This window comes from Pseudomonas sp. NPDC090755, assembly GCF_044769005.1.
GTDB lineage: Bacteria > Pseudomonadota > Gammaproteobacteria > Pseudomonadales > Pseudomonadaceae > Aquipseudomonas.
On the sequence record NZ_JBIVXC010000027.1, the window covers coordinates 1 to 43,310 of the forward strand.

A 43,310-nucleotide genomic window follows, 5' to 3' on the forward strand; every position below is an offset into this window, starting at 1 on the left:
TCACCCTGCTGCGCTGGATGATCAGCGAAGGCTACGGCGATGCCCGTACCCTGGAGCGCCGTGCCCAGGCCATGGAAGCCTGGCTGGCCAACCCGGTGCTGCTGGAAGCCGACAAGGACGCCGAATACGCCGAGATCATCGAAATCGACCTGGCCGACGTCAGGGAGCCTGTGCTCTGCGCGCCGAACGACCCGGACGACGCGCGCCTGCTGTCGACCGTACAGGGCGAGAAGATCGACGAAGTGTTCATCGGTTCGTGCATGACCAACATCGGTCACTTCCGCGCTGCCGGCAAGCTGCTGGACAAGGTCAAGGGCGGCATCCCGACCCGTCTGTGGCTGGCACCGCCCACCAAGATGGACGCCCACCAGCTGACCGAGGAAGGCTACTACGGCATCTACGGCAGGGCCGGTGCGCGCATGGAAATGCCAGGCTGCTCGCTGTGCATGGGTAACCAGGCCCGTGTGCAGACCGGTTCGACCGTGGTCTCCACCTCCACCCGTAACTTCCCGAACCGCCTGGGCGACGCCACCAACGTCTACCTGGCCTCGGCGGAGCTGGCGGCCGTTGCCTCGATCCTGGGCAAACTGCCGACCGTCGAAGAGTACATGGAATACGCCAAGAACATCGACAGCATGGCGGCCGACGTTTACCGCTACCTGAGCTTCGACCAGATTGCCGAGTTCCGCGAAGCGGCGGCGAGCGCCACTATTCCGGTGGTTCAAGCGTAAGCTGAACTCAAGGTAAAAAGACCCCGCCAATCGGCGGGGTTTTTTATTGGGCCCGCTGCGCGGGCCATCGCCGGCTTCGCCAGCTCCCACAGGGGGCGGTGTATACCGAACCCTTGTGGGAGCTGGCAAAAAAGAGCCCCACCAACTGGCGGGGCTCCTACGGCAAGATAGAGGCGTAAATCAATCCCGATATCTGCGTTCAGAACTTGACCTTGATACCGATCATGCCTTCATAGCTGCGGCTGTCCTTGTTGAATGCCTTCTGGTAACCGAGCGAACCGGTCACCGTGGTGCGCTCGTCGACCTGGTAGTCGACGCCCAGGTTCAGTTCCCCCCAGGTTCCGCTCATGTCCGTGCCGAAGGGGATGTAGCCATTGGCCGAAGAGAACTCGGTCTTGGCCTGGCCCTTGAACTCATGCCAGACGCTAGGGCGAACCCAGACGTTGGTGCGGTGCGCCTTGCCCTTGTCGTCTTCGCGGAACCAGTCCTTGTCGATGCGCACACCCAGGCGGCCGGTGAGCGAGTCGACGTCTTCGAAACGCACGTCGGAGGCGTCGTCATGGCTGTCGTCGACCTTGACCTTGGTGACGATCACCTGGGCCTGCGGCTCGATGTGCAGGGTCTTGTCCTTGTTCAAGTGCATCGGATAGCCGCCCTCCAGCGAAGCCGTGACGCCCCGGCCGCGGGTCTTGAGCGCGTCCATGTCGTTGGGGCTGGCCTTGATGTCGAAGCGGTTGAACTGCAACACACCATCGAGGTACCAGCCTTCGGGGCCGAAGTGGGTCCAGTAACCACCGACGCCGTAGGCACGCACCAGGTCATCGCCGGCACTGCTGCCGTTGGTATGGTCGACGCTGCCGGCAATGCGCCCGATGCTCAGCGACAGGCCGGCCTGGTCGGTGCTGCCGTCGGTGTCTTCATTGCGGTAGAGGTCGGCACCGACCTGGAAGGCCTGCAGGCGGTAGTCGTAGCGGGCGCCCTCGCCCAGTTCGTCCTCGCCCTTGCGCAGGATCAGGCGACCCCAGCCCAGGGACGGGCCGTATTGATCCTGCGCCTGGTCAGGCAGCGGGTCGGTGGCCAGCCGGCGTTCTTCGCCCACACGCTCGTGCAGGGTGTCGACCATGGCCCGGCTGTAGTTCAGCAACATCGATGGCAAGGCACGGTACAGCGAGGTTTCCGCACGATAGTTGGGCACCTGTGGGCGAGCCGGGGCAACCGGTGGCTCGACCACAGGGACCAGGGGGGCGGTCGGGTCAGCCGGAGCTACCGGATTGATCGGGCCTACCGGTGTGACCGGGTCGACCGGAGCAACGGGATCGACCGGTGCCGCATCGACGGTCGAGCGCAGGTACCAGGCTTCACCGTTGCTGCCATCGAGGCTCGCGCGGTACAGGTTGTACTCGTAGGGGCCGGCCTTGACCCGGTTGAGCAGGCGGAAGGCCTCGGGGTCGGTGGTGGCGCCATTTTGTGCATCGACCACCAGGATGCCGTTGCCCTGGGTCAGGGCGCCGGGACCGCCGGCGTTGCGGATCAGCAGGTTGCTGCTGCCGTCGGCCTTGCCACCGTCCACCACCAGTTTGTCCGAAGGCGAGCCGTCGCCGTACAGGTAGGTGTTCAAGGCAAGGGTGCCGTTGGCGCCGTGGTAGGTGTTGACCGTGAGGTTCTTGAAGTTGCCACCCAGTGGCGCGCTGAAGTCGATCAGGCTGGCGTCGTTGCTCAAACTGCCAAGGTTCGAATCGCCCGTCAGGTTCCACAGGCTGGTGTCATGCAGGCTGACACTGGAGCTGCTGCCCTGGGCAGTGTGGGCCGAGCCGTTGAGCACCGAGCCGGAAACGTCGAGGGTGGCCCTGCCAGTGGCGGCCAGCGAGCTGCCGACCCCTTGCCACTGGCCAGTGCCCATGTCGGGAATGCTGCTGCCGTCGCTGGAGACCGCGCTGTCCACGTTCAGCCACTGGCCGCTGCCACCGACGATAGTGTCGACCAGGCTGATGTCCGCCACACCGGCGCTGGCGACGGTGGCGCCATCACGGTTGTACAGCACGCTGTTGTTGATGAGCGCCTTACCTACGAGGGCCTCGGTGCCTTGAACATACAAGGCCGAAGCCTGGCCGCCGGTGGCGTTGATGACGCTGGCGCCGGCCTGCAGCTCGCCGCCATTCTTGGCCACCGCGGCATGGGCCAGGTCGCCCGTGGTGTTCACCCCGACGCCATCGAGCAGGACGCTGGCACGGTTGTTGGCCAAGGCGCCCAGGGCGGCGGTGCCATAAGTATTCACCGCGCTGTTGCTGGCACTCAGCTGCGCGCCGGATTCCGCCTGCAGACCGTGGGACAGCTGGCCGTGGGTGGTGAGTGTGGAATCGATCAGTTCCAGGGTCGCTTCAGGCGCCTGGTAGCGGCGGCTGACCAGGGCGCCGGCGGCCTGGTCGCCCAGGGTCTGGACGCTGACGTTACGGGCGATCAGGCTCACCTGGCCGGGCTTGAGGGTGCCGATGCCGGCGTACAGGCCAATGGAGTACTGCCCTTGGGTCTTGAGCGACACGCCGTCCAGAACCATGCTGCCGCCGTCGTCCACGGCCGCGCCATAGGCCTGGCTGCCGGTGGTGAGCACACTGGTGCCATGGACGTTGAGCTGGGCGCCGGGATTGCGCGAAGCCAGGGCATGGGGAAAGGTCAGGTTGGAAGACACCGGCGAGCCATTGCCCGTGGTGGTGACCGAGCCGCCGTAGAGGTCGATGGTGGACCCGGCGTCGGCCAGCACGCCCATGGCGTTGTCGTTACCTGAGGTGTGCACCGTCAGGTTGCGCGCCACCACGGTGGAGCTGCCGGCACTCAGGCCTGTCGAATAGTTGCCCTGGGTGTCGATCAGGCCGTTGTTGATCTCCAGCTGGGCACCGGCAAGGGCCCTTGCGCCAAAGCTGGTCTTCTGGGTGGTGCGCACTTCACTGTCGTCCAGTTGCAGGCGCGAGCCACTGCCCTCCACCAGCGCACCGACGCCCCAGGGGCCGGCGGCGCCGGCAACGGTACCAAGGCTGATAGCGCTTTCGCTCACACCGGCACTGGCACCCGCAGTGACGTAGACACCATGGGCACGGTTGCCGGTGACATCGATGCGGGTGCTGTCGACATCGGCCCGAGAGCCGCTGCCCTCGACCGATACGCCATGGCTGTAGGTGCCCCGGGAGGACAGCACACTGCCCTCGACGCTGATCGCCCCACCGTTCATGGCCCGAGCGGCGGAGGCGAAGTCCGTGGCGATGCCGGCGCCTTTCACCTCCAGGCTGCCATTGTTGAAGGCGACCTGGCTGCCATTGCCATCGGCGCGAACGCCGCCCACGTAGTTGCCGCTGGCGCTGGCCTGCACCGCGTCGGCTGCAATGCTGGCACCGCCCAGGGCATGCAACACCGCGGTGCTGCTGGTGCTGGTAGCGGCGCCGGTGCTGGTGAAGGTGCTGCGATCGAGCTGGATCTGCGCGCCATCCTCCGCCCGCGCACCACTGGCGGCAACGCCGCTGCTGGCCACGCTGACATCGCTGGCATCGATCCGGCTGTCGCTGCCTGTGGCTTTCAGGCCATGGCTGGCGGTGCTCGGGCTGCTGGCGCCGCTTACGCTGATGGCACTGCCCTGGCTCAGGCTGATATGACCACCCGCCTCGGCCAGGGCGCCGATCGAGCCCTTGGACAGGGTACTGACGGTGCCACCGGCAAAGTCGATGCTGCTGCCACTGCCACTGGCCACCAGGCCATGGTTACTCAGGCCGTTGACGCCACCGCCCAGGGTGACGGTGCTGTCTCGCAGGCTCACCTGGCCGCCGGTTCTTGCCGCGACGCCGGTCAGGTTGCTGGCGGTCACGGCGGTGCCGTTGCTGGCCTTGGGCACCAGGCTGACGCTCACCCCGGTGCCACTCAGTTGGCTATTGTCCCGCGCCAGCAGGCCGGTCTGGCCATTGGCATTGGTAGCGGTCAACGCGCTTGAGCTGACACTGCCGCGCACGAAGCCCACGCTGCTGCCGGCCTGGGCCAGCACGCCGATGGTACGGGCCGCGCCGAGGTTGACGCTGGCGTCGTCATGGGCGCCGGCGCTGGAAATGCCGATGCCGTCGGCGCTGTTGACGATGATCGGTGCCGGCGCGCCGAGCAGGCGGCTGGCGAACATCCGTGGCGCGTCTGCGCTGGCCTGCAGGGCGACGTCCAGGTAGGACGGCGCGACCAGGGCCGCAGCCGTCGAGAGAGGGTCGAAATCTTCAGCGGGTGGGTCGACGGCATTGTTTTCGGCTTCGGCCTCCAGGGCATTGAGGCTGAACACCCCGGCCAGCAGCAGGCCGATGGCGCGGCCCAGGCAGGTGCGCTGGGGTTTCGGATGATGGACGGGAATACGTTTGAAAAGGTTCATGGCGGCCTCGCAGGCACTGGAAAGGGAGTGCCTGCAGTCTGCGCGTGGGGGCTGGCCATGAATGTCGGAGCAACTTGCACCTGGTTGTAGGAGTGATTCCCGTCCCGGGCCCTGGTCTATGCTTGCCAAGGGAAGGGACGCAACGGGACACGCCCATGAGCACCGTGCTGGTGGTGGATCACCTGCCTATCGTTCGCGACGGCCTGCGCGCCGTGCTCGAACGTGCGGGCCACCAGGTCCTGGCCGAGGTGGACAATGGCCAGGATGCCCTGCTGCAGTGCCGCCAACTGCACCCGGAGCTGGTCATCCTCGAACTGCTGGTACCGCGCCTGGGCGGCCTGGACCTGCTGCGTCGGCTACGGGCCAGCCACGAAGAGGTAAAGCTGCTGGTCTACAGCGTCCAGGAAGCCGGCCTCTACGCCGCCCGTTCGCTGCAGGCGGGCGCCGACGCCTATGTCTGCAAGGCCGATGCGGTCGCCGAACTTGAGCGAGCCCTGCAGGCGGTCAGCCACGGTCGCAGCTACTTCCCCCGCGAAGCGACCCGCCAGGAGGCACAGGGCCTGCACAGCGAACTCGAAAGCGAGCTGGCCCAATTGTCCGGGCGCGAACTCACGGTGTTGCAGATGCTCAGCCAGGGCCTGAACAACAAGGACATCGCCGAGCAGTTGAGCCTGAGCTACAAGACCGTCAGCACCTACAAGGCCCGCCTGCACCAGAAGCTCAATGTCGGCAACGACTTCCAGCTGCTGGAAGTGGCCCGCAGCCATGGCCTGGTCACCGGTGAAGACGGCACCCGCACGCTGGGCGCGCCCACCGACCCGCAGTTGCTGCGTGAATACGGCCTGCTGCGCGGGCTGCTCGATGCGGCGCCCTACCCGATGCTGGTGCGCGACCTGGAAGGCCGGCTGTTGATGTGCAACCGCCGCTACCTGGCGATGGTCGGCGAAAGTTTCGACACTATTCGCGGCACCACCCTGGAACAGGCCAGCTGGCTGCCGCCACAGGAGCGCGAACGCGTGCAGCAGCGCTACAACGCATCGGTGCGCCGGGAAGAACCCTTCATCAACGAAGCCATTATCGAGTGCCGGGGGGTGCCGACCGCCCTGTATGCCTGGTGCACACCCTTTCGCGACGAAAGCGGGCAACTGGTGGCCATGCTCGGCGGCCTGCGCGACCTCACCGAACGCGACAGCATGCTGGCCAGGTTGCGTCACGAAGGCGCCGAGGCACGTTTCGAAAGCCACCTGAAAAGCTCGACCCTGGCGGCCATCAGCCAGGAGTTGCAGGCGCTGCTGGCGGTGATGCAGCAAAGCCTGGATCGGACGGACGCGCAACGCGGGTCGCAGCCGTTGGTAGAACAGATCGACAGCATGCGCCAGTGCCTGGCCAGGGTCGACGACTTGTGGGCGCTCGATGCCCACCAGCAGGAGACCATCACCGAGGTTCACGACCTTGGCACCCTGACCGAACGGATTCTTGTCCCCTTGCGCCCGCACCTGGAGGCCAAGGGCTGCCAGCTGGACCTGGGGCCCGCCCTGCACGCGCTGAAAAGCGCCTGGATCGATGCCCGCCATTACCGCCAGCTGCTCGAAAGCCTGGTCGGCTACCTGTGCCTGGGTGCGCTGCCGCCAAGGATCAGCCTGCGCCTGAACACCAGCCTGCAACCACGCGGTTTCCTGCGCCTGTGCCTTGAGCTGTCACCCTGGCAGGAGCCGGACCCAACCAACGCGTCGGCGCAATGGGCCCATGCCAGCCTGCAGCGCCTGTTACTGCTGCTGCAGGCCAGCGCACAGACGGTCGCCAGCGGGAATGGCGAAGCGCTGGCCTGGCGCCTTGAGCTTGACCTGCCGCAAGCCCTCGCCTCCCACTGACGATCAGCGGCGCATCAGTTGCCGCTGAAGCAGTACGCCGCGATCTTGTTACCGTCCAGGTCGCGGAAGTAGGCCGCGTAGGCGTTCTCCTTCCAGTTGCGCGGGCCGGGCTGGCCTTCATCTTCGGCACCGAGGGCCAGGGCGCTGCGGTGGGCGGCGTCGATGGCTGCACGCCCTGGCGCCTGGAAGCTCACCGTTACACCATTGCCGATGCTCGCCGGCAGGCCGTTGGCAGGCTTGAGGACGAAGAACGACGGCGCATCGACGCCCCAGATCGAGCCGTTGTCGCCGAGGTCGGCCAGGCGTTTCATGCCGAAGGTGCCGAGGACTTCATCATAGAACCGGCGGGCCCTGGGCAAGTCGTTGGTGCCGACGGTGACGTGGGTAAACACACTCATGTTGCGCTCCTTGGGGTTGAGAAAAACATTCACTGATTGGCAAGCACGTGGTCGACGGTGGCCAGCACCTGGCCCGAACGCAATTGCTCGGTGACCGCGACGATATCGGGATAGAAGGCACGGTCTTCATCGGCCACCGGCACGCGGCTGCGCACCAGTTGGTACACCGCGCGGGTGGCGCTGGAGGCCTTGCCCACCTCGTGAAAATCCAGGGCCTGGCAGCCGACCAGCAGTTCGATGGCCAGCACCGACTCCAGCTTGCGCGAGACCTGGTAAGCCTTCATGGCCGCATTGAAGGCGAAGCTCACCGGGTCTTCCTGGTTGCCGCAGGTGGACACGCTATCGATGGTCGAAGGGTGCGACAGTACCTTCATCTCCCCGAGCAGGCCGGCGGCGGTGTACTGGATGATCATGTAGCCGTTGTTCAGCCCCGGGTTGCGCACCAGGAACGCCGGCATTTCGCTGAAGTGCGAGTTGACCATGCGATCGGTGCGCCGCTCGGAGATCTTCGCCAGGTTAGTCATGGCATTGCACAGGGTGTCGGCGGCCAGGCCGATGTACGAACCGTCGAAGTTGGCGCCGGAGATGGCGATGCCGTCGTCGTCGCTCAGTGGGTAGATCACCGGGTTGTCACCGGACGAGCCGATCTCGTTGTCGATGCAGGCCTGGGCATAGGCGATGAACTGCTTCGAGGCACCATGCACCTGGGGAATGGCGCGCAGGCTGTAGGTGTCCTGCAGGCGGTAGTCGATGTTGTCTTCGATCAGCTGGCTGTCGGTCAGCAGGCGCTTGATGGTGCGGGCGGTCCGGGCCTGCTCGGCGTGGGCCTTGACCGAGTGGTAACGCGCATCGAAGGCGCGGATGGTGCCCTTGAGCACTTCCAGCGACAGGGCCGCGGCAATGTCGGCGACCTGGGCCGCCTGGTTGGCGTTGTACTGCGCCAGGGTGGCAATGGCGGTGACCGAAGTGGTGCCGTTGAGCATGGCCAGGCCTTCCTTGCACTGCAGGGTGATCGGCTGCAGGCCGACCTGGCGCAGGGCGCTGGCGCCATCGACCCACGGGCCGCCAGCGACGCTGGCCCTGCCCTCGCCGATCAGCACCAGCGCCAGGTGGCCTTCAGGGCCCAGGTAGCCCACTGAGCCCTCGCCGGGGGCGAACGGCACCACGTCGTTGTTGAGCAGGCCGGCGATCTGTTCGAGCAGCTCCATGCGCACGCCGGAAAAGCCCTTGCCCAGGCTGACCAGGATCATCAATTGCACGGCACGGACCTGTTCGCGGTTGAGCGGCTCGCCCACTGACACGGCGTGGGAGCGCACGATGTTGACCTGCAGGGTCTGGGCGTCTTCGGGCGAGATGACATGGCGCACGTTGTCGCCAAAGCCTGTAGTCACCCCGTAGACCAGACGGTTCTCGTCGAGAAAGCGCTCGATCAGCCGGCGCGAGCGGCCAACCCGGGCGCGGTAGGCGTCGGAAAAGCTCACCTTCGCACCATGGCGGGCCACCGCGATAAAGGCTTCGATGGAGGGCTTGGCGTCGTCCAGGACAACAGAGCGAATGTCTTGCGGATGGATGGGCATTGCGTTGCTCTCTCTACTATTGGCGTTTTTCAGGGCACAGGTCGCCTGTCCCGTTGAAGAACAGGCGAAAAAATCGGTTGGCTGACGGGGTTGTCAGGCGTGGCTGAGAATGAACCGGCTGAAGCGCTCGCTATGCTGCTCGCCGAACATTTCCTGCGGCGTACCCTGGGACTCGATCAGGCCCTGGTGCATGAACACCACGCGATTGGAGACGTTGCGGGCAAAGCCCATTTCATGGGTGACCACCAGCATGGTGCGGCCCTCCTCGGCCAGCGAACGCATCACTTTTAGCACCTCGCCGACCAGCTCCGGGTCGAGGGCCGAGGTGGGCTCGTCGAACAGGATCACCCGCGGCCGCATGGCCAGGGTGCGGGCGATGGCCACCCGTTGCTGCTGGCCGCCGGACAGAAACGCCGGGTAGTGATTGCGCTTGTCGGCCATGCCCACCCGCTCCAGCAGCGCCTCGGCCTCGTCGATGCACTCGGCGCGGGGACGTTTTTGCACGTGCAGCGGGCCTTCGATGACGTTTTGCAGCACCGTCATGTGCGACCACAGGCCGAAGCTCTGGAACACCATGCCCAACTGCGGACGCAGGCGGTCGAGCTGGCGCCGGTCGGCCGCCACCAGGGTCTGCTGGCGACCGCGCTTGAGCGCCAGCTGTTCGCCGGCGACGTGGATCTCGCCGGCATCGGGGGTTTCCAGCAGGTTGATGCAGCGCAGGAAGGTACTCTTGCCCGAGCCACTGGCGCCAAGGATCGACACCACATCGCCCTCGTGGGCATCCAGCGAAATGCCCTTGAGCACCTCCAGGTTGCCGAATGACTTGCGTAGGTGTTTCACCTGCAGGACCGGATCATTGCCTGTAGCCATGCCATTACCCTCTTGGTGCGCTCAATGCGTACTTTTTTGTTGTTGGACTCGCGGTGGCCGGTTGCCTTGGCGACAGCCTGCGCTCGACCAGCGTCAATGTGCGGACGATCAGGAAGTTCAGAACCAGGTAGACCAGTGCGGCGCAGAGGAACACCTCCAGGGTGCGGTAGGTCTCGGCGATGATCCGCTGGGCCACGCCGGAAACCTCGTAGACCGTGACCAGGCTCGCCAGCGAGGTGGCCTTCATCATCAGGATGATCTCCGTCGAATAGGCCGGCAGGCAGCTGCGCAGCGCGATGGGGATGATGATCCGCCGCGCCAGCAGCCAGCCGGACATGCCCGCGGCCCTGCCTGCCTCGATCTGCTGCGCCGGCACCGCCTGCAGGCCGCCGCGGAAGATCTCGGCCATGTAGCCGGCGGTGCACAGCGCCAGGGCGATCACCGCACAGCTGAGCGGCTCGCGCAGCACTGGCCATAACGGGCTCTGGCGCACCTCGGGGAACTGGCTCAGGCCGTAATAGAGCAAGAACATCTGGATCAGCAGCGGCGAGCCGCGGAACAAGAAAATGTAGCCACGGGCCAGGTGGCGCAGCACGGCCACCTGGCCGGTGCGCAGCCACACGATCAGCAGCGCCAGCAGCGTGCCCAGGGCAACCGAGGCGGCGAACAGCAGCAGGGTCGTTGGCAAGGCCCGCAGCAGTTGCAGCAGGGTGTCGCAGAGAAATGCAGTGTCCATGGTCATGGTCGGTCCCCTGTTCAACTACGGCGCAAGGTCCGACCCACGCGCAGTTCGGCGCGGGAGAAGACCAGGTTGGAGAAGCCCGTCAGCACCAGGTACAGCGTGCAGCCGGTGACGAAGAACAGCACGAACTGGCCGGTGGACGAGGCCGCCACGCGGCTGGCACGCATCAGCTCGACGAGTCCTGTGACCGAGATCAGCGCCGAGTCCTTCAGGCTGATCTGCCAGACGCCGCCCATGCCGGGCAAGGCGAAGCGCAGGATCTGCGGGGCGATGATCCTTCGAAAGCGCAGCATCAGCGGCATGCCGATGGCCCTGGCCGCTTCCAGTTCGCTACGGGCGACCGACTGGAAGGCCCCGCGAAACACCTCGGCCTGGTAGGCGCCGGACACCACGCCCACCGCCAGGGCGCCGACCAGAAAGGCCGGCAGGCTGATAAAACCGTCGGCACCGAACAGTTTGCCGACACTGCTCACCAGCGCCGAGCCGCCGTAATAGAAGAGGTAGATCACCAGCAGTTCCGGTATGCCACGAAACACCGTGGTATAGGTCTCGCCAATCATCCGCAGCAGCCCGTTGTGGTGCAGCCTGGCCGCAGCCACCAGGGCCCCGAGCAAGGCGCCCACGAGCATGGCCGCCACGGTCACCAGTACCGTCATCAGCGCCGCCATGAGCAGCACGCTGCCCCAGCCGTTGGCGCCAAAACCAATCAGATCGATCACGTCTCGTCCCACCCTAAACATGTCAGTGAGCGGACGGCCCGCAGCGGGCCGCCGCGTCAGCGTCCGGCGTCACCGATGACGCCGGGCTGTCCTGCGGGTTATTGGCTGGGCGGCGTGAAGTCGTGCCGGAACCATTTGTGGCTCAGTTCGCTGATGGTGCCGTCTTTGATCATCGAGGCGATCGCGGCGTCCAGTTTGGCCTTGAGCTCCGGCTCACCCTGGCGGATCCCGAAGCCCTGGCCTTCACCCCAGATCGGCCCGCTGATCGCAGGCCCCACCAGCACCAGATCGCTACTGCCTGCGCGCTGCAACTCGCCGGCGAGAAAGCCATAGTCTTCGAACACCACGTCGACGCGCCCGTTCTTGAGGTCCATCAGCGGCTCGGGCGGGGTCTTGTATTCGCGAATGGTCGCCACCTGGCCGAACTGCTCGCGGATGAATCCGCTGTACACGGTGCCGGAGACGATGCCGATCAACTTGCCCTTGAGACGGTTGCGCAAATCTTCGACGACCGGGGTATCCAGGGCCGGGTCGCCGCGCAGCACCAGGTTGCCGGCGCCGAGGTCGAGGCCACTGGACTGCTGGGCAATGAAGGTGGCCGGAGCGTCGGTATAGGGGCGGGAGAAATCGATGACCTTGCGCCGTTCGGCGCTGATCGCCAGGGCATCCATGATCACGTCGAACTTGCCGGCCTTGAGGCCCGGAATCAGACCGTCCCAGTCCTGGGCCACGAGCGTGCACTCGATCTTCATGCGCTCGCACAGCACCTTGGCCATTTGCGGCTCGAAGCCGTCGAAGGAGCCGTCCGGCCGTGTGCGGTTCCAGGGTTCGTAGACGCCTTCGGTGGCGATCTGGATGCTGTGCCACTCCTTGGCCTGGGTGGTGAGCGAGACGCTGGCGAGGGTCATCAGTAGCGAGCAGGCGGCGAATGCGATTTTCTTGTTCTTCATTGTTTTATTCTCCGATGTCGTAAAGGGCACACGAGGCAAATCAGGGTCCGGGCATCACATCGATAGGCAGTGCTCCACTATGAATTTTCCAGCGCCACGACCACCGCCGAAGTCGGCCGTGCGCAGCACAACAGCACCTGGCCGGGCCCTGGCATCATCAACGGCGGCTCGCGATACTCGACCGTGCCGCTCAGCAGCGGCGACAGGCAGGCGTTGCACAGCCCGGCCCGGCAGCTGAACGGCGGCGTCAGGCCTGCGCGTTCGGCGCAGTCGAGCAGCGAGGGGCAGGCGTCATCCCAGGCCAGCGCCTGACCGCCCGGCTCGAATCGCACGGTCAGCTGCGCGTCGGCCTGGGGGGCCGGCACCCTGGGTGCGGCGGGTGTTTCGTCCTTGTCTTCGTCAAGCAGCGTGGCCGGGCCAAAGAATTCGAAGCAGATTCGCGCCTTGTCGATGCCAAGGCCGCGCAGCAGGCGCCAGTTGGCCTGCATGAACGGCCGTGGCCCGCACAGGTAGGCGTCGTAGTCGTCCAGGGGCAGCAGCGCCTGCAGGGTGTGCCGGCTGACCAGGCCGCTGCTGTGGTGATGGCCGTTGTGCAGGTCTTCCCGGGTCGGCGTGCGGTAGCAGAAATGCACATGGATCCCCGCACGCCGGGCTGCCAGCGCCAACACCTCTTCACGCAGGGCATGCACTTCGCCGTTCTCGCAGGCATGGATGAAGTACACCGCACGCGTCGAGCGGGTCGCCAGGCGATGCAGCATGCTGACCATGGGTGTCAGGCCCACGCCGCCGCTGAACAACAGCACCGGTCGCTCGCTGCTTTCATCCAGGACAAAGCTGCCCGAAGGCCCGGCGACCTCCAGTTGCCCGCCCACCTCCACCTGCTCATGCAAAAAACTGGACCCAAGCCCGGCCGGCAAGTCCGGCGCATTCGCCGGTGGCAGCTCGTGCTTCACCGAGATGCGCAGCCGCGCGGGGTCATCCGGATCGCTGGACAGGCTGTAGGCCCGCAGCAGCTGCGCGCCCTCGGCCTGGGGGATGCGCACGACGATGAACTGCCCCGGGCGGAACTCGACGCGCCCGGTGTCGGCGGCAGGTTCCAGCACCAGCGAGGTGATCGAGGCGCTTTCGCGCACCTTGCCGGTCACCTGGAAGCGCGCGAACCCCTTGGCGGCGGGAATGGCGTCAAGCATGGGCCTTGACCTCGATGGTGTTGAGTGCGCTGGCGGCCGCGGCGTCCTGTTCTTCGCGGATCAGGCGTTCCATGCCCCGGCGAAAGCGCAGCGGCCCCGAGTCGATGGCCAGGTCGATATTGGCGCTCTGGCGGTTCTTCATGCCGGCGTGCACGGCGGCGAGGACCACCCGGTCTTCCTCGAAGGCCCGGCGCACATCGACGGCGAACCGATGCGACACGTCCTCGTCGGTAGGGTCGAAGTTGCGCAGCTGGAACCAGTAGTAGCGGGTGCGGTTCTCGTCGACCGGGGTCATGAAGTTGTAGGAGTCCATGACGAAGGCCTGTTCATGCGCCGCTGCGCCCTCACCGCCAGTGCCCGCCGGGGAATGGATGCCCTTGATGATCGCGTGCGCCGGGTAGCGCACCTCGTAATACTGCAGGCGGTCAGCGCGGCCTGCGAACTTCAGGTATTGCTGGTAGAACGGCGCCACCTCGATGTCGTACAGCCAGCGCGAGACCACCACGCCATCGTCGTTGACCACCGTCTGCAACGGCTCGGACTCACAGGCCGCGGTGCCGAAACTGGTCTGGTGGACCCAGGCGACGTGGGACGGGTCGAGCAGGTTGTCGGTCATGTACAGGTAGTTGCAGTCGATGGTCATCGAGTCGCCACGGTTAACCCCCCAGGCCGGATCGTTCCACTCGGGAATGTCGAGGAGCCTGGCCGGGTCTGCCTGGGCCGCGTCCCCCATCCACAGCCAGACCAGGCCGTAACGCTCGTGCACCGGGTAGCTGCGCACTTTCGCCGCTTGCGGGATGCGCGACACACACGCCGCCTTCACGCAGGCGCCACTGCCGTCAAAGGTCAGGCCGTGGTAGCCACACTCGACCACATCACCGTGCAGGCGGCCCATGGACAACGGCAGCTTGCGGTGCGGGCAGGCATCTTCCAGGGCAACGACAGCGCCATCGGCCTTGCGGTAGAGAACGATGGATTCGCCAAGCAGGATGGTCGCATGCAGGGCCTGCTTCACTTCGGTGTCCCAGGCGGCGGCGTACCAGGCGTTTCTCAAGAACATGGCGTGTAGCTCCTCTTGTTGTTATGCCAAGCGTGTGGCTTGTTGAGGAAGAGCCTATGCCGGGGTCGAATAAAAGAATAGATGGGCTTTTCTGTTGATTAGTTAAGTATTTCTAAACTACAAATAGACCCTTCATCAGCCGTTGCGAGCCGTGTCATGAGCCACCTTCCCCCCTTGCGTGCACTGGAAGTCTTCGAGGCCGTGGGCCTGTGCGGTGGCATCAGCCAGGCCGCCCGGCGCCTGGGTATTTCCGCAGGTGCGGTCAGCCAGCAGATGAAGCTTTTGGAAGAGGCGGTCGGCCTGAGCCTGACGGTCAAGGAAGGCCAGCGCCTGCGCCTGAACGCCGCCGGCCAGCACTTTCACGAAGGCTGCAGCCAGGCCTTCGAACGCTTGCGCGCGGCCTATGCCGAACTGGAACGTTCGAAGAACGCCAACAACCTGTACATCAGCGCCCTGCCCTCGCTGCTGTCGAAGTGGCTGGCGCCACGGGTGGCCGACTGGCAGACAGGCTATGCGCAGTTGAGCGTCTACCTGGACGGCACCCACACCGAGCCGTCGGAGGCCCAGGCCAACGGTGTCGATTTTCGCCTGAGCTATGGCGAGGGCATGCACGATGACCAGCACACCATCGAGCTGTTCCGCGATTGCGTGGTGCCGGCGTGCAGCCCGCGGTTGCTGGCCGGTGACCAGGCGCCCCGGGCGTTGCTCGAGCAGCCGCTGATCACCATCGACTGGCGACCGAAGTTCGACTCACCGCCGTCGTGGGAGCACTGGTTCGCCGAGGCGGGTGTGGGCGAGGTCAAGGTCAGCAATACCCGGATCTACTCGCTCTCCTCGATGGCCATCCAGGCGGCGATCGAAGGCCAGGGCATTGTCCTGGCGCAGTACTCGATGATCAGCCGCGACATCGAGCAGGGCCTGCTGGTCATCCCGAGCGCCCTCGCCTTGCCGATGCCGGCGTCCTACTACCTGACCTGGAACCCCGCCAGCGTCCACCGGAGCCAGTGCCGCACCTTCCAGCGCTGGCTGATCGAACAGGGGCGCAGGCAGCAGGATGTGACGGATGCCTTGCTGGGGGGCACCGAACACCCTTGAATTGATCGATTGCCTGTAGGAGCGGGCTTGTCCCGCGATGCGTCGCAGCGTTCAATCGCGGGGCAAGTCGAGTCGTCGCACCGCCGCTCCCACAGATCGCAGCCTGGCGGCAGCGGCTACACCGTCAGGCTCGCAGACTCCCACGCCCACCCTTCCAGAGTGGGCGCCCCTCCCCCCACATTCTGTTGAACTCTGGCAAACGGCTATTGCCACCCCGGCCCCCTTCGGAGTTCCTCATGAGTCAATACAACGCCCCGCTGCGCGACATGCAGTTCGTCCACGTGGTGCTGCCATGCGTCACTGCGGTGCCTGAGATCGACGACCAGCAGTTCTGACCCCTTTATCTTCGTCGCGAGAACCTATGATGACCGATGCACTGCTCAACGAACGCGAACTGCGCTTCCAGCTCTATGAACTGCTCGATACCGAGGCGCTGCTCGACCGCCCGCGCTACGCCGAACACGACCGCGCGGTGTTCGACGCCACGCTGGAAACCGCACGCGGCATCGCCGCCGAATACTTCGCCCCGCACAACCAGAAAGCCGACGCCATTGAGCCGACCTTCGATGGCACGACGGTCAGGCTGATCCCGGAAACCAAGGCGGCCTGGGACGCCTTCGCCCAGGCGGGTTTTCTCGCCGCCCACCATGATGCCGACGACGGCGGCCTGCAGCTGCCGGAGGTGATCCTGCGGGCCAGCATGGCCTACTTCAATGCCGCCAACATCGCCACCGCGGCTTACGCGTTCCTGACCATCGGCGCCGCCAACCTGGTCAAGAGCTTTGCCGACGACGCCTTGCGCGAACGTTTCCTGCCGTCGATGCTCGATGGCCGCTTCAGCGGCACCATGGCCCTGACCGAACCCGGCCAGGGCTCGGCCCTGGGTGACCTGCGCACCCTGGCGCGACCGGCCGGCGACGGCAGCTACCGATTGTTCGGCCAGAAGATGTTCATCTCCGGCGGCGACCACGGGCTCACCGACAACATCGTGCACATGGTGCTGGCCCGAATCGAGGGCGCACCGGCCGGCACCCGCGGCATCTCGCTGTTCCTGGTGCCCAAGTACCTGGTCAATGCCGACGGCAACCCGGGCGAGCGCAACGACGTGGCCCTGGCGGGCCTGCTGCACAAGATGGGCTACCGCAACACCACCTCCACGGTGCTGAACTTCGGCGAACAGGACGGCGCCGTCGGCTACCTGGTGGGCGAGCCGAACAAGGGCCTGTCGTACATGTTCCAGATGATGAACGAAGCGCGCATCGGCGTGGCCCTGGGCGCCTCGGCGCTGGCCTACCAGAGCTTCATCCATGCCCTGGACTACGCCCGCGAGCGCCCCCAGGGGCGACTGCCGGGGGCCAAGGACCCGCTGGCGCCGCAGGTGCGTATCGTCGAGCACGCCGATGTGCGGCGCATGTTGCTGCAACAGAAGGTCTATGCCGAGGGCAGCCTGGCGCTGTGCCTGTATGCCAGCAGCCTGTACGAGGACGCCCACACCGCGCCCGATGAGACGGCACGACAAGAGGCCGGCGAACTGCTCGACCTGCTGATCCCCATGGTCAAGTCCTACCCCTCGAAATATGGCGTGATCGCCTCGGACATCGGTGTGCAGGTGCTCGGCGGCTCGGGCTACATCCGCGAGTACCCGCTGGAGCAGTACTACCGCGACAACCGCCTGAACCCCATCCACGAAGGCACTGAAGGTATTCACGGCATTGATTTGCTGGGTCGCAAGCTGCAACAGAACGGCGGTGCGGGCTATCGTCAGTTCCTGGAGCAGGTGCGCACGACCCTGGACGCCGCCGGCCGCGATCAGCGCTGCGCCGGCCTCGCCTACCTGCTGGCCGGTGCCCTGGAGCACCTGGAACGGGTCACCGACAGTCTGCTGACGCAGGTCGCCGCCGACGCCAACCTGGGCCTTGCCAACGCCACCTCTTACCTGGACCTGTTCGGTCGCGTGCTGGTGGGCTGGCTCTGGCTGCGCATGGCGCAGGTAGCCAGCCGCGCCCTGGACGCCGGTGCCGCCGACAGCGAAGCGGGCTTTTACCTCGGCAAGCTGCAGGCCGCCCGCTACTACATGGACTGGGAACTGGCCAGCATCGAGGCCCAGGCACGGCTGCTGGCCAGCGCCAACCGCGCAAGCTTCGACATGCAGGACCCGTGGTTCTGAACCCGTACAGACAATAAAAAGGAGTCACCATGAGTTCCCTGGTCACCTATCAGGTTGAAGACGGCCTGGCCCTGATCGGCCTCGCCCGCCCCCCGGTCAACGCCCTTGGCCAGCCGCTGCGCGAGGCCATCCTCCAGGCCTGCGAGCGCGCCAACGCCGATACCGCGGTGCGCGCCATCGTGTTGTATGGTGCCAATGGCCTGTTCTGCGCCGGTGCCGACATCAGCGAATTCGGCAGCCCCGCCTCCTTTGCCGTGCCCGACCTGCCCGACGTGCTGCTGCGCCTGACCCGCCTGGACAAACCGCTGGTGGCCGCCATCGGCCGCCTGGCCCTGGGCGGCGGGCTGGAGTTGGCGCTGGCTTGCGGCTACCGGGTGGGCGAACCGCAGACCCACGTCGGTCTGCCGGAAATCAACCTCGGCTTGCTGCCCGGTGCCGGCGGTACCCAGCGCCTGCCACGGCTGGTAGGCGTGGAGGCAGCGCTGGAGATGATGCTCAGCGGCGCCCAGGTGCCTGCCACCCGCGCCCTGGAACTGGGCATTCTCGATCGCCTGGCCGACAGCGCCGAGCAACTGCTGGGCTGCGCCTGCCAGTTTGCCCGCGAGCTGCTCGCCAGCGCTGCCCCGGCCCGACCGGCCGAGCGTTTCCCGGAGCCTGCCAGCGGCCTTGCGGCGGACTTCCTCGACCGCTACCGCGCCGAGCAGGAGCCTCGCTGGAAGAGCCGTCTGGCACCGCGTCTGGTGTTCAGTGCAGTCGAGGCGGCCTGCCTGCTGCCGCTGGAACAGGGACTGGCCCGGGAAGTGGCGTTGTTCAAGCAGGCGGAAGCCTCCGTGCAGTCGCAGGCCCAGCGCCACGTGTTCTTCGCCGAACGCGAAGCCGGCAAGATACCCGGCCTCGATGCCAGCACCCCGCTGCGCCCGATCCGCAAGGTGGCGGTGATCGGTGCCGGAACCATGGGCGGCGGCATTGCCATGAACTTTATCAATGTCGGCATCCCGGTAACCCTGCTGGAGCGCCAGGGTGACGCCCTGGACCGTGGCCTGGCGCAGATTCGCCAGAACTACAGCATCAGCGTCAAACGCGGCAAGCTCAGCGAAGCGCACCTGGAACAGCGCATGGCCCTGCTCACCGGCACCCTCGACTACGCCGACCTGGCCGACGCGGACCTGGTGATCGAAGCGGTATTCGAACAGTTGCAGATCAAGCAGGAGGTGTTCCGCCACCTGGACCAGGTGTGCAAGCCCGGCGCGATCCTGGCGACCAACACCTCGTCGCTGGATGTCGATCGGATCGCCGCCGTGACCTCGCGCGCACAGGATGTCATCGGCCTGCATTTCTTCAGCCCGGCCAACGTCATGCGCCTGCTGGAAGTGGTCAACGCCCGGGAGACCGCCGCCGATGTGCTGGCCACCACCCTGCGCATGGGCCGCACCATTGGCAAGGTGCCGGTGGTGTCGGGTGTGTGCTTCGGCTTCATCGGCAACCGCATGCTCGAACCCTATGCCCGCGAAGCCCATCGCCTGGTGCTCGAAGGCGCGACCCCGGAACAGGTGGATGCGGTGCTCACCGGCCTTGACCTGAACATGGGCGTATTCAGCATGCTCGACCTGGCCGGGGTCGATGTGAACTTCCTGGTGCGCGATGCCAACCGCGCCGCCATCGCCCACGACCCCAGCTATTGCCGCATCGGCGACGAACTGTACAGCCTGGGCCGATACGGTCAAAAGACCGCGCGCGGGTTCTACCGGTATGAAGGTCGCAATCGCCAGAGTGACTATGAAGTGGTCGCCCTGGCCGAGCGCCTGGCCGGTGAACTGCACGTGAACCGCCGGCCGATCAGCGATCAGGAGATCCATGACCGCTGCCTGTTCATGCTGATCAACGAAGGCATCCAGTTGCTCGACGAGGGCATCGCCCTGCGCGCCGGCGACATCGACCTGGTGTGGATCAACGGCTACGGCTTCCCGGCCCACCTCGGCGGGCCGATGCACTATGCCGAACAGCTGGGCCTGGACAAGGTACTGGCCGGCATCGATCAGTATCGCCAGCGCCTGGGTGACTATGGTCGGATGTGGTTCACCCCGGCACCTTTGCTCGAACGCCTGGTGGCCGCCGGCAAGACCCGGATCGAACGCTTCTGATGACCCTGGCAGGCGTCATCCACCGTGATGCGCCTGCCACTCCCCCTTTGCAGGACACGCCTGATGAACGAAACCCCAACTCTGTTTTCCCTTGCCGGCCACACGGTGCTGGTCACCGGTGCTTCCAGCGGTATTGGCGCCCACCTGGCGCGCGTTGCCAGCCGCGCCGGTGCCCGGGTGGTGCTGGCGGCACGCCGGGTGGAACGCTTGCAGCAACTGGCCGAGGCCATCCGCCAGGACGGCGGCCAGGCCTTGCCGGTGGCCATGGACGTCACCGACCGCGCCAGCGTCGAAGCGGCGTTCGATGCCGCTGAAGCCGCTTTCGGGCCGGTGGACGTGGTCCTCAACAACGCCGGCATCGGCCAGGGCCAGCGGGTGCTGGAAATCAGCGAGCAGGACTGGAGCGGCATGCTGTCGACCAACCTCGACGGTGTCTGGCGCGTGGCCCAATGTGCGGCGCAGCGCCTGGCGCGTGCCGGGCGTGGTGGCAGCATCGTCAACATCGCCTCCATGCTCGGTCTGCGTGTGGGCACCGGTTACAGCCACTACTGCGCGGCGAAGGCCGGCGTGGTGCAACTGACCAAATCACTGGCGCTGGAACTGGCGCGCTACCAGATCCGGGTCAATGCCATTGCCCCGGGCTACTTCAAGACCGAGATGACCGACGGCTACTTCGACAGTGAAAAGGGCCAGGCCTATATCGTCGAGGCAGTGCCCATGCGCCGGCTTGGCCGATTGCAGGAGCTTGAAGGACCGTTCCTGCTGCTGGCGAGCCAGGCTGGCGCCTACATGTCGGGTGCGGTGCTGGCGGTGGATGGCGGGCAACTGGTGGGGAGTCTGTAAAGGGCTGCTTCGCAGCCCATCGCAGGCTTCGCCAGCTCCCACGCGGACCACTGTGGGAGCTGGCGAAGCCTGCGATCGACCGCAAAGCGGCCGTAACAACACCTCATGAAGCCGGCCGGGCCTCAGGCAATGTCCAGCTGCCGTCCAGGATCGGCTTGCCCGGCAGGTAATAGCGCACCATGTAGTTCCACCCCGGCATGATCGGCAGGCAGTTGGCTTGCGCCGCCGTGCAGCCGCCAAAGCGTACCGAGACACTGCCATCCTCACCCTTGTGCGCCGTCAGGTTGTTCAGGGCGTAGGCCTCCAGGGCGTTCTTGCGAAACTGTCCCTGCGCGTCATACACACTGATCGACCAGAACGCCCCCGTCGGTACATTGGCGACATCCAGCCGATACGGGGTCTGCCCGTCGTTGTGCGCCGGCGTGACCACCTGGTAATAGGCGTCCTTCTCCGGGTTGCCACCCCAGGCCATGGCACTGCCGATCAGGTGCCGCACCGGGTCGACCTCACCGCGCTTGCCGAACATGCCGCGCGAATCCTCAAGGGTCGAGCCCAGGGCAAGCAGGACTTTCCTGACCTGCGCCCGGCTGGCCTCGTCCCAGTCCGGCACCTCGAAGTGTCCCGGGCCGTTGGCCTGCTTGACCACAATGACGTCCTGCAGCACCTTGATCTGCTCCAGTTCCTGCGGGTCAGCGGAGTTGATCAAGGTACGCACGCCGAACAGCACATAGCGGGTCGATACGTCCGCCCTGCTCAGCCTGTACTCCCCCGCCCCGTAATGAACACCCACCACCTGGTGGTCCTCGTCGATCATCATCAACGACATGAACCGCTCGCCGGCATCCGGCAGGGTCACGCTGACCGGCCCGGCGTCCAGGTCGAACACCGCCGTGGAGTACAGGGTGTCACGGTTGGGCCGGATCACGGTCGGACGATCCACCGGGATCAGGTTGCGCCAATGGGCGAAGGTCCCGAAGCCACCGCGTTTGACGGTGAGGTCGAAATAGCGGTCGGTCTCGGCGCGGATGAAGTTGTCGACGGTGACCGCCACCGGCGTTCGCGGCGAAGCATCGCCGTGGGCCAGCGGCAGGCACGCCGCGAGGATGGCGGCAGCCGCCAGCAGTACTTTCAGGTCTGTCATTGTTGTTGTCCCTGTGGTGAAGTGATCAATCAACCCGCTGTACCCTGGGCGCCTGCCAGCGACCGTCGAGGGCCTCGGGCTTGGGCCAGTACAGGCGCCCGGCGATATAGAACGGGCCGTCCGGCGCGGGCAGCCAGTTGGCCAGCAGTGCCTTGTCCGGTTGCTGGTGCTGGATGTACAGGGTCACGCCGCCATCGGCATCGCGCTTGAGGTCGGCCAGCATCGGCGAGTTGATCAGGTAGCGGTTCAGCGGGTTGGCCACCAGCAGGCGCCTGGCGTCGTACAGGGTCAGGGACCAGAAGGCCTTGACCGGCGGCAGCTGGCCCGGTGCGAAGCGCAGGGTATAGCGATGCTGCGAGGCGTCCAGCTTCTGGCCGTCGGCGTCGAGGTAGAACGGTGGGTAGAGGGTTTCTTCCCGGTCGTTGCCATACAGACCGGTGACCGTCGCGCGCATGCGGTACAGGTAGTTGTCGCCCAGGTACTCACGGCTACCCAGGAAACGCGAGGTGGACACCTCGCCACGGGCCACCTGTTGGCCGAGGACATCGAAGTCGCGCCAGGCGTCGGCGATGCCGGCGAGCATCGCCTCGCGAATGTCTGCCGACAGTGCGCGCTCGTCGAAGCTCTGGCCCGGGCCGATGCCCAGTCTGGCGAAATCCTTCATCAAGCCCTGTTCCGAGGGATGCGTCGGGCAAAAGCCGAGCACGAAGTTCAGCTGCGTAAAGAACGCCAGACTGCTACGCGTTTGCTCGGCGCCAAGCGGTACGAAGAAATCGATGGCAGGTGCCGGCGCCGGCGTCGGTTGCCCCAGGTACGCCGACAGCGGCTGGACCTTGTAGCCGGCCTGCACCCGCTTGACGTTCTCAAGGTCGTCCGGCCCCTTGAGCTGGGTGCGGTAGAAGACGAAGGCAAACTCGGTTTCCGACCGCAGCACCCGGTCGATACCCGGCGGGATGCTGCCCTGCCAGTCGGGCCCGGCCAGCAAGTAAGTGCCGCCGCCATTGCCGCTGGTGCGGCTGCCGACATAACCGAAGTTGTAGGTGTAGGCATCGACGAACTGCGCCGAGTAGTAACGCCCCTCCTCGACCTTCGGCATCGTCAGTACCAGCGGCTCGGCACGCAGGTCGGCGCCCAGCTGGGAGTACGGCGTATCGGCATTGGGCGTCGGGTAGGCCTTGTCGTCGGGGGTGTAGATCCGCGCCGTGTTGTGCAGGGTGTTCCAGGGGGCCTTGAACTCAGGGTGCCCACGGTCCTGGAAATAGGTGTACTGGACGCGGTAGTGATCCACCAGGGGGAAGCCGTAGATGTAGGCCTGTTTGGCGATGACCCGGGCCTGGGCCGGTGTCAGCACGTCGGCCACGGACAGTTGCAGGTGGCTGGCCAGGGCCAGCAGCACCACCATGCACAGGTGTTTGATCTTGTTCTTGTTCACCACGATCTCCTTGTCGTCTGGCCAGGCGCCGGGCGCCCGGCCGTTTCAGCGGTGTGAGGGGTCATCGATGGGGTTCCACACCGTTGCACGGTGGGCGGCGTCGCCATCGGGGTGGTAGGCATGGCAGGTGCCGATCACCCAGTGCCTGGGCATGCAAAAATCCGGGTCGCGGGCGGCGCGCTGGCGCAAGCGCTTCTGCATCACCGGGGCCAGGGTCTGGATGGCGGTGGTGGCCATCGGGCCAAGCATTTCGGTGAGGTGGGTGCAGCCCTTCATCCCGCCCACCCGCTCGGCGACCCGTTGCTTGAAGCCGGGGCCGATACGCAGCCCCACCAAAGCCCCGTAGGCGCGGTTGATCTGCCCGCACACGGGGGTGGGTGCCTGCTCGGAAATGGCCTGGAACTGGCGGATCACCATGTCCTCGTCCAGGGTCATGATGATGCGCATGTAGTGCAGCACCCCGTTGGCGGGGATGGTGCCATAGGGGAACTCGGTGTCGACGCCCTTGGTGTCGAGCAGGCGGCCCTCGATGTCGAACAGGCCGTCATCGCGTTCGAAGCCGGTGCAGACCACCTGGCGGGTATGCAACAGCCGGCGCCTGGGCTGGCCGGCAATGGACAGGGTCATGACCATGAACTCCAGGGATGGCGGAGCGCCAGGGCACCCCGCCATGGTTGTCAGACGTTGCCCAGACCACCGCCGCAGACCAGGACCTGGCCGCTGACGTAGTCCGACTCCGGAATGCAGAACAGGTACACGGCACCTGCAGCTTCCTCGGTGTTGCCCGGACGGCCCAGGGGAATCATGCTCCTGGACTGCTCGACGATCGCCGGGCTGATGCCGACCTTGATCTCGCGGCCTTCGATGTTGATGAAGTTCGGATCGCCTTCCACCGGCTGGGTCTGGCGGGTTTCGATATGACCGAAGGCCACGGCGTTGACGTTGACCTTCATCCGTCCCCACTCCTTGGCCAGGCACTTGGTCATGCCCAGCACGCCGGCCTTGGCGCTGGAGTAGTTGACCTGGCCCGGGTTGCCGCTGGCCGACACCGACGACACGTTGACCACCTTGCGATTGACCACCCGCCCCTCGGCGGCTTCCTGCTTGGCCAGGGCGCTGATGATCGGCTGGGCGGCACGCAGGATCCGGAACGGTGCGGTGATGTGGCAGTCGATGATGGCGTACCACTGCTCGTCGCTCATCTTCTGGATCACGTTGTCCCAGGTGTAGCCGGCGTTGTTGACGATGATGTCGATGCCGCCGTAGTTGTCGACCGCGGTCTTGACGAAGCGCTCGGCGAAGTCGACGGCGGTGACGCTGCCCACGCAGGCGACGGCTTCACCACCGGCATCGCGGATCTGCGCGACCACGTCTTCGGCCGGACCTGCGTCCAGGTCATTGACCACCACGCGGGCGCCATCGGCGGCCAGTTTCAGGGCGACACTGCGACCGATGCCACGGCCGGAGCCGGTGACCAGGGCGACTTTGCCTTCGAGTTTTTTCATGGGGATAGTCCTTGTTATTGTTGGATTCAGCTCAGTGCCACGACGGCTTCGCCGACCAGCTTGTCGTCGCCGTACTGGTTGGAACAGCGGATCGCCAGGCGCGCACGTCGCTCGCCATCGACCTCAAGCAGTTCGATGACCGTGCCGTGGCAGCTGGGGATGTGGCCCACCTGGGTGATGCCGGTGAAGCGCACCGCGAGGCTGCGGATCTGTCGCTGCGCCACCCAGCCGGTGAGCAGCCGGCCCAGGTAGGCGACCGAGAGCATGCCGTGGGCGAATACATCCGGCTGGCGGGCCTTGCGGGCGAAGTCCAGGTCGATGTGCACCTGGTTGTGGTCGCCCGAGGCACCGGCGTACAACGCCAGGGTGGTACGGTTGACCGCTGGCAGCACCAGCGGCGGCAGTTCGAAGCCGACCTGCACGTCAGAGGATTGCAAAACGTTCATGGCGGGGCTCCTCAGCGCTGCACGAGCGACGAGCGGATGTCAGCGATGTGCTGGCCATCCTGGTTGCTGACGCGGGTCTGCTGCACCACGAAGGTCAAGGCCCCGCCCTTCTTCTGGTAGACATCCACCACCCGGGTTTCGAAGCTCAGCACATCGCCGGCGTAGGCCGTGGCGTAGTAGTCGAAGCCCTGCTCGGCGTGCAGGATGCGGCCAAGGTCAAAGCCGAAGATGTCCTCGACGATATGGTCGCTATCGCGCCCCTCGCCCTCCAGGCACATCAGAAAGCTGGGCGGCACCGGCAGCGACCGGTGCCCGGCCTCGCGGGCGGCGGCTTCGTCGGTGTAGATCGGATCGGTCTCGCCAATGGCCTTGGCGAAGAAGCGCAGGCGGCCCTTTTCAACCTCGCAGGTGGTTACCCCCAGCGAGCGGCCGATGAGACTCTTGTCTGCCATGTCACGCAGTCCTGTCAGTCAGTAAAAAGGCGCGCCCGCAACGGGCGCGCCGGGTCATCAGCCGCGGCCGAACAGGGTCACGATGCCGGCGCCGCCCAGGCCCAGGTTGTGCTGCAGGGCGTGGTGCAGGCCCTCTACCTGGCGTTTGTCGGCGGTGCCACGCAGTTGATGGGTCAGCTCGTAGCACTGGGCCAGCCCGGTGGCGCCCAGTGGGTGGCCCTTGGACAGCAGGCCGCCGGACGGGTTGACCACCACCTGGCCGCCGTAGGTGTTGTCGCCGTCCAGCACAAACTGCTCGGCGCCGCCTTCCGGGCAGAAGCCCAGGCCTTCGTAGGTCAGCAGTTCGTTGTGGGCAAAGCAGTCGTGCAGCTCGCAGACGCGGATCTCGTCCGGGCCGACGCCGGCCTTTTCATAGACCTCGGTGGCCGCCTGGCGGGTCATGCCGACGCCGACAATGCTGATCAGCGATGGTGGATCGAAGGCTTCGGGCTGGTCGGTGACCAGCGCCTGGGCCAGGATGCAGACATCGGTGCGCAGGCCGTGCTGCTTGGCGAAACGCTCGGACACCACGATCGCCGCGGCGCCGCCACAGGTCGGCGGGCAGGCCATCAGGCGGGTCATCACGCCCGGGAAGATCACCTGGTCGGCCATCACTTCTTCGGTGGTGACCACCTTCTTGAATACCGACAGCGGGTTGTTGGCGGCATGGCGGCTGGCCTTGGCGCGAATGGCGGCGAAAGTCTCCATCCGGGTGCCGTACTTGTGCATATGCTCGCGGCCGGCGCCGCCGAAGAACTTCAGCGCATCCGGCATCTCGCGGCCTTCGGCGAAGATCGCGTCGGCTACGTCATGGCCCTTGCCGTAGGTGATCGGGCGGTCGAGCCAGTGGGACTTCAGGGCGCCGGGCTGCATCTGCTCGAAGCCGAACGCCAGGGCGCAATCCACTGCGCCGCTTTCCACCGCCTGGCGCGCCAGGTACAGCGCCGTGGAGCCGCTGCCGCAGTTGTTGTTGACGTTGATCACCGGGATACCGGTCAGCCCCACTTCATAGAGCGCCGACTGGCCGCTGGTGGAGTCGCCGTAGACGTAGCCGGCATAGGCCTGCTGGACCTTGCGGTAGTCAAGGCCGGCGTCCTGCAGCGCCTGGCGGATCGCCTGGGCGCCCATCTCGATGTAGGTACCGCTCTGGCCAGGCTTGGCAAACGGGATCATGCCGACACCGGCGACAAATACTTTCTGCGACATCACTTTCTCCAAGGTCAGTAGTCAAGGCCTGCGACGTCGCCCGCTTGCGGCGGCGATCCGGCAAACCGTCAACCGATGGTCACGTAACCACGCCCCGACAACGCCCCCCCCGGTGGAGGGGGCGGCCAGACCCGGGTGGCAAAACGCGAGGGAGGCGACAGGTGGGGGTGCTCCCCCCCCTCTGGAGGGGGAAGCACAGGCAGACACGGCGGTAGCGTTTGCTCGCGGTCCACCAGAACAACAACAAGATCACAGGGGTAACCATCACGTGACTTTCGCACGACATCCCAGCTTGCAACGCCAACGGCCCTCCACCCTGTTGCCCACCGAGCTGCGCCCTCACCTGCTGGCCCTGGCCGTGGGCCTGGGCACCTCGACCTGCGCCAACGCCCTGGACTTCCAGATCGGCGAGATCGAGGGGCAGTTCGATTCAACCCTGTCCATCGGCGCCAGCTGGGCAGTCCGCGGTCCCGACCCGACGTTCGTCAACGCCGCCAACACCGTCGGCCTGCGCGGCGAATCGGCCACCCGCACCGCCGACGACAACCGGCAGAACTTCAAGAAGGGCGAGACCTTCTCGAAGATCTTCAAGGGCGTGCATGACCTGGAGCTGAAGTACCGTGACAGCGGCGTGTTCGTGCGCGGCAAGTACTGGTACGACTTCGAACTCAAGGACGAGCACCGCCTGTTCTACGACATCGACGACAGCGGCCGCGACGACCTGGCCAAGGCCTCCGGCGCCGAGTTCCTCGATGCCTTCGTCTACCACAACTACGAGCTGGGCGACCTGGCCGGCAACGTACGCCTGGGCAAGCAGGTGGTGAGCTGGGGCGAAAGCACCTTCATCGGCAACTCGATCAACAGCATCAACCCCATCGACGTCGCCGCCCTGCGCCGCCCGGGTGCCGAGGTCAAGGAAGGCCTGGTGCCGGTGAACATGTTCTACATCTCCCAGGGCCTGAGCGAGAACCTCAACGCCGAGGCGTTCTACCAGCTGGAATGGGACAACTCGGTGGTCGACAACTGCGGCACTTTCTTCGGCTCCGACCCCCTGCCCCAGGGTTGCAACGACCGCCTGGTGTTCGCTGGCCCCGACCTGGCCCCGGGGGTGGCGCGCAACACCGCCACCGCCGCGCAGATCCTCAGCGGCGCCGTGCGCGATGACGTCTACATGCCGCGCCTGGAAGACAACGACCCGCGTGACAGCGGCCAGTATGGCGTGGCGCTGCGCTGGTTCGTGCCGGAACTGCACGACACCGAGTTCGGCTTCTATGCCATGAACTACCACAGTCGCAGCCCCTACCTGAGCTTCAAGCAGACCACCGTGGCGCCGATCACCGGCGCCCAGCTGGCCGCCCTGCCCGCCGCGGCGCGCACGGTTGCCGCGGTACAGAACCAGTTCGACCGGGTGCGCTCGGCACGTTACTTCGTGGACTACCCCGAAGACATCCGCCTGTATGGCGTGAGCTTCCAGACCACCCTGGGCCCCACCTCCGTCGCTGGCGAAGTCAGTTTCCGCCCGAACATGCCGCTGCAGATCAACACCGCCGACCTCAACCTGGCGGCAACCCAGTCCACCGACACCGACCTGCGCACCCAGACCTCCCCCGTGTTCACCTCGGGTGAAACCGCGCAGCAGCTGGGTGGCGACCTGCCCGGCTACAAGCGCATGCCGGTGCTGCAAGCGCAGGCGACCGCCACCCACTTCATCGACCAGATCTGGGGCGCCAGCCGCCTGACCCTGGTGGGCGAAGTGGGCTACAACCGCATCAACGGCCTGGGCGACGCCGACGGCACCGACATCCGTTTCGGTCGCAGCCCGGTATACGGCCCCGGCGAATTCCCCGGCAGCCAGAACGCCACCGTCTGCGCCACCGCCAGCAACCCGCAGAAGGAATGCAACAGCCACGGTTTCTACACCACCGACTCCTGGGGCTATCGCCTGCGCGCCAAGCTTGATTACGCCAACGTCATCGCCGGTATCAACCTGTCGCCGAACCTGGCCTGGTCCCATGACGTCGACGGCTGGGGGCCGAACTTCGAGGAAGGTGCCAAGGCCGTCAGCATCGGCGTGGACGCCGACTACCTCAACACCTACACCGCAAGCCTGAGTTACACGGACTTCTTTGGCGGCCAATTCAACACCACCACTGACCGCGATTACGTCGCGCTCAGCTTCGGCGTCAACTTCTGAGTCGCAACCGACAGAGGGTATCTCCATGAACAACAAAAAGATCATCACCTCGGCAGCCCTGGCGCTTTCCCTGCTGACCAGCAGCGTCATGGCCGCCATCAGCGAACAGGAAGCGGCTCAATTGGGCACCCGCCTCACGCCCCTTGGGGCGCAGAAGGAAGCCAACGCCGACGGCAGCATTCCGGCCTGGACCGGAGGCCTGCAGGCCGGCGCCGCATCGGTGGACGCCAAGGGCTTTCTCGGCGATCCGTTCAAGAACGAAAAGCCGCTGTTCACCATCACCGCGGCCAATGCCGAGCAGTACAAGGACAAGCTGACCCCCGGTCAGCAGGCGATGTTCAAGCGCTATCCGGACACCTACACGATCCCGGTGTATCCAAGCCACCGCACCGCCATGGCCCCGGCGAAGATCTATGACCTGGCGAAAAAGAGCGCGGTCAATGTCCAGCTGGTCAGCAATGGCAATGGCCTGGGCAATTTCGCCGACTCGCGCTACTACGCCTTCCCGATTCCCAAGAGCGGTGTGGAAGTCTACTGGAACTACGTCACCCGCTACCGTGGCGACAACATCGAACGCTGGTCGGTGCAGGCCGCTCCGCAGGTCAATGGCGACTACACCATCGTCGAGACCCATGACCAGAACAGCTTTCCGCAGTACATGGAAGGCGTGGACCCGCAGGCGGCGAAGAACGTCCTGTACTACTATATTTTCGCCGTCAACGCCCCGGCGCGCCTGGCCGGTACCGTGTCCATGGCCCACGAGACCATCGACCAGGTGGCCGACCCGCGCAAGGCCTGGACCTACAACGCCGGCCAGCGCCGTGTGCGCCGCGCCCCGCAACTGGCCTACGATGCCCCGGGCCTGGCCTCCGACGGCATGCGCACCTCCGACAACGCCGACATGATGAACGGCTCGCCCGACCGATATGACTGGAAGCTGATAGGCAAGAAGGAGATGTACATCCCCTACAACAACTACAAATTGCAGTCGCCGAGCCTGAAGTACGCCGACATCATCAAGCCTGGCCATATCAACCAGGACCTGACCCGCTATGAACTGCACCGGGTGTGGCATGTGCAGGCCACGCTCAAGCCTGGCGAGCGGCATATCTATGCCAAGCGCGACATGTACTTCGATGAAGACACCTGGGTGCTGGCCGAGGTGGACCATTACGATGGCCGAGGGCAACTGTGGCGGGTGGGCGAGAACTACACCTACAACAACTTTGACAAAGGCCTGAACGCGCCGGCGGCGCAAGGTTTCTATGACCTGATTGCCGGGCGTTACATCGTTGCCACCATGAGCAACGAAGCGAAGCTGGCGCCGCAGTATGGTGGCCGGACCAAACTGGCTGACTTCACCCCGGCGGCCCTGCGTAACGCGGGTATTCGCTGAGCCTGCTCCTACAACGCCCTGCACATGCAGGGCGTTTTCGTAGCCGCTGCCTCCAGGCTGCGATCAGCTGCAGAACCTGCCATGGCCGAACATCTGACCCACCGAGGCGACCGGATTGCGACTGCTGCGCAGTCGATCGCAGCCTCGTTCCTCGGCAGCGGCTACATCGACACCACCACCCTGTAGCCGCTGCCGCCAGGCTGCGATCGGCCGTGCAACGGTCGCAAAATCTGCCATTGCCGAGCACCTGACCCACCGAGCCGACCGGATTACGACTGCTGCGCAGTCGATCGCAGCCTCGTACCTCGGCAGCGGCTACACCGACACCACCCTCTGTAGCCGCTGCCGCCAGGCTGCGATCGGCCGTGCAACGGCCGCAAAACCATCCACCACCCAATCTCTGGAACAAAAAGGCCGGTCACAAAGGACCGGCCGGGTTCAACCACATCGCCGCTTTTACTCGAACACCACCTTGCAACGACTCGCACCCCAGCTCTCGACCTCGCGATGATACCGGTCCTCGATCAGGTTACGGCGAATCTTCAGGGTCGGTGTCAACAGCGCATTGGCAATGGTCCAGGGCTCGGCGACAACCACCAGGCACGCCAGTTGCTCATGCGCCTCGAACTGGGCATTGACCTCGGCCAGGAACACCTCAAGCTCGGTAGCAACCGTGTCCCGACCCTCGGCAGTCGCCAACGCGGTACGGGTGTCGGCCGAGACGTTGAGCAAGGCCAACGGCGCAGGCAAGCCCACACCGGTCACGCAGGAGGCTTCGACCCGTGGATGATTGCCCAGTTTGGCCTCGATCGGCACCGGCGCCACGTACTTGCCCTTGGCGGTCTTGAACAGTTCCTTGACCCGCCCGGTAATGCGCAGGCGCCCCTGCTCGTCCAGCTCGCCACGATCGCCCGTGCAAAATAGACCGTCAGCGGTGTAGCTCTGCGCAGTCAACTCAGGCAGCTTGTAGTACCCCAGCATCTGCGCCGGGCTCTTGACCAGGATTTCGTTGTCTTCACCGATACGGCATTCCACCCCCGGGATCGCCGCGCCGACATAACCGACGCGCACCTGCCCCGGCAGGCTGAAGTGCGAGGTGCCGAAGTTTTCCGACATGCCGTAGCCTTCGAGCAGTTCCAGACCCAGCTGGCGGTACCACTCCATGACCTTGACCGGCAACGGCGCCGAACCGGACAGGCCGGTGTGCACCTGGTCAAGCCCGAGCGCCGAGAGGATCTGCGCCTTCATCAGCTTGCCTTCGACCGGGTCGGCGAACACCTTCGCCTGGGTGGCCGGGTCGATGCGTTCGTTGATGCCCTGGTAGAACTTGCCCCACAAGCGCGGCATGGACAGGAAGATGGTCGGTCGCGCACGGCGCAGGTCGTCGCTGAAGGTCTCGAGCCCGAGGTTGAAGAACACCCGGCAGCCGCTGTACAGCGACACCGCCTCCACTACCGCCCGCTCCGCCGTGTGGGCCAGGGGCAGGTAGGACAACAGGCGATCACCGCTGTTGGTACCCTTGCCATTGGCATACATGCAACCGGTGCTCGCCGGTGCGGCATACATGGCGCCGAAGCTGTGCATCACACCCTTGGGATCGCCGGTGCTGCCGGAGGTATAGATGATGGTGGCCAAGGCCTCGGGTGCAGGCTCGACCACCGTCTTCAAGGGTGCGGTACGGGCGACGATATCCACCCAGGCCTCGCCCTCGCCGCAGGCGGACATCGGCAGGTCGATCAACGGCAGGCCGGCGGGAACCGAGGCGCGGACCGCATCCCAGCCGGCCCGGTCGCCTTCCAGGCGGCCGACGAACAGCAGGCGCACTTCGGCGTGTTCCAGCACATAGTGCACCGTGTCGGCATTGGCGGTGGTGTACAGCGGCACGCTGACGTGCCCGGCCATCCAGATCGCCAGGTCGGCGATGATCCAGTGGGCGCTGTTCTTGGCATAGATGCCGATGGAAGCGCCCGCCGGCAAATCGAGGCTTTGCAGGTGCGCGGCCATGCGCCGCGCCTGGTCGCCCACTTCGCCCCAGCTGTAGTCCTGCACACTGCCATCGGCCAGGGGTTGGGTCAGGTAGATCGAATCGGCTGTGCTGCGCTCCCAGTGAAGGAAGCGATGCAACAGTGTAGGGTGCTTATTGTTGTTGTTCATGGCAGTTCCTGCATTCGAGGGGTGGTGTTCCACCCATTGAAATTATTCTGTCTGTGCCCGCCGCGTTGACTCAATCGCGCTGATAAAGCGTGGCAATCACCGTACCGTCGGTGCCTGTCTGGTGCTGCAGGGCCAGTTGCGCGTCGACGACCTGGCGTCGAGCGGCGCTGCCACGCAGCTGGTGCACCAGCTCGATGCATTGTGCCAGCGGACTCGCCGCCGCGGCCTGCCCCAATGACAACAACCCGCCGGATGGGTTGACGACCAGGTTGCCACCATAGGTGTTGTCGCCATCTTCGACCAGCTTCTCGGCATCGCCCTCGGGGCACAAGCCCAGCGCCTCGTAGAGCAGCAATTCACCCAGGGTACTGCTGTCGTGCAGTTCACACACCCCGACTTCCTGCGGGCCCCTGCCCGCCAGCTCATACAGCTCGCGGGCGGCGGCGACGTTGAGGTCGTAACCGACACCGAAGTTCGATCCCGGCTCCTGGCCGCTGACGTGTAGCGGTGACACACAGGCCTGGGCGAGCATGCGCACTTTCGGTCCCGGGCAGTGGCGCGTGGCAAACTCGCCGGAGCACAGCAACACGGCGGCGACACCGACGCTGGGCCAGGCAAACTGCGGATGGGTGAGCGGTTCGGCGATCATCCCGGCCTGCAGCACCTGGTCAAGGCTCAACACCTGGCTGAAGGCGCTCAAGGGGTTGAGCGCGGCATGCTGGCGCGCCTTGACCGCAATCATGGCGAAGGTCTCTGGCCGGGCCTGGTAGCGGCGCATGTATTCACACGCGGTCACGCCCAGTGGCGCCAGGGTGGTCACGCTCGCAGGCGCCGCCAGCGCCGCCTGCACGCCCAGTACCAGCACGCATTCGGCCTGGCCAAGGAGGATGGCCTGACGCGCACGCGCGATCAGGATACGGCCCTCCACCGCGTCTTGCGGGCAGTGCTGCAGTGGCGCCCCGGCCAGTCCCACGCGTTGCAGCGCACGCTGCAGGGTCGCGCCCTCGATCGGGTCCGAGGCGACCAGCACCCGGGCGCAAGCGCTGGCGGGCACATTGGCATCGCGCAGTGCCTGCAGCACCGTCGCGCTGATCAGGGTGTCCAGGCCCGGGCTCAGCGCAACCGGACTGAAGGGCGACATTCCCACGCCAATCACATTGACGCAACGTTGCATCGTGCGCTCCTGAAATAGAAAGCTGCCGCACCCGCATCAGGGGCGCGGCAGGTGGCCGGGGGTCAGGCCGGTACGGACTCGAACAGTTCGACCGCACCATTTTTCAACACGATCACGTCCCGCTCCACGGCGCGCATCTGCACCACGATGCGGGTCGGCGACTCACGCCACATGCGGGTTTCCAGGGTATCGCCAGGCATCACGATGGAGGCGAAACGGGCGCGCACGCTCTTGAACAGGCGCGAATCGTTGTCGCAGAACGCCTTGATCACATGGCGGCCGAGGTAGCCGAAAGTGCACAGGCCGTGCAGGAACGGTTTCTCGTAACCGGCCTTGGCGGCGTAGTCCGGGTCCACGTGCATCGGGTTCCAGTCGCCGCACAGGCGATACAGCAGGGCCTGGTTGACGTCGGTGGTGTCGGCCAGCACGGCATCGGGGTCACGGGCCGGCGGCAGGTTGATCTCTTCGCTGGCCACACGCTCAAGGCCCGCACCCGGTACACCTGGGTAGAAGCCGGTGACTTCGTTGTAGAACAGCGGCGTGCCGTGCTCGTCGGTGGTCTCGATGGCCAGCACGCTGACCGAGCTCTTGCCTTTGTCGATGGCCGCCTTCAGGCGCATGGTGTGCTTGAGCTTGGCCTTCGGTGGCAGCGGGCGGTACATCACGGTGTACTGCTCGCCATGCAGGCCCTTGGCGAACGGCAGGTTCAGGCCTTCGATCTGCGGCTCGCCGGACTTGGCGGCGCGCAGGAACACTTCGGTGGCCGGCAACACGGCCATGGTCGGCAAGACGCGGAAATCGTCGCCGGCGAACTCATTGACGTACAGCAGTTCGGTACGGTCCAGCGGGTCCTTGGCGGCGCCGACGGCGAGCGCATACAGGGCCGCATCGTTCTGGTCGTACTCGGTCTCCAGGTACGACACCGCGTTGGCCGCCACTTCCATGTCGACGTAAGCGTTACCGCCCTTGGCCGGCGACTCCATGCGGGCGAACAGCTCCGTGAAGCTTTCACCGCCATTGGCGGGATGGACGCTGTGCTCGTCGAAGCGGGTGATGCGCGCCCAATTGTCACGCACCAGTTCCGGGCTCAGGCTGTCGGTGTGCAGGAAGCGCCCCTGGGAACGCTCCCAACGGTACTTGGCATGGAAGCCGCCACCGACCTCGAACAGGCCACCGGTGTCTTCACATTGCTCGCTGCACAGCCAGCCCACCAGCGGTGCCACGTCTTCGACTTTGAGTTTGTCGTGCAGTGCTTCGGGGAAGATGCCGCTGGCGATCACCATCCGTGAAGCGGCGATCGGGGCGATGGTGTTGACGCGGATGTTCTTGCTCGCGCCTTCGATCGCCAGTGCGCTGGCAAAGCCGATCAGGCCGGCCTTGGCGGTTGAGTAGTTGCACTGGCCGAAATTGCCGAAGATACCGGCACCGGAGGCGGTCATGACGATGCGGCCGTAACCCTTGTCGCGCATGATCGGCCAGACCGCGTGGGTCAGGCGGAAGGCGCCCTTGACGTGGACGTCCTGGATCAGGTCCCACTGCTCTTCGTTCATCTTGTGGAACGAGGAATCGCGCAGCACGCCGGCGTTGTTGATGAGGATATCGACGGTACCGAAGGCCTCGAGCGCGGTGGCGACGATTTTCTCGCCTTCGGTCACCGAGTGGTAGTCGGCCACCGCCTCGCCGCCCAGGGCGCGAATTTCGGCGACCACCGCATCCGCGGCGGCGCTGGAGCTGCCCAGGCCCGCCGTGGTGACGCCCAGGTCATTGACCACCACCCTGGCACCGCGCGCGCCCAGCAACAGGGCATGGGCGCGACCCAGGCCGTTGCCGGCGCCGGTTACGATGGCGACTTTACCGTCGAAGCGAATTTCTTGAGACACGTTTGCACTCCTCTAGATCGCGCTCACAAGGTGCGAGCGATGATTTCTTTCATGATTTCGTTGGTACCGCCCCAGATGCGGTTGCCGCGGGTGTCCAGGTACAGGCGGGCGATCGGGTATTCGGTCATGTAGCCGTTGCCGCCGTGCAGTTGCAGGCAGGCATCGACCACCCGGCTGCTCAGTTCGGCGGTCCAGTACTTGGCCACGGCCGCCGTTTCGGCGCTCAGCTCGCCCTGCTGCAGCAAGGCCATGCAGCTGTCGACCCAGGAGCGGCCGATCTGCACTTCGGTCTTCAGTTGCGCCAGGGTGAAACGCGAGTTCTGGAAATCCAGCACCGGCTTGCCGAAGACGATGCGCGTGCGGGTGTACTCGATGGTCTGCTCCAGCGCCGCCTCGGCCTGGGCCTGGAAGCCCACCGCACCGATCATCCGTTCCCAGGCCAGGTCGTGCATGAGCTGGTAGAAACCCTGCCCCTGCACCCCGCCGAGCACGTTCTCAACCGGCACGCGGCAGTCGTCGAAAAACAGCATGCTGGTGTCCTGGGCGTGCAGGCCGATCTTTTCCAGCGGCTGCGAACGGCTGAAGCCCTCGCGCTCCTTCTCGACGATGACCAGCGAGATGTCCTTGGCGCTGCCGCTGGTGCCGGTCTTGCACACCACCAGCGCCAGGTCGCAGGAAGCGCCGTTGGAAATGAAGGTCTTGGAGCCGTTGAGGATCAGGTGATCGCCATCCTGCACGGCGCGGGTGCGCACCGCCTGCAGGTCCGAGCCGGTGTTGGGCTCGGTCATGGCGATGGCGCCGACCGCCTCGCCTGCGATCATCCGCGGCAGCCAGGCCTGCTTCTGCGCCTCGGTGCCATAGTTGAGGATGTAGAAGGCCACCAGGCCGTGCACGCCGAAACCGATCAGGCCGGTGGCGCCGATGCGCATGAATTCTTCGGAGAAGACCATGTCGAACAACCGGTCGGCACCGGGGCCGCCATACTCCTCCGGCATCGAGGGCAGCAACATGCCCAGCTCACCGGCCTTGCGCCACACCTCGCGGGGCACGCACTTGTCCTTTTCCCACTGGGCGTGGAACGGTGCGACCTCCTCGTCCATGAAGCGGCGGGCGGCGCGGCGAAATTCTTCGTGCTCGGCACTGAACAGCGTACGGGGAATCAGGTATTCCATGGGGTATTCCTCTACGGCCCGGATCAGAGCGTGCGCCCGACCAGGTCCTTCATGATGTCGTTGGCGCCGCCGGCGATGCGCAGGACGCGGTGATCGAGGTAGTGACGGGCCACCGGGTACTCGAGCATGTAACCGTTGCCGCCGTGCAGCTGGACGCACTCGTCCACCACCTTGGTGTACAGGTCCGAGCACCACAGCTTGGCGGCGGCCGCCGCTTGCGGGCTGAGGCTGCGCGCCAGGCACTGCTCCATGCAGCGGTCGACGTAGTTCTGCGACACCGCCAGTTGCATCTTCAGGTCGGCGAGCTTGAAGCGGGTGTTCTGGAACTCGAAGATCGGCTTGCCGAACACGCTGCGCCCGCGGGTGTATTCAAGGGTGCTTTGCAGCACTGCCTCGGCGCCGGCGACACTGCTGATGGCGATGGACAGGCGTTCCCAGGCCAGCTCTTTCATCAGGTGGATAAAGCCCTGCCCGGCCACCCCGCCCAGCAGGTTCTCCTTCGGTACGCGCACGTCTTCGAAGAACAGCATGGTGGTGTCCTGGGCGTGCAGGCCGACCTTGCGCAACGGCCGGGAGCGGCTGAAGCCTGCGCGATCGGCTTCGACCAGGATCAGCGAGATGTCCTGGGCGCCCTTGCCGCTGTTACCGGTCTTGGCGACCACCACCACGACATCACAGTTGGTGCCGTTGGAGATGAAGGTCTTGGCGCCGTTGATGACGTATTCGTCACCGTCGAGCACGGCGCGGGTCTTGACTGCCTGAAGGTCGGAGCCGGTGTCCGGTTCGGTCATGGCCACCGCGCCGATGGCCTCGCCTGCCGCCATTTTCGGCAACCAGGTGTGTTTTTGCGCTTCGCTGCCGAAGTTCACCAGGTACCCGGCGACGATGTCGTGCACGCCGAAGCCGATCAGCCCCGAGGCCAGGCCCGCGCGGTAGATTTCCTCGGTGGCGATCATCGAGAAGCGTCGGTCAAGGCCCAGGCCGCCGTAGACGTCCGGCGTGGTGGCGTTGAGCATGCCCAGCGCGCCGGCACGCTTCCAGATCTCCCGGGGCACCCGATGATCGGCTTCCCACTGCTCAAGGCAAGGCGCACATTCCTGCGCAAGGAAGCGCCGCACGCTGCTGCGAAACTCCTCGTGCTCATGATCAAACAGGCTACGCGGAATCATTGCTGGTTCTCTCCTAGGGTCGTCATTTCGCCACCTTTACAGGGGCTCTGGATCGATCATAGGAGCAGCTTTCGGCGAGCCGCCCCCTCAGGGAGGGGGGGATTTGCCGGGGTGTGGAATTCGCGCTGGCGCCCCCCCTTCAGGGGTTGGAGGGCAAGTCGCTGGCGGGCCTAGACTGGCCCGGCGAAATACCAGCGCAGGTCACCCGTGGCGTCCACGCAACGCCACGGGTGACCTGCGCTGGTGTTTTCGCGCTTACTCGATCAGGCCGTGCTTGCGCGCCCAGGACACCGCGTCATAGCGGCTGGAAACCCCCATCTTCACGTAGATGTTCTTCAGGTTCCACTTCACCGTTTCCAACGAGATGTTCAAGGTCAGGGCCACGCGCTTGTTGGCCATCGCCTGGCTGATCAGTTGCAGGATCGCCAGTTCCCGGGGTGTCAGCACCGAGGCGCTGCCAGTGCCCGACGACTCGCCGCCGCGCCCGGCGCTGGCCGTGCCGAAGCGCTCCAGCAGACGCGCCAGGTAAGCCTCGTCCTCGGCGCACGGGACCTTGCCGGCAAGCCCGGCGAGCAGCTTGCGCAGCACCTCGCCTTCGTCCAGGAAGGTCCGCACCAGCCCCAGTTCACGTCCCTGGGACAGGGCGGCGAGCAGATGCGCCTGGGCCTGCTGCGGTTGCAGCAGGTCAGCCTGGGCACAGGCCATCAGCACCTGCGCGGTCACCTGCAACTGACCGCGGCCGAATGGTTTGGCGTAGCTGTCGAGTGTTTCCAGCGCTTGCAGGGCTTTGTCCGGGTAGTTGGTGGCCAGCAGCAGACGGGCATTGGCGAGTGCCGCGATGGCCGGGATGTCGGCCTGGAAACCCGTTGCCTGCTGGTAGTTGCCGGCCAGGGCCTGCAACCTGGCGACCCGCTCGGCGGCCCCGGCCTTGTCATTGTCGAGCAAGGCAATGCGTGCCTGCTCGGCCAGGCAGTGAACCAGGGCGCGATCCTGGCCGATGGAGCGAAAGTGGCGTTCCTGGCGCTCAAGGAACGTCTTCGCCACGGCGGCGCTGTCCTGCAGCAGGTCCAGGCGTGCCCGGCAGATGGTCGCACGCAGCATGGTGTCAGGCATGGCCCATTGCAAAAGGCCGTTGCGATTGGCGAGAATCTCCCGCGCCTCATCGGTGCGATCAAGTTCGCGGTACACCTCGGCCAGGGTGGCGGCGCCCAGGTAGGCGCTGGCCGAACGGTGACCATGGACCGCCACCGCGCGGGCCAGCTGCGCCGCCCCGATCCGCTCGGCTTCAAGCACCTGGCCGGCCTGCAGGTAACAGAGGGTGCGCGCGCCTTCGGCCACCAGGGCCATCTCGGCGTCACGCTCGGCCTCGGGAATCGGGTTGTCGTCCAGGCACCGCAAGGCCTCCCCGATCCGTCCGGCGGCCGCATAGGCGATGGCCAGCAGCGCCGGCGCACCGAAGCGGGTGGCCGAATAGTCGTCGGGCAAGGCCTGGAAGTCCTTGAGCAAGCCGATGATCGGCTCGGTGCGATCACGCTGGACCTCGATGGCCGCCTGCACCAGTGGCAGCCGGAAGGCGACGTCGGCCTGCTGCGCCGCGCCGCTGCGCTGGAACTGCTCCAGCCACGCCTCGGCCTTGGCCGGACGGGCTGTCAGCGCGTAGGCCAGGCAACCGAGGAAGAACAGGCGTGGCCGTGAGAACAGGATGTCCTGGGGCAAGCGGTCGAGCAGGCGCAGCAAGGGGCTGAGCTGGCTCAGGCTCCAGGTCGCCGGGGCGGCACGCTCGATCAGTTGCGCGGCAGAACTCAGGTCGCCGGCCAGGGTGGCATGGCGCACCGACTCGGCCAACAGCTTGCGCTCGGCGAACCAGCGCGCGGCGCGGTAATGCAGTTCGGTCTGCGAACCGCTGTCGCGACGGGCCAGGCGCGTGGTCAGGAAGTCGCCGAACAGGGCATGGAAGCGATACCAGGGCTGACGGTCATCGGCTTCGACACGAAAGATCAGCAGATTCTCTTCGTCGAGGCGCTTGAGCATGGCCTGGGCCGTTTCACAACCGGTCACCGCCTGGGCCAGCGAGGCATTGAAGCGCCGGCAGATGCTGACATTTTCCATGAAGCTCGCCAGCTCCGGTGGCAGATGGGCCATGACGTTCTCTGCCAGGTAGCTCTGCAGGTCGTCCGAGCGCCAGCCCATCTCGCGTAGGGCGCTGCGCGAATCCGGGTCGCTGCGCAGCAGGATGATCACCAGTTGCAGGGTGGCCGGCCAGCCGCTGGTGAGCTCATGGATCTGGTGCAACTCCTCGGGGCTGAGCTTCAAGGCCGCCAGGCCCTGGTCGAGAAACGCCCGCGATTCGACCAGGTCAAAGGGCAAGGCGGCGCAATCGAGCTCGACCAGTTGGCCACTCAGGCGCAGGCGGCTGAAGCTCAGGGGGGGACCGACCCGCGAGGAAATGACGAAATGCAGGTTCTCGGGGCTGTGATCGAGCAGCTTCTGCATCAGTTGATGGGAGCGCGGATCGGTGACGTGCTGGTAGTCGTCGATGACCAGGAACAGCTCCTTGTTGACGGCGGCGGCCCCTTCGACGATGGCCGCCACCACCTCATCGATGAACTCGGGCCTGGCGCCCTCCAGGGGGATGCCGCTGTCCAGGACAATGCCCAGGCGCTGCAGGGCTCCACGCAGATAGGCGAAGAAAATTGCCGGTTGCTTGTCGTCGGCGCTCAGCGACAGCCAGGCCACCTCCGCGCCGGAGCGCATCATCACCTGGCGCCACTGGGCCAGCAGCGTGGTCTTGCCGAACCCCGGGCTACCGGTGACCAGGCCCACTCGGCATTGCGCCATGCACTGCAGTTGCTCAAGCAGGCGATGGCGCAGGATGGTCTGGGTGCCAACGCGCGGCGGCGCGAATTTCGTCGACACCAGCAGTTTGTCGGTATGCATGTATTGAGCGTTCTCCGATTCACAGGTCGCTTGCCGAGCGCAGGCCGCGATGATGCTCGGATTTTTTACCCCAACGCTGGCCAAAAGTCAGTACCGCCGGCACAAGGTGCTGGCCCGGTGTGGCGAAGCGCTTCAGAGGCTGCGCGCCACCAGCTCACGCATGATGTCGTTGGCACCGCCGTAGATGCGGTTGACCCGGCTGTCCAGGTAATGACGGGCGACCGGGTATTCGAGCATGTAGCCATTGCCGCCGTGCAGTTGTACGCACTGGTCGACCACCCGCGAGTACAGCTCGGTGCACCAGAGCTTGGCCGCAGCGGCCGCCTCCGGGCTCAGTTCGTGTTGCAGCTCCAGCTCCATGCAGCGATCGACATAGGTCTGCCCCAGGACGATGTCGGTCTTGAGGTCGGCCAGTTTGAAGCGCGAGTTCTGGAAGTCGAAGATCGGCTTGCCAAAGGCCTTGCGCTCGCGGGTGTAGTCGATGGTCTGTTCCAGCACCGCCTGGCTCGCGGCCACGGCGAGCAGGCCGATGCTCAGGCGTTCCCAGGCCAGCTCCTTCATCAACTGGTAGAAGCCTTGGCCCGGCTCGCCGCCGAGGATGTTCGCCGTGGGCACCCGCACGTTCTCGAAGAACAGCATGGTGGTGTCCTGGGCATGCATGCCGACCTTGCGCAGTGGCCTGGACTTGCTGACCCCGGCGCGATCGGCTTCCACCAGGATCAGCGAGATGTCCCGCGAACCCTTGCCGCTGTTGCCGGTCTTGGCGATGACCACGATGATGTCGCTGTTGGTGCCGTTGGAGATAAAGGTCTTGGCGCCGTTGATGACGTAGTCGTCGCCATCGAGCACCGCGCGGGTCTTGACCGCCTGCAAGTCCGAGCCGGTGTCCGGCTCGGTCATGGCCACGGCGGCGATGGCCTGGCCGCTGGCCATTTTCGGCAGCCACTGCTGCTTCTGCTGCTCGGTGCCGAAGTTGATCAGGTAACCGGCGCAGATGTCATGCACGTTGAAGCCGTTCAGACCCGAGAGCCCGGCACGGGCAACCTCCTCTACCGCGATCATCGAAAACCTGCGGTCCACGCCCAGGCCGCCATAGGCCTCGGGCGTGGTGGCATTGAGCATGCCCAGTTCACCGGCACGCTGCCAGATCCGCCGCGGCACGAGGTGGTCCTCTTCCCATTGCTCGTGGAACGGCGTGCATTCCTCGGCGAGGAAACGCCGGACCGTGTCGCGGAAGGCTTCATGCTCATGATCGAAAAGGGTGCGAGGGATCATTGTTATACCTTTGATTTCGATGAGTTCGACGGTTGCGCCTCTTACGGACGCCTTTGCCCCACCTTAGGCCGGCAGGCCGCCACTCCCCCCCCTCCAAGCGGGTAGGTTGCCAGCAACTACCCTTGCCTGCCCCTTCAGATCCCCCGGACAGGGAAGGAGACACTGGCATTCAGCGACGCGGTCTACGCTCTGGGCGCGCGGATCTTCTTCGTCGGTTACCTGCTGTTCGAAGTGCCGAGCAACCTGATGCTGGAAAGGATCGTCGTGCGCGCAAGACCCTGCTGGACTTCGAAACGCGCCCGACCATCGGCCTGGTGGTGCAAGCCCAGTCATTTCTACGTCCCGGCGCCCGGTGCCATTGCCGCAGAGGCTGCGCCAGGCCTTGGAAACTCTTGAGGTCGCGCCATGAACGGTCATACTGTCCAGGCGTAAACGACGAGGAATACGAACATGTTCGAGCCCTCTGATCTTCAGCGTTTCGTCGAGGCCCAGCAGCCGGTCTACAGCAAGGTCCTGCAAGAGTTGCAGAACGGGCGCAAGACCAGTCACTGGATCTGGTTCATCTTCCCGCAACTTTATGGCCTGGCGCATAGCGATATCGCCGATTTCTATGCGATCAGTGGTCGCAAGGAGGCCGTGGCCTACCTGCAGCACCCGGTGCTGGGGCCGCGCCTGGAGGAATGTGTCAGTGCCCTGTTGCAGCACAAGGACAAGAGCGCCCTGCAGATCCTCGGCCATCCCGACGACCTGAAGCTGCGCTCCTGCCTGACCCTGTTCGCCAGCGTCGCGCCCGACCATCCGCTGTTCCAGGTGGGCCTGGATCAGTTCTATGGCGGCGAGCCTGATCTCAGGAGCCTGGAACTCCTTGCGTAGAAGTGGGAATGGATATGCCCATCGACTTCAGTGCCAGCGCTTTGGTCTGGCGTCTTGCGAGCTGATCCATTTGATGCAGTGACGCGAACTCACCTTTCCGCCCTTACGGCGGGCCGCTTTG

General features: G+C 65.5%; 33 protein-coding genes and 1 pseudogene. 11 read left to right on the top strand and 23 right to left on the bottom strand.

Going from position 1 to position 43,310, the window contains the following annotated elements; all coding sequences use genetic code 11:
• Positions 1-731 (top strand): aconitase family protein (locus tag ACIQUS_RS25250; protein WP_403053239.1); only part of this gene is annotated, 731 nt, incomplete at its 5' end.
• Positions 732-930: 199 nt separating this feature from the next.
• Here the strand turns inward: ACIQUS_RS25250 and ACIQUS_RS25255 are convergent.
• Positions 931-5,121, bottom strand: coding sequence for an autotransporter outer membrane beta-barrel domain-containing protein (locus tag ACIQUS_RS25255; protein WP_403053242.1), 4,191 nt, complete (start codon positions 5,119-5,121; stop codon positions 931-933).
• Between the two features lie 155 nt (positions 5,122-5,276).
• On the opposite strand from ACIQUS_RS25255, the gene ACIQUS_RS25260 reads away from it, so the two are divergent.
• On the top strand, positions 5,277-6,992 hold the full coding sequence (locus ACIQUS_RS25260) for a LuxR C-terminal-related transcriptional regulator (protein ID WP_403053245.1): 1,716 nt from the start codon (positions 5,277-5,279) through the stop codon (positions 6,990-6,992).
• A gap of 14 nt (positions 6,993-7,006) precedes the next feature.
• Here the strand turns inward: ACIQUS_RS25260 and ACIQUS_RS25265 are convergent, their stop codons facing one another.
• The 8 genes from ACIQUS_RS25265 to ACIQUS_RS25300 all read right to left on the bottom strand — a co-directional run bounded on the left by ACIQUS_RS25265 (position 7,007) and on the right by ACIQUS_RS25300 (position 14,498).
• Positions 7,007-7,390, bottom strand: coding sequence for a VOC family protein (locus tag ACIQUS_RS25265; RefSeq protein ID WP_403053248.1), 384 nt, complete (start codon positions 7,388-7,390; stop codon positions 7,007-7,009).
• A 29-nt stretch (positions 7,391-7,419) separates the two neighbouring features.
• Entirely contained in the window at positions 7,420-8,967 is a 1,548-nt protein-coding gene (hutH, locus tag ACIQUS_RS25270) for a histidine ammonia-lyase (protein WP_403053251.1), read from the bottom strand.
• Between the two features lie 93 nt (positions 8,968-9,060).
• Positions 9,061-9,837, bottom strand: coding sequence for an ABC transporter ATP-binding protein (locus tag ACIQUS_RS25275; protein WP_403053254.1), 777 nt, complete (start codon positions 9,835-9,837; stop codon positions 9,061-9,063).
• A gap of 4 nt (positions 9,838-9,841) precedes the next feature.
• Positions 9,842-10,579 carry an ABC transporter permease gene (locus ACIQUS_RS25280; RefSeq protein WP_403053257.1) on the bottom strand — a complete coding sequence of 246 codons (738 nt, stop codon included), beginning with the start codon at positions 10,577-10,579 and terminating at the stop codon, positions 9,842-9,844.
• Between the two features lie 14 nt (positions 10,580-10,593).
• The gene (locus ACIQUS_RS25285; RefSeq protein ID WP_403053260.1) at positions 10,594-11,298 is read right to left on the bottom strand and encodes an ABC transporter permease; all 705 of its coding nucleotides are present in this window, start codon (positions 11,296-11,298) and stop codon (positions 10,594-10,596) included.
• Positions 11,299-11,396: 98 nt separating this feature from the next.
• A complete protein-coding gene (locus ACIQUS_RS25290; protein WP_403053263.1) occupies positions 11,397-12,248 on the bottom strand; it encodes a transporter substrate-binding domain-containing protein in 852 nt (283 codons plus the stop codon).
• Positions 12,249-12,325: 77 nt separating this feature from the next.
• Positions 12,326-13,438, bottom strand: coding sequence for an FAD-binding oxidoreductase (locus ACIQUS_RS25295; protein ID WP_403053266.1), 1,113 nt, complete (start codon positions 13,436-13,438; stop codon positions 12,326-12,328).
• Positions 13,431-14,498: a Rieske 2Fe-2S domain-containing protein gene (locus ACIQUS_RS25300; RefSeq protein WP_403053268.1), complete on the bottom strand. Its 1,068-nt coding sequence runs from the start codon at positions 14,496-14,498 to the stop codon at positions 13,431-13,433. Before ACIQUS_RS25300 ends, ACIQUS_RS25295 begins: the two co-directional genes overlap by 8 nt.
• 156 nt (positions 14,499-14,654) lie before the next feature.
• Here ACIQUS_RS25300 and ACIQUS_RS25305 point away from each other — a divergent pair, with 156 nt between their 5' ends.
• From ACIQUS_RS25305 to ACIQUS_RS25325, 5 genes are all read left to right on the top strand, one after another.
• A complete protein-coding gene (locus tag ACIQUS_RS25305) occupies positions 14,655-15,593 on the top strand; it encodes a LysR substrate-binding domain-containing protein (RefSeq protein WP_403053271.1) in 939 nt (312 codons plus the stop codon).
• Between the two features lie 236 nt (positions 15,594-15,829).
• Positions 15,830-15,928, top strand: coding sequence for an acyl-CoA dehydrogenase N-terminal domain-containing protein (locus tag ACIQUS_RS25310; protein WP_403053274.1), 99 nt, complete (start codon positions 15,830-15,832; stop codon positions 15,926-15,928).
• Positions 15,929-15,957: 29 nt separating this feature from the next.
• Positions 15,958-17,760: an acyl-CoA dehydrogenase gene (locus ACIQUS_RS25315; RefSeq protein ID WP_403053277.1), complete on the top strand. Its 1,803-nt coding sequence runs from the start codon at positions 15,958-15,960 to the stop codon at positions 17,758-17,760.
• 29 nt (positions 17,761-17,789) lie between these two features.
• Entirely contained in the window at positions 17,790-19,901 is a 2,112-nt protein-coding gene (locus ACIQUS_RS25320; protein ID WP_403053280.1) for a 3-hydroxyacyl-CoA dehydrogenase NAD-binding domain-containing protein, read from the top strand.
• A 63-nt stretch (positions 19,902-19,964) separates the two neighbouring features.
• On the top strand, positions 19,965-20,744 hold the full coding sequence (locus tag ACIQUS_RS25325) for an SDR family NAD(P)-dependent oxidoreductase (RefSeq protein WP_403053283.1): 780 nt from the start codon (positions 19,965-19,967) through the stop codon (positions 20,742-20,744).
• Between the two features lie 103 nt (positions 20,745-20,847).
• Here ACIQUS_RS25325 and ACIQUS_RS25330 read toward each other — a convergent pair whose 3' ends face one another.
• The 7 genes from ACIQUS_RS25330 to ACIQUS_RS25360 are packed head-to-tail and all read right to left on the bottom strand — an operon-like array spanning position 20,848 to position 26,965.
• On the bottom strand, positions 20,848-21,885 hold the full coding sequence (locus ACIQUS_RS25330; protein WP_403053286.1) for a DUF1254 domain-containing protein: 1,038 nt from the start codon (positions 21,883-21,885) through the stop codon (positions 20,848-20,850).
• 25 nt (positions 21,886-21,910) lie between these two features.
• Positions 21,911-23,317, bottom strand: a complete 1,407-nt coding sequence (locus ACIQUS_RS25335) for a DUF1254 domain-containing protein (protein WP_403053289.1) — start codon at positions 23,315-23,317, stop codon at positions 21,911-21,913.
• A 45-nt stretch (positions 23,318-23,362) separates the two neighbouring features.
• Complete coding sequence (locus ACIQUS_RS25340) at positions 23,363-23,944, bottom strand: DUF2889 domain-containing protein (RefSeq protein ID WP_403053292.1); 582 nt, start codon at positions 23,942-23,944, stop codon at positions 23,363-23,365.
• A gap of 50 nt (positions 23,945-23,994) precedes the next feature.
• Positions 23,995-24,822, bottom strand: a complete 828-nt coding sequence (locus ACIQUS_RS25345) for an SDR family NAD(P)-dependent oxidoreductase (RefSeq protein ID WP_403053295.1) — start codon at positions 24,820-24,822, stop codon at positions 23,995-23,997.
• Between the two features lie 26 nt (positions 24,823-24,848).
• The gene (locus ACIQUS_RS25350) at positions 24,849-25,268 is read right to left on the bottom strand and encodes a MaoC/PaaZ C-terminal domain-containing protein (RefSeq protein WP_403053298.1); all 420 of its coding nucleotides are present in this window, start codon (positions 25,266-25,268) and stop codon (positions 24,849-24,851) included.
• 11 nt (positions 25,269-25,279) lie between these two features.
• The gene (locus tag ACIQUS_RS25355) at positions 25,280-25,720 is read right to left on the bottom strand and encodes a MaoC family dehydratase N-terminal domain-containing protein (protein WP_403053301.1); all 441 of its coding nucleotides are present in this window, start codon (positions 25,718-25,720) and stop codon (positions 25,280-25,282) included.
• A gap of 57 nt (positions 25,721-25,777) precedes the next feature.
• The gene (locus ACIQUS_RS25360; protein ID WP_403053304.1) at positions 25,778-26,965 is read right to left on the bottom strand and encodes a lipid-transfer protein; all 1,188 of its coding nucleotides are present in this window, start codon (positions 26,963-26,965) and stop codon (positions 25,778-25,780) included.
• Between the two features lie 292 nt (positions 26,966-27,257).
• Between ACIQUS_RS25360 and ACIQUS_RS25365 the strand changes: the two genes are divergently transcribed.
• Together ACIQUS_RS25365 and ACIQUS_RS25370 are read left to right on the top strand one after the other, a co-directional pair.
• Positions 27,258-29,159, top strand: coding sequence for a DUF1302 domain-containing protein (locus tag ACIQUS_RS25365; protein ID WP_403053307.1), 1,902 nt, complete (start codon positions 27,258-27,260; stop codon positions 29,157-29,159).
• Between the two features lie 25 nt (positions 29,160-29,184).
• Positions 29,185-30,555, top strand: coding sequence for a DUF1329 domain-containing protein (locus ACIQUS_RS25370; protein WP_403053310.1), 1,371 nt, complete (start codon positions 29,185-29,187; stop codon positions 30,553-30,555).
• 456 nt (positions 30,556-31,011) lie between these two features.
• Here the strand turns inward: ACIQUS_RS25370 and ACIQUS_RS25375 are convergent, their stop codons facing one another.
• From ACIQUS_RS25375 to ACIQUS_RS25405, 7 genes are all read right to left on the bottom strand, one after another.
• Positions 31,012-32,709, bottom strand: a complete 1,698-nt coding sequence (locus ACIQUS_RS25375) for an AMP-binding protein (protein WP_403053313.1) — start codon at positions 32,707-32,709, stop codon at positions 31,012-31,014.
• A gap of 70 nt (positions 32,710-32,779) precedes the next feature.
• Positions 32,780-33,883 (bottom strand): thiolase C-terminal domain-containing protein, encoded by a 1,104-nt coding sequence (locus ACIQUS_RS25380; protein ID WP_403053316.1) that lies wholly within the window; start codon positions 33,881-33,883, stop codon positions 32,780-32,782.
• A gap of 62 nt (positions 33,884-33,945) precedes the next feature.
• On the bottom strand, positions 33,946-35,763 hold the full coding sequence (locus ACIQUS_RS25385) for an SDR family NAD(P)-dependent oxidoreductase (protein WP_403053319.1): 1,818 nt from the start codon (positions 35,761-35,763) through the stop codon (positions 33,946-33,948).
• Between the two features lie 23 nt (positions 35,764-35,786).
• On the bottom strand, positions 35,787-36,926 hold the full coding sequence (locus ACIQUS_RS25390; protein WP_403053333.1) for an acyl-CoA dehydrogenase family protein: 1,140 nt from the start codon (positions 36,924-36,926) through the stop codon (positions 35,787-35,789).
• A 32-nt stretch (positions 36,927-36,958) separates the two neighbouring features.
• Positions 36,959-38,104, bottom strand: coding sequence for an acyl-CoA dehydrogenase family protein (locus ACIQUS_RS25395; RefSeq protein WP_403053322.1), 1,146 nt, complete (start codon positions 38,102-38,104; stop codon positions 36,959-36,961).
• 255 nt (positions 38,105-38,359) lie between these two features.
• The gene (locus tag ACIQUS_RS25400; protein WP_403053324.1) at positions 38,360-41,041 is read right to left on the bottom strand and encodes a LuxR C-terminal-related transcriptional regulator; all 2,682 of its coding nucleotides are present in this window, start codon (positions 41,039-41,041) and stop codon (positions 38,360-38,362) included.
• Between the two features lie 132 nt (positions 41,042-41,173).
• Positions 41,174-42,316: an acyl-CoA dehydrogenase family protein gene (locus ACIQUS_RS25405; RefSeq protein WP_403053327.1), complete on the bottom strand. Its 1,143-nt coding sequence runs from the start codon at positions 42,314-42,316 to the stop codon at positions 41,174-41,176.
• Between the two features lie 156 nt (positions 42,317-42,472).
• Between ACIQUS_RS25405 and ACIQUS_RS25410 the strand changes: the two are divergent.
• Positions 42,473-42,586 (top strand): annotated as a pseudogene (locus tag ACIQUS_RS25410) (hypothetical protein); the annotation flags it as partial.
• Positions 42,587-42,766: 180 nt separating this feature from the next.
• Positions 42,767-43,189, top strand: a complete 423-nt coding sequence (locus tag ACIQUS_RS25415; protein ID WP_403053330.1) for a DUF1810 domain-containing protein — start codon at positions 42,767-42,769, stop codon at positions 43,187-43,189.
• Positions 43,190-43,310 lie beyond the last annotated feature (121 nt).

What these genes read in the sequence shown, in the direction of transcription:
- hutH (WP_403053251.1), bottom strand. Translation starts at nt 8,967, where the DNA reads ATGCCCATCCATCCGCAAGACATTCGCTCTGTTGTCCTGGACGACGCC.
- ACIQUS_RS25355 (WP_403053301.1), bottom strand. Translation starts at nt 25,720, where the DNA reads ATGGCAGACAAGAGTCTCATCGGCCGCTCGCTGGGGGTAACCACCTGC.
- ACIQUS_RS25375 (WP_403053313.1), bottom strand. Translation starts at nt 32,709, where the DNA reads ATGAACAACAACAATAAGCACCCTACACTGTTGCATCGCTTCCTTCAC.
- ACIQUS_RS25300 (WP_403053268.1), bottom strand. Translation starts at nt 14,498, where the DNA reads ATGTTCTTGAGAAACGCCTGGTACGCCGCCGCCTGGGACACCGAAGTG.
- ACIQUS_RS25405 (WP_403053327.1), bottom strand. Translation starts at nt 42,316, where the DNA reads ATGATCCCTCGCACCCTTTTCGATCATGAGCATGAAGCCTTCCGCGAC.
- ACIQUS_RS25370 (WP_403053310.1), top strand. Translation starts at nt 29,185, where the DNA reads ATGAACAACAAAAAGATCATCACCTCGGCAGCCCTGGCGCTTTCCCTG.
- ACIQUS_RS25305 (WP_403053271.1), top strand. Translation starts at nt 14,655, where the DNA reads ATGAGCCACCTTCCCCCCTTGCGTGCACTGGAAGTCTTCGAGGCCGTG.
- ACIQUS_RS25415 (WP_403053330.1), top strand. Translation starts at nt 42,767, where the DNA reads ATGTTCGAGCCCTCTGATCTTCAGCGTTTCGTCGAGGCCCAGCAGCCG.
- ACIQUS_RS25260 (WP_403053245.1), top strand. Translation starts at nt 5,277, where the DNA reads ATGAGCACCGTGCTGGTGGTGGATCACCTGCCTATCGTTCGCGACGGC.
- ACIQUS_RS25280 (WP_403053257.1), bottom strand. Translation starts at nt 10,579, where the DNA reads ATGACCATGGACACTGCATTTCTCTGCGACACCCTGCTGCAACTGCTG.
- ACIQUS_RS25310 (WP_403053274.1), top strand. Translation starts at nt 15,830, where the DNA reads ATGAGTCAATACAACGCCCCGCTGCGCGACATGCAGTTCGTCCACGTG.
- ACIQUS_RS25380 (WP_403053316.1), bottom strand. Translation starts at nt 33,883, where the DNA reads ATGCAACGTTGCGTCAATGTGATTGGCGTGGGAATGTCGCCCTTCAGT.
- ACIQUS_RS25325 (WP_403053283.1), top strand. Translation starts at nt 19,965, where the DNA reads ATGAACGAAACCCCAACTCTGTTTTCCCTTGCCGGCCACACGGTGCTG.
- ACIQUS_RS25320 (WP_403053280.1), top strand. Translation starts at nt 17,790, where the DNA reads ATGAGTTCCCTGGTCACCTATCAGGTTGAAGACGGCCTGGCCCTGATC.
- ACIQUS_RS25360 (WP_403053304.1), bottom strand. Translation starts at nt 26,965, where the DNA reads ATGTCGCAGAAAGTATTTGTCGCCGGTGTCGGCATGATCCCGTTTGCC.
- ACIQUS_RS25265 (WP_403053248.1), bottom strand. Translation starts at nt 7,390, where the DNA reads ATGAGTGTGTTTACCCACGTCACCGTCGGCACCAACGACTTGCCCAGG.
- ACIQUS_RS25395 (WP_403053322.1), bottom strand. Translation starts at nt 38,104, where the DNA reads ATGATTCCGCGTAGCCTGTTTGATCATGAGCACGAGGAGTTTCGCAGC.
- ACIQUS_RS25330 (WP_403053286.1), bottom strand. Translation starts at nt 21,885, where the DNA reads ATGACAGACCTGAAAGTACTGCTGGCGGCTGCCGCCATCCTCGCGGCG.
- ACIQUS_RS25400 (WP_403053324.1), bottom strand. Translation starts at nt 41,041, where the DNA reads ATGCATACCGACAAACTGCTGGTGTCGACGAAATTCGCGCCGCCGCGC.
- ACIQUS_RS25340 (WP_403053292.1), bottom strand. Translation starts at nt 23,944, where the DNA reads ATGACCCTGTCCATTGCCGGCCAGCCCAGGCGCCGGCTGTTGCATACC.
- ACIQUS_RS25295 (WP_403053266.1), bottom strand. Translation starts at nt 13,438, where the DNA reads ATGCTTGACGCCATTCCCGCCGCCAAGGGGTTCGCGCGCTTCCAGGTG.
- ACIQUS_RS25290 (WP_403053263.1), bottom strand. Translation starts at nt 12,248, where the DNA reads ATGAAGAACAAGAAAATCGCATTCGCCGCCTGCTCGCTACTGATGACC.
- ACIQUS_RS25315 (WP_403053277.1), top strand. Translation starts at nt 15,958, where the DNA reads ATGACCGATGCACTGCTCAACGAACGCGAACTGCGCTTCCAGCTCTAT.
- ACIQUS_RS25255 (WP_403053242.1), bottom strand. Translation starts at nt 5,121, where the DNA reads ATGAACCTTTTCAAACGTATTCCCGTCCATCATCCGAAACCCCAGCGC.
- ACIQUS_RS25275 (WP_403053254.1), bottom strand. Translation starts at nt 9,837, where the DNA reads ATGGCTACAGGCAATGATCCGGTCCTGCAGGTGAAACACCTACGCAAG.
- ACIQUS_RS25350 (WP_403053298.1), bottom strand. Translation starts at nt 25,268, where the DNA reads ATGAACGTTTTGCAATCCTCTGACGTGCAGGTCGGCTTCGAACTGCCG.
- ACIQUS_RS25345 (WP_403053295.1), bottom strand. Translation starts at nt 24,822, where the DNA reads ATGAAAAAACTCGAAGGCAAAGTCGCCCTGGTCACCGGCTCCGGCCGT.